Source organism: Arsenicibacter rosenii, assembly GCF_001870735.1.
GTDB classification, from domain to species: domain Bacteria; phylum Bacteroidota; class Bacteroidia; order Cytophagales; family Spirosomataceae; genus Arsenicibacter; species Arsenicibacter rosenii.
The window spans coordinates 115,343-173,013 of record NZ_MORL01000005.1 but is presented as its reverse complement, the minus strand read 5'-3'; the positions used below and the strand labels follow the sequence as shown (position 1 = coordinate 173,013).

General features: G+C 50.5%; 40 protein-coding genes (2 of these 40 running past the window's edge). 25 read left to right on the top strand and 15 right to left on the bottom strand.

Annotated elements, in window-relative coordinates:
* From rpoB to BLX24_RS11775, 3 genes are all read left to right on the top strand, one after another.
* Positions 1-2,314, top strand: partial view of a DNA-directed RNA polymerase subunit beta gene (gene rpoB / locus BLX24_RS11785; RefSeq protein WP_229201777.1) — the 3' portion only. It extends 1,532 nt beyond the left edge of the window; only the last 2,314 of its 3,846 coding nucleotides appear in the window; its start codon lies off the left edge, out of view; the stop codon is at positions 2,312-2,314.
* A gap of 117 nt (positions 2,315-2,431) precedes the next feature.
* Positions 2,432-6,760 (top strand): DNA-directed RNA polymerase subunit beta', encoded by a 4,329-nt coding sequence (gene rpoC, locus BLX24_RS11780; protein ID WP_071503348.1) that lies wholly within the window; start codon positions 2,432-2,434, stop codon positions 6,758-6,760.
* 106 nt (positions 6,761-6,866) lie between these two features.
* Entirely contained in the window at positions 6,867-7,187 is a 321-nt protein-coding gene (locus BLX24_RS11775; protein WP_071503347.1) for a DUF3467 domain-containing protein, read from the top strand.
* Positions 7,188-7,224: 37 nt separating this feature from the next.
* On the opposite strand, the gene tamL is transcribed toward BLX24_RS11775, so the two are convergent.
* Together tamL and BLX24_RS11765 are read right to left on the bottom strand one after the other, a co-directional pair.
* Positions 7,225-9,621 carry a translocation and assembly module lipoprotein TamL gene (tamL, locus tag BLX24_RS11770; RefSeq protein ID WP_071503346.1) on the bottom strand — a complete coding sequence of 799 codons (2,397 nt, stop codon included), beginning with the start codon at positions 9,619-9,621 and terminating at the stop codon, positions 7,225-7,227.
* Positions 9,618-14,717: a translocation/assembly module TamB domain-containing protein gene (locus tag BLX24_RS11765; RefSeq protein WP_071503345.1), complete on the bottom strand. Its 5,100-nt coding sequence runs from the start codon at positions 14,715-14,717 to the stop codon at positions 9,618-9,620. The genes tamL and BLX24_RS11765 overlap by 4 nt, the downstream gene beginning before the upstream one ends.
* 266 nt (positions 14,718-14,983) lie before the next feature.
* Between BLX24_RS11765 and rpsL the strand changes: the two genes are divergently transcribed.
* The 4 genes from rpsL (at position 14,984) to BLX24_RS11745 (ending at position 20,139) form a co-directional block, all read left to right on the top strand.
* A complete protein-coding gene (gene rpsL / locus BLX24_RS11760) occupies positions 14,984-15,415 on the top strand; it encodes a 30S ribosomal protein S12 (RefSeq protein ID WP_071503344.1) in 432 nt (143 codons plus the stop codon).
* A 61-nt stretch (positions 15,416-15,476) separates the two neighbouring features.
* Entirely contained in the window at positions 15,477-15,944 is a 468-nt protein-coding gene (rpsG, locus tag BLX24_RS11755) for a 30S ribosomal protein S7 (protein WP_071503343.1), read from the top strand.
* Between the two features lie 152 nt (positions 15,945-16,096).
* On the top strand, positions 16,097-18,508 hold the full coding sequence (locus tag BLX24_RS11750; RefSeq protein ID WP_071503342.1) for a penicillin acylase family protein: 2,412 nt from the start codon (positions 16,097-16,099) through the stop codon (positions 18,506-18,508).
* Between the two features lie 95 nt (positions 18,509-18,603).
* Positions 18,604-20,139, top strand: coding sequence for a M20/M25/M40 family metallo-hydrolase (locus BLX24_RS11745; protein ID WP_071503341.1), 1,536 nt, complete (start codon positions 18,604-18,606; stop codon positions 20,137-20,139).
* A 52-nt stretch (positions 20,140-20,191) separates the two neighbouring features.
* On the opposite strand, the gene thiL is transcribed toward BLX24_RS11745, so the two are convergent.
* A complete protein-coding gene (thiL, locus tag BLX24_RS11740) occupies positions 20,192-21,217 on the bottom strand; it encodes a thiamine-phosphate kinase (protein ID WP_071503340.1) in 1,026 nt (341 codons plus the stop codon).
* Between the two features lie 92 nt (positions 21,218-21,309).
* On the bottom strand, positions 21,310-21,759 hold the full coding sequence (locus BLX24_RS11735; RefSeq protein WP_071503339.1) for a hypothetical protein: 450 nt from the start codon (positions 21,757-21,759) through the stop codon (positions 21,310-21,312).
* A gap of 152 nt (positions 21,760-21,911) precedes the next feature.
* On the opposite strand from BLX24_RS11735, the gene BLX24_RS11730 reads away from it, so the two are divergent.
* The 3 genes from BLX24_RS11730 (at position 21,912) to BLX24_RS11720 (ending at position 24,264) form a co-directional block, all read left to right on the top strand.
* A complete protein-coding gene (locus tag BLX24_RS11730; protein ID WP_071503338.1) occupies positions 21,912-22,148 on the top strand; it encodes a cytochrome b5 domain-containing protein in 237 nt (78 codons plus the stop codon).
* A gap of 76 nt (positions 22,149-22,224) precedes the next feature.
* The gene (locus BLX24_RS11725; protein WP_071503337.1) at positions 22,225-23,085 is read left to right on the top strand and encodes an N-acetylglucosamine kinase; all 861 of its coding nucleotides are present in this window, start codon (positions 22,225-22,227) and stop codon (positions 23,083-23,085) included.
* 111 nt (positions 23,086-23,196) lie between these two features.
* Positions 23,197-24,264, top strand: a complete 1,068-nt coding sequence (locus BLX24_RS11720) for a ferredoxin--NADP reductase (RefSeq protein WP_071503336.1) — start codon at positions 23,197-23,199, stop codon at positions 24,262-24,264.
* 80 nt (positions 24,265-24,344) lie between these two features.
* On the opposite strand, the gene BLX24_RS11715 is transcribed toward BLX24_RS11720, so the two are convergent.
* From BLX24_RS11715 to BLX24_RS11700, 4 genes are all read right to left on the bottom strand, one after another.
* Positions 24,345-26,651 carry a M56 family metallopeptidase gene (locus BLX24_RS11715; RefSeq protein WP_177225826.1) on the bottom strand — a complete coding sequence of 769 codons (2,307 nt, stop codon included), beginning with the start codon at positions 26,649-26,651 and terminating at the stop codon, positions 24,345-24,347.
* 26 nt (positions 26,652-26,677) lie between these two features.
* Positions 26,678-27,055 carry a BlaI/MecI/CopY family transcriptional regulator gene (locus BLX24_RS11710; RefSeq protein ID WP_071503334.1) on the bottom strand — a complete coding sequence of 126 codons (378 nt, stop codon included), beginning with the start codon at positions 27,053-27,055 and terminating at the stop codon, positions 26,678-26,680.
* Between the two features lie 87 nt (positions 27,056-27,142).
* Positions 27,143-28,204 (bottom strand): DNA topoisomerase IB, encoded by a 1,062-nt coding sequence (locus tag BLX24_RS11705; protein WP_071503333.1) that lies wholly within the window; start codon positions 28,202-28,204, stop codon positions 27,143-27,145.
* A 74-nt stretch (positions 28,205-28,278) separates the two neighbouring features.
* Complete coding sequence (locus BLX24_RS11700; RefSeq protein WP_071503332.1) at positions 28,279-28,860, bottom strand: DUF6962 family protein; 582 nt, start codon at positions 28,858-28,860, stop codon at positions 28,279-28,281.
* A 232-nt stretch (positions 28,861-29,092) separates the two neighbouring features.
* Between BLX24_RS11700 and sucD the strand changes: the two genes are divergently transcribed.
* From sucD to BLX24_RS11660, 8 genes are all read left to right on the top strand, one after another.
* Positions 29,093-29,968 (top strand): succinate--CoA ligase subunit alpha, encoded by an 876-nt coding sequence (gene sucD / locus BLX24_RS11695; protein ID WP_071503331.1) that lies wholly within the window; start codon positions 29,093-29,095, stop codon positions 29,966-29,968.
* 112 nt (positions 29,969-30,080) lie between these two features.
* On the top strand, positions 30,081-31,268 hold the full coding sequence (locus tag BLX24_RS11690; protein WP_083421934.1) for a DUF4271 domain-containing protein: 1,188 nt from the start codon (positions 30,081-30,083) through the stop codon (positions 31,266-31,268).
* 49 nt (positions 31,269-31,317) lie between these two features.
* The gene (locus tag BLX24_RS11685) at positions 31,318-32,103 is read left to right on the top strand and encodes a uroporphyrinogen-III synthase (RefSeq protein WP_071503330.1); all 786 of its coding nucleotides are present in this window, start codon (positions 31,318-31,320) and stop codon (positions 32,101-32,103) included.
* A 228-nt stretch (positions 32,104-32,331) separates the two neighbouring features.
* Entirely contained in the window at positions 32,332-33,303 is a 972-nt protein-coding gene (locus BLX24_RS11680; protein WP_071503329.1) for a PorP/SprF family type IX secretion system membrane protein, read from the top strand.
* 313 nt (positions 33,304-33,616) lie between these two features.
* On the top strand, positions 33,617-34,783 hold the full coding sequence (gene porK / locus BLX24_RS11675) for a T9SS ring complex lipoprotein PorK/GldK (protein WP_229201776.1): 1,167 nt from the start codon (positions 33,617-33,619) through the stop codon (positions 34,781-34,783).
* A 63-nt stretch (positions 34,784-34,846) separates the two neighbouring features.
* Positions 34,847-35,665: a type IX secretion system motor protein PorL/GldL gene (porL, locus tag BLX24_RS11670; protein WP_071503327.1), complete on the top strand. Its 819-nt coding sequence runs from the start codon at positions 34,847-34,849 to the stop codon at positions 35,663-35,665.
* 102 nt (positions 35,666-35,767) lie between these two features.
* Entirely contained in the window at positions 35,768-37,357 is a 1,590-nt protein-coding gene (porM, locus tag BLX24_RS11665; protein ID WP_071503326.1) for a type IX secretion system motor protein PorM/GldM, read from the top strand.
* A gap of 127 nt (positions 37,358-37,484) precedes the next feature.
* Entirely contained in the window at positions 37,485-38,552 is a 1,068-nt protein-coding gene (locus tag BLX24_RS11660; RefSeq protein ID WP_071503325.1) for a gliding motility protein GldN, read from the top strand.
* A 71-nt stretch (positions 38,553-38,623) separates the two neighbouring features.
* Here BLX24_RS11660 and BLX24_RS11655 read toward each other — a convergent pair whose 3' ends face one another.
* The 5 genes from BLX24_RS11655 to porW all read right to left on the bottom strand — a co-directional run bounded on the left by BLX24_RS11655 (position 38,624) and on the right by porW (position 47,749).
* A complete protein-coding gene (locus tag BLX24_RS11655; RefSeq protein WP_143092649.1) occupies positions 38,624-39,763 on the bottom strand; it encodes a DUF6786 family protein in 1,140 nt (379 codons plus the stop codon).
* Between the two features lie 104 nt (positions 39,764-39,867).
* Entirely contained in the window at positions 39,868-41,037 is a 1,170-nt protein-coding gene (locus BLX24_RS11650; RefSeq protein WP_071503323.1) for a glycoside hydrolase family 88 protein, read from the bottom strand.
* A 75-nt stretch (positions 41,038-41,112) separates the two neighbouring features.
* Complete coding sequence (gene uvrC, locus BLX24_RS11645; RefSeq protein ID WP_071503322.1) at positions 41,113-42,921, bottom strand: excinuclease ABC subunit UvrC; 1,809 nt, start codon at positions 42,919-42,921, stop codon at positions 41,113-41,115.
* A 132-nt stretch (positions 42,922-43,053) separates the two neighbouring features.
* Positions 43,054-45,399: a penicillin-binding protein 1A gene (locus BLX24_RS11640; RefSeq protein WP_071503321.1), complete on the bottom strand. Its 2,346-nt coding sequence runs from the start codon at positions 45,397-45,399 to the stop codon at positions 43,054-43,056.
* A gap of 85 nt (positions 45,400-45,484) precedes the next feature.
* Entirely contained in the window at positions 45,485-47,749 is a 2,265-nt protein-coding gene (gene porW / locus BLX24_RS11635; RefSeq protein WP_071503570.1) for a type IX secretion system periplasmic lipoprotein PorW/SprE, read from the bottom strand.
* A gap of 169 nt (positions 47,750-47,918) precedes the next feature.
* Between porW and BLX24_RS11630 the strand changes: the two genes are divergently transcribed.
* The 6 genes from BLX24_RS11630 to BLX24_RS11600 all read left to right on the top strand — a co-directional run bounded on the left by BLX24_RS11630 (position 47,919) and on the right by BLX24_RS11600 (position 54,010).
* The gene (locus tag BLX24_RS11630; protein WP_071503320.1) at positions 47,919-48,176 is read left to right on the top strand and encodes an AtpZ/AtpI family protein; all 258 of its coding nucleotides are present in this window, start codon (positions 47,919-47,921) and stop codon (positions 48,174-48,176) included.
* A gap of 464 nt (positions 48,177-48,640) precedes the next feature.
* On the top strand, positions 48,641-49,747 hold the full coding sequence (gene atpB / locus BLX24_RS11620) for a F0F1 ATP synthase subunit A (protein WP_071503318.1): 1,107 nt from the start codon (positions 48,641-48,643) through the stop codon (positions 49,745-49,747).
* 94 nt (positions 49,748-49,841) lie between these two features.
* Entirely contained in the window at positions 49,842-50,090 is a 249-nt protein-coding gene (atpE, locus tag BLX24_RS11615) for an ATP synthase F0 subunit C (protein ID WP_071503317.1), read from the top strand.
* Between the two features lie 212 nt (positions 50,091-50,302).
* Positions 50,303-50,797, top strand: coding sequence for a F0F1 ATP synthase subunit B (locus BLX24_RS11610; RefSeq protein ID WP_071503316.1), 495 nt, complete (start codon positions 50,303-50,305; stop codon positions 50,795-50,797).
* 65 nt (positions 50,798-50,862) lie between these two features.
* On the top strand, positions 50,863-51,402 hold the full coding sequence (gene atpH, locus BLX24_RS11605; RefSeq protein ID WP_071503569.1) for an ATP synthase F1 subunit delta: 540 nt from the start codon (positions 50,863-50,865) through the stop codon (positions 51,400-51,402).
* 124 nt (positions 51,403-51,526) lie between these two features.
* Positions 51,527-54,010, top strand: a complete 2,484-nt coding sequence (locus tag BLX24_RS11600) for a DUF7149 domain-containing protein (RefSeq protein ID WP_071503315.1) — start codon at positions 51,527-51,529, stop codon at positions 54,008-54,010.
* Between the two features lie 74 nt (positions 54,011-54,084).
* On the opposite strand, the gene BLX24_RS11595 is transcribed toward BLX24_RS11600, so the two are convergent.
* Positions 54,085-55,005: a carbohydrate kinase family protein gene (locus BLX24_RS11595; RefSeq protein WP_071503314.1), complete on the bottom strand. Its 921-nt coding sequence runs from the start codon at positions 55,003-55,005 to the stop codon at positions 54,085-54,087.
* A 5-nt stretch (positions 55,006-55,010) separates the two neighbouring features.
* Positions 55,011-56,315 (bottom strand): MFS transporter, encoded by a 1,305-nt coding sequence (locus tag BLX24_RS11590; RefSeq protein WP_229201775.1) that lies wholly within the window; start codon positions 56,313-56,315, stop codon positions 55,011-55,013.
* A 266-nt stretch (positions 56,316-56,581) separates the two neighbouring features.
* Between BLX24_RS11590 and BLX24_RS11585 the strand changes: the two genes are divergently transcribed.
* Positions 56,582-57,671, top strand: partial view of a BamA/TamA family outer membrane protein gene (locus BLX24_RS11585; RefSeq protein ID WP_229201773.1) — the 5' portion only. 356 nt of this gene lie beyond the right edge of the window; the window shows 1,090 of its 1,446 coding nt (coding positions 1-1,090); the start codon lies at positions 56,582-56,584; the stop codon falls past the right edge of the window.

Below are 57,671 nucleotides of genomic sequence, written 5' to 3'. Positions count from 1 at the left end.
TTTGTGTACGATCGAAACGCCGGAAGGTCCGAACATCGGTCTGATTTCATCCCTTTGTGTTTACGCGAAGATCAATAGCATGGGCTTCATCGAAACGCCGTATCGTGTCATTGAGAACGGTAAAGTTTCGCCGGAGAAACCGGTGATGTATCTGACCGCCGAAGAGGAAGATTCACACTATATTGCTCAGGCTAACGCCCAGATCAATAATGATGGTACGTTCCAGGTTGACCGGATCAAGTCGCGCTTTGAAGGTGACTTCCCGATGGCTGAGCCGACCAACGTGAGTTACATGGATATCGCGCCTAATCAGATTGTATCGGTTGCGGCCTCGATGATTCCATTCCTTGAACACGATGATGCCAACCGTGCCTTGATGGGTTCAAACATGCAACGTCAGGCTGTACCACTGCTGCGTCCGCAGGCGCCGATTGTTGGTACCGGTCTGGAAGGTCGTGTTGCCGTTGACTCACGGGCATTGGTCGTAGCCGAAGCGGACGGTATGATTGAGTTCGTAGATGCAACGAAAATTGTGGTTCGCTATGAGCTGAGCGATGACGAGCTTGCAGTAAGTTTTGACGAAGACCGCAAAACATACAACCTGATCAAATTCCGCCGGACAAACCAGGATACATGCATCAACCTGAAACCGATTGTTCTGAAGAACCAGAAGGTGAAAAAAGGACAGGTGCTTTGTGAAGGCTATGCAACCCAGGGTGGTGAGCTTGCGCTCGGACGCAACATGAAAGTGGCGTTCATGCCTTGGCAAGGATATAACTTTGAGGATGCGATCGTAATTTCTGAACGCGTTGTTCGGGAAGATATCTTCACATCCATTCACATTGAAGAGTTTGAACTGGAAGTACGGGATACAAAACGCGGTGAAGAAGAATTAACGTCTGAAATCCCGAACGTATCCGAAGAAACGGTTCGTAATCTCGATGAAAACGGTATTGTACGGGTAGGTACAGAGGTGAAAGAAGGCGATATCCTGATTGGTAAGATTACACCAAAAGGAGAGAGCGATCCGACACCTGAAGAAAAACTGCTCCGTGCGATCTTCGGTGATAAAGCCGGTGACGTGAAAGATGCTTCGAAGAAAGCACCACCTTCACTGAAAGGAGTTGTAATCGATACGAAGTTATTTGCCCGTCCGTCAAAAGAAGACCGCGGCAAGCATAAAGACGAGGTAAAAGCGCTGATGAAGCGATATAGCCGTGATCTGGTTGCTATCCGTGAGCGGATGATTGAAAAACTGACGCAACTGCTTGACGGAAAAACAAGCCAGGGCGTACGGCATAAATTTGGTGATGAGATCGTAAGCAAAGGCGTTAAGTTCAACCGGCGTAACGTATCAGAAAACCTGTTCCCTGACAAAAACCCATACCGTGACGAAAGCGGTTATGCGGTTGCGGAAGAGGTGAACCTGCTGCTGGATCTGAACCTCGATGGCTGGACAGAAGATACGCATACCAATAAGCTGATTGTTCAGTTAATCAAGAATTACAACAACCGCCGTAACGAAATCACCGGCCGCTTCAAACGTGAACGTTTTACGCTTGAGGTAGGTGACGAACTGCCGGCTGGTATTGTGAAACTGGCGAAAGTTTACATTGCCAAGAAGCGTAAGCTGAAAGTAGGGGATAAGATGGCCGGTCGCCACGGTAACAAAGGGGTTGTTGCCCGGATTGTACGTGACGAAGACATGCCGTTCCTGGAAGATGGCCGCCCGGTGGATATCGTTCTGAACCCGCTTGGTGTACCTTCACGGATGAACCTTGGTCAGATTTACGAGACGGTATTGGCATGGGCCGGTGAGAAACTGAACCGGAAGTATGCCACGCCGATCTTCGACGGTGCTACCGAAGCCCAGGTTGTAGCTGAGCTCGACGCAGCCGGATTGCCTTCATTTGGCCGTACCTATCTGTATAATGGTCTGACAGGCGACCGCTTCGATCAGCCGGTAACAGTCGGTATTATTTACATGCTGAAACTGGGTCACCTGGTAGATGATAAGATGCACGCCCGTTCGATCGGACCATACTCACTCATCACACAGCAGCCGCTGGGTGGTAAGGCACAGTTCGGTGGTCAGCGGTTTGGTGAGATGGAGGTATGGGCCCTCGAAGCATTCGGTGCGGCAAACATCCTGCAGGAGATCCTGACTGTTAAATCCGATGACGTTGTTGGCCGTGCGAAGGCATATGAAGCGATTGTGAAAGGCGAAAACCTGCCAAAGCCGAATATTCCGGAGTCGTTCAACGTATTGGTACACGAGTTACGCGGTCTTGCACTCGAAATTACTTTAGAATAAAGGAGCTTGTCGAAAAGGAAGGATAGCAAAGGGGCAAATACCCGTTTGCTGCCTTCCCTTCCGGCATGTTCCGTTCTATCCTTAAACATAAAACTCCCGCTTCGGCGGACCGAACCAATGTCCTTCAAAAAGAACAAAAAACTCAATAGCGATTTTGCGAGCGTGACGATCAGTCTGGCATCGCCCGAGTCGATTCTGGAGAGTTCATACGGTGAGGTAACTCAACCGGAGACTATCAACTACCGGACATATAAGCCTGAAATGGGCGGCTTGTTCTGTGAGCGGATCTTCGGGCCAGTGAAAGACTGGGAATGCCATTGCGGCAAATACAAGCGGATTCGCTATAAAGGCATTATCTGCGACCGTTGTGGGGTGGAAGTTACCGAGAAAAAAGTACGTCGTGAGCGTATGGGACACATCGAACTGGTGGTGCCTGTCGCACACATCTGGTACTTCCGGAGCTTACCAAACAAAATTGGTTATCTGCTCGGTCTTTCGACTAAGAAACTCGACCAAATTATCTATTACGAACGGTATGTTGTCGTTCAGTCTGGTGTTAAGGAAGCGGATGGTATCAACGAACTTGACTTCCTGACAGAAGACGAATACCTCGATATTATCGATAAACTGCCAAGCACAAATCAACACCTTGACGATAAAGATCCTCAGAAATTTATCGCGAAAATGGGTGCTGAAGCGCTGGAAATGTTATTGTCACGCCTGAACCTGGATGAGCTTTCGTACTCTCTGCGTCACGCGGCTGCAACCGATACGTCGCAGCAACGCAAAGCAGAAGCCCTGAAGCGTCTGAAAGTAGTTGAGGCTTTCCGCGAAGCAAACGGCCGGATTGAAAACCGTCCTGAATGGATGGTTATTAAAATGGTACCGGTTATTCCGCCGGAGTTGCGTCCGCTTGTCCCGCTGGATGGTGGTCGTTTCGCAACGTCAGATTTGAATGACCTGTATCGCCGGGTAATTATCCGGAACAACCGTCTGAAACGTCTGATCGAGATCAAGGCACCAGAGGTGATCCTGCGTAACGAAAAGCGGATGTTGCAGGAGGCTGTCGACTCATTGTTTGACAACTCACGTAAAGTTAACGCCGTTCGCTCGGAAGGTAACCGTGCCCTGAAATCACTGTCAGACATGCTGAAAGGTAAGCAGGGACGTTTCCGTCAAAACCTGCTTGGTAAGCGTGTTGACTACTCCGGTCGTTCGGTAATTGTTGTGGGCCCGGAACTGAAACTCCACGAGTGTGGTCTGCCTAAAGATATGGCGGCTGAGTTATTCAAGCCGTTTATTATCCGCAAGCTGATCGAGCGGGGTATTGTGAAAACGGTAAAATCAGCCAAGAAGATCGTTGACCGTAAAGATCCGGTTATCTGGGATATCCTGGAAAACGTACTGAAAGGTCACCCTGTATTGCTGAACCGTGCTCCGACACTCCACCGTCTGGGTATTCAGTCTTTCCAGCCTAAGCTGATCGAAGGAAAAGCGATCCAGCTGCACCCGCTTGTATGTACGGCCTTCAACGCCGACTTTGACGGTGACCAGATGGCGGTACACGTACCGCTGGGTCAGGAAGCCGTACTGGAAGCGTCACTGTTGATGCTGGCCTCGCATAACATCCTGAACCCTGCCAACGGTGCACCGATTACCGTACCATCGCAGGACATGGTGTTAGGTCTGTATTACGTAACGAAAGGCCGTCGTAGCACCCCTGAGTACCCGATCGCCGGTGAAGGTATGACCTTCTACGGAGCAGAAGAGGTTATTATTGCTATTAACGAAGGCAAATTGTCGAAGCATGCCAACATTAAGTGCCGTGTTCAGGTACGTAATGAGCAAGGTGAGCTGGAGACAAAAATTATTGATACCGTTGCGGGTCGTTTGTTGTTTAACCAGTCTGTACCGAAGGAAGTAGGGTATATCAATGAGTTGTTGACGAAGAAGAAGCTTCAGCAGATCATTGCCCTGATCTTCAAAATTGCAGGTGGTTCGAAAACAGCCGCATTCCTTGACGAAATTAAAGAACTCGGATTCCAGATGGCCTTCCGTGGTGGGTTGTCAATCGGTCTGAACGACGTTAAGATTCCGGAAGCTAAACAAGGCTTAATTGAGGAAGCGAAACAATCGGTACAGGGCGTTTGGGATAACTACCTGATGGGTCTGATTACGGAAAACGAACGCTATAACCAGGTAATTGATATCTGGACACGGGTTAACTCACGGATTACGGAGACGTTGATGAAGCAGTTGGAGTCAGACCAGCAAGGGTTTAACTCAATCTTCATGATGATGCACTCAGGCGCCCGTGGTTCCCGCGAACAGATCCGTCAGTTAGGGGGTATGCGGGGTCTGATGGCTAAGCCTCAGAAAAACCTGCAGGGCTCTGTTGGGGAGATCATTGAAAACCCGATCCTGTCGAACTTTAAAGAAGGTCTCGACGTATTGGAGTACTTTATCTCAACGCACGGTGCCCGTAAAGGTCTTGCCGATACTGCCTTGAAGACGGCCGATGCCGGTTACCTGACCCGTCGTCTCCACGACGTTGCGCAGGATGTGATTATCTCTGAAGAAGATTGTGGTACACTGCGTGGTCTGCAAATTTCAGCTCTGAAAGACAACGAAGATATCGTTGAGCCACTGTCAGAGCGGATTCTGGGCCGTGTAACGGTTCACGATCTGTATGATCCGATCTCGAAAGAACTGATCATTGCTTCGGGTGATATCATTACGGAAGAAATTGCGGCTCAGATCGATGAAACAAGTCTGGAAACGGTCGAAATCCGTTCGGTACTGACCTGCGAATCGAAGAAGGGTGTTTGTGCGAAATGCTACGGCCGTAACCTGGCAACAGGCCGGATCGTTGATATCGGCGAAGCCGTGGGGGTAATTGCTTCTCAGTCGATCGGTGAGCCTGGTACACAGCTGACACTGCGTACCTTCCACGTGGGTGGTACAGCATCAAACATTGCGGTTGATGCGTCAATCCGCGCTAAATTCGACGGCCGCATTGAGTTTGAAGAAATGCGTACGGTTGAATCACAAGACAACGAAGGAAACTCACAAACCGTTGTGATGGGTCGTTCAGGTGAAGTCCGGATTGTTAGTCCGGAAGACCGCAACCTGGTCCTGATCAGCAACAACGTACCGTACGGTGCCTTCCTGCGGGTGAAAGATGGTGATATGGTGAAGAAGGGTGATGAACTTGCCGTTTGGGATCCATACAACGCCGTTATCCTGTCAGAACTGACAGGGGCAATCAGCTTCGACGCAATCGAAGATGGTATCACCTACCGCGAAGAGTTTGACGAACAGACCGGCTTCCAGGAAATGGTAATTATTGAAAGCCGCGATAAGACGAAGAACCCGGCTATCGTGGTAAGCGGTAAAAGTACATTACTGGAAGATATCACGGAAAAAGGCTATAACCTGCCGGTAGGTGCCCGTCTGGTTGTGAAGACTGGTCAGCAGATTAAAGCCGGTCAGCCACTGGCCAAAATTCCGCGTAACGTTGGTAAAACCCGAGATATTACGGGTGGTCTGCCACGGGTAACTGAGTTGTTCGAAGCCCGTAACCCGTCGAACCCGGCGGTTGTTTCGGAAATCGACGGTGTTGTTACGTACGGTACGATCAAGCGTGGTAACCGCGAAATCTATATCGAGTCGAAAGACGGCACGAAGAAGAAGTACCTGGTGCCTTTGTCGAAGTTCATCCTTGTTCAGGATAATGACTTCGTGAAGGCGGGTGATCCGCTGTCTGACGGGGCCATTACGCCAAGCGACATTCTGGCCATTAAAGGTCCGACTGCCGTACAGGAGTATCTGGTAAACGAGATTCAGGAAGTATACCGTCTGCAAGGTGTAAAAATCAACGATAAGCACATCGAAGCCATCGTGCGTCAGATGATGCAGAAAGTTGAGATCATCGATTCAGGCGATACCAACTTCCTCGAAGGCCAGGTTGTTGACAAGTGGACATTCCGCGAGGAAAACGACAAGGTGATGGATGCCAAAGTAGTTGTTGATGCCGGTGATTCAGAAAACGTGAAACCAGGTATGATTATCTCAGCCCGCCGTCTGCGTGATGAGAATTCAAGCCTGAAACGTCGTGACTTACGCACAGTAACTGTTCGTGATGCGATGGCTGCGGTTTCGCAGCCAACGCTGATGGGTATTACGCAGGCATCACTGGGTACTGAAAGCTTTATCTCTGCGGCATCATTCCAGGAAACAACTAAAGTACTGAGTGAGGCGTCGATCCGTGGTAAAAACGATACGCTGGAAGGGCTGAAGGAGAACGTGATCGTCGGTCACCTGATCCCGGCGGGTACCGGTATTCGCCGTTACCAGAAAACGATCGTTGGCTCAAAAGAAGAATACGATACCATTACCGAATCCCGCGAGCAGTTCTCACGGAGCAAGCGCCGGGCAACGGTATAGTCAGCAGGTTTATCGAAGGGTGAGCCGGATTGGCAATAAAACCAAAGCCAGCCTGGAAACAGGCTGGCTTTATTTGTATAAAGCTGGAACTTAAACTACACACAGGATGAACCCTCAACAACCCAATCAGGACACAACAATCGACGTTGAGTTACCGGAAGACATTGCGGAAGGCATATATGCTAACCTTGCCATGATTGCTCACTCAAACAGCGAGTTTGTGGTGGATTTTATCCGGTTAATGCCCGGCCTGTCGAAAGCTAAAGTAAAGTCACGGATTATCCTGACGCCGGAGCATGCCAAACGGTTATTAGCTGCCCTGAAAGACAACATCCGGAAGTATGAAGAAGCCTACGGTAATATTAACAGTGAAGACAGTGCGTTTCCGTTCCCCGGTGGTTTTAGCGGGCCGGTTGGACAGGCTTAACAAAAAAGGCGAAAGATGATCTCTTTCGCCTTTTTTGTTAAAACGGATAACCAACGGCTATATTGAGAATCAGGTTTTGCCGTCGCCAGTAGGGGTCACCGAAATCCATTTGACCAAACAGCCAGTATTTGCCATTTGTTTGATAGGGTTTACGAAGGGGAATACCGACGTCAGCCCTTATGAGAAAATAAGAAAGGTCTACACGAAGCCCTATACCACTGCTGACGGCAATCTGCTTATGAAAGTCTTTAGAAAAAATACTGCCCTTTCCGTTCAAAACCTGCTCTTTAAGCATCCATACGTTGCCGGCATCAACAAATAATGCGCCATGTAAATATTGCGTAAATTTAGTGCGGAGTTCTGTGTTGGCTTCAAGCTTCATGTCTCCGCCACCATCAAAAAAGAAAGGTACTTTACCGGTTGTATCACGAGCAGCTGGTCCAGGACCTATGGCTCTGGCACGAAAACCCCGGAGACTATTACTACCGCCGACAAAATACTGTTTTGTGATAGGCATAATAGTAGAGTTTCCATAAGGATTGCCAACGCCTGCAAAAAAGCGACTTGCCCAGGTTATTTTAGGGGATAGTTTGTAATAGTATCTAAGATCCAGATCTGCCCGAATGTATTGGGAAAAAGTATTATTCAAAATACGCTTTGTATCGTATTCATCTGCTTTTATAAGCAAAGAGGCCAAATTACCTGCTGTTTCAGCGGTAAACTGGATACGATAAGTGCTCTTTGAATTGGACCGTAACGGAGAGTTATAAGCCACAGAATAAAGAGTACTTAAAATAAACTGGTCAGTATTAAAATACAGGTTTTCGTATCTTGGCCTTGTTAATGTGTCCACTAATAATGGCAAAAAAAGGTCATTATTAGGGTTCAGGTAAACATAATTTATACTGAATGGGGTAAAGGTTTGCTCAATCTGCTGGTTTTTTCGCCAACTATAACCAAATGAGGTATTTAGTGAGTTTATGCTATAAAAGCGTCCTTTTCTGACAGAATCAGGAATATCAGCCACTCCCGCTGAACCCTGAATAATTCGCTCAGCGCCAACCGTAAAGACCGTTTTAGGCAAAAGCTGCCGTCTGTCGTAATGAAAATTGAGAGGTGACACCAGTCTCGGAAAAGTCAGTGATATATTGCCCCCAAAACGGAAATTACGGGACAAAGCCGCATTGCCACCTAGCTGAAAATCGGTTCCGGCAGTTCCGTTAATGGAAAGCTGCTCCGAGCGGCCAAAGAAGTTACGGTTAAGCCAGCCAAGCGTCAACTGCGAACCTGACAGCCCGTTGGAACGTGTAATACCATCCAGTTCGAGTTTAACAGAACGCTTAGGGTGCGGAGTCAGATAATAGTGTACATCCAGAAAGGCCGTATCACGTTCATAAAGGGGTTCGAAACGGTTCCTGACAAACTTAAATGCACCAACATTAATAAACCGGCTCAGGGTAATATCCTGTCCGCGGCTGTTAAAGCGCCGGCCGGGCTTTAACCCGAGAATGTCATTGAATAGCTGAGGCTTGTAGAGACGGGCCGAGTCAACAATGTATACCTGTCGCAGCGAGGTATCGCCCCTGGCAATATAGGCTTGCGTACGGTTTGTATCATTACGGGACAACTTATCAAGGCTGAAGTTGGTATAAACGTACAGATTACGGATGTAATACTGCTGAAGGGCAGCCGCAGAAATATCCGGCTTAATGGCTACGTAAAGCCGGACTTTATGGTTGTTACGTGCCGTATCGGCCAAGAGGGAAATATAATCCGGTTGAAAATAAAAGAACCCTCTGTTTTTCATGTTCTGGTTAATCCGTTCCCGTTCAACTTTAATATTTTCAAACCGGTAGGGATCTCCTTTTTTGAGCACCGTACGGGGTGAACCGGAGTAAAGTGCTTTGCGCGCATCACTTGAATCAACCAGAAACGTAACGGAATCAATATAATATCGGGGTTGGATGGTAGCCGTATAGACACCCTTTGCCTTATAGCCACTTTCTTTTAGCTCGCCTGTCGCGCTGGAACGGAAGTAACCTTCGTTTTCCAGATAAGCTGCCCATACGATTGCGTTCGAATTAATTGCTTTTGAGCTGGCAAATACCGGCGGCTCTCCCAGCTTTTTACGGAACCACGCTCTGAACCCGTTTTCGCTCCGGGGTTCTCCCGGTAAATAGTAAAGCCCGACTTTATACGGGTAGCCGAAAAGCGTCTTATTCGGTCGTGGCCGGGCCAGATCTTCCAGTCCGGTTTTCAATGCTTTTTGTTCGTCTTTGGAAACACTCGGATGGGCCTTGATGGAAATATCAGTGCCCACGTAAAGCCGTTCATTCGCCGGTAAGTGTTTGGCAATATTACAGGCATATAAAGAAATAAGCAGACCGCCTGAAATAAAGCTTCTGATGATGGAGTTCAGCGCAGGTATTCTCATAAGTCTGAGGCTTTATTTTTGTTAAAAACCTCCTTAAGGGTGTCAAAATCAACAGTGATAATAAATCCGACTCCCGTTTCAATAACATATCCGTAAATAACCCCCTGTGTAGAGTTGGAGGCACTGGCCTGATTTTGCCGGTAACCACGTAAGATATAGCGCCCGTCTTTGCTGAGGTTATAGTTTACAGATAAGTTGTCAAAGACTTCGTTGGGGTTCCGGTTAATGCCCGTGTTGTTTTCTAATTCAAAATTACGGCCAACCGAAACAGACAACCGACCGTCTAGAAATCGTTTTGACAGACCGACGTTTAGGTCAGTACGAGTACCTGTAGCACCTAACGAAGAGGTATTGGCCTGACTGGACGAGAGCAAATTAAAATTAACGTCGACCCCTTTGATAATGCTGGAGGCAAAGCGGTCTAATTGCTCGGTCAGCAGCTTACTGACGCTGGTCCGTGCAATATTTTCGGCATCAAGCCCACCTCCCGAACCACCTGAAAAGAAGTTAGATGAGTTTTCGGCAATAAAACTGTTCAGAATCAAGAGCGCAAATACCTGCTTGTTGATCTGTGACTGATCCTGCCGGAGTGTCGATAGTTTATTGTCGATATCCCGTTTTGTATTCGGATCGATAGCTACGCTGCCGGCTTCTTTAGGCGTTGTAATGTCAAAGCTAAGCTCCGGATTTGACAGGTTGCCGCGCATATTCAGCACAACGTTGAACGGAATGCGGTTTTGGGCTGCTGCACTGGTTTGGCCAGACGATTCATTGGCAATCAGATTGGCCGGCGAAGCCTGCGTTTTGTAGATTGCCGTGATGTTGACGTCAGCCTTCAAGGGGTCGCCGGTAAAGGTGATATAACTGCCCTTGTCAATGGCAAACTGTCGCTTCAACACCTCATAGGTCAGGTCATATTCCCCTTCGGTCACCTCATAGCGGCCAAGTACCTGCACCTCGCCGGCCTGATTGAGCGTAACGTTCAGATTGGCGTTTCCACGGGCCCGCAGGTTATCACCGTTACGCTCGTCAATAACGATGGTGAATTCCGAGCTGTCGTCTACCTCCAGGTTCAGCGAAATATTGGCATTACTCAACTGCTCAAACGCAATCCGTGGGATGGTATCGATTTTGGCCGGTTGCAGGTATTTGTTCAGGGCCAGCGTATCGCCCGGGGCAATGAACGTAACCACCTGACGGGCTTCGTTGGCGTCCAGTGTCTCATCGGGCAGAACCAGCGTTACTTTGCTTTCGCGGTCAACCTTGATGGTGCCTGTTACGGCCGGCTGTGTGCCTTTACCACGAATCCGGAGGTTAGTGGAAATCGCCGCATTACCGTACACATAGTCATTATCTTTCCGGCCGGCATTAAGCACCAGGAAGTTCTTCGCCGTAACGTTCAGGTTATAGCTCACATCCGGCAGTTCGTTCAGGACCACGGTTCCGTTAGTAGTCAATACACGGCCTAACGTATCGCGGACATCAAAGTTGTTGAGCGTGATGGTTTGTCCGTCGAACAGAATACGCTCCTGATCGATCCGGTAAGTAGCATTCAGTTGTTTGATGTTAAACGCTACGGTATCAAACGCCACTGACCCCTTTATCGTTGGTTTTGTCAGCGAACCGTTGATGTCCATGTTACCGGTCAGCTGACCATGCGCCTGCCGCAGTTCACCGAAGCTGAATGCTTCAATGGTACGGGCATCCAGCCGCTGGAGGTTTACCTTCAGATCGAGTGCCTGTTTTTCGTTGTTTGGATTGTAGAATCCGTTCACCTGGACATTATTGTACGGGCCAACCAGCGTAGTATTCACGCCGATTTTTTGATCCGATTGGTTCGTGAAGCGGGCTGTCAGGTTCCCAAGTGGTTTGTCCATCACTTTCAGGCTATCCACGTAGAGGTTACCGAGGAACGAAAGCTCTGAATCTCCCATGTAATCCCGGACAATGACTGTACCATCCATTTTACCGCTGGCCAGCGTGGTATCCTGATTCGCCAGTTTTGCCAGATTCGATAAATCGAGGTTACGCAGTGTAACACGGATTGGTGCATTCGGATACTGCTCAATGCTGTTCGCTTCAACCGACTGATTACTGGAGCGTAGGGCAAAACGGTTAACTAATAAACCTTGCGGGCCATACTGCACAAATCCGGACGTATCAGCACTCCATGGCTGGTAATTTACCAGTACGCCGCGGCGATCCAGCTGTACCTTGTACGTGTCTTTATTAATGGCTACCTGACCATTCACCCCATAGCGGTCGGTGTCAACCGAGTCTTTGGTCGCTACCTGAAACCGCACCAGGTTATTGGCCGCAGTAGCCTTAACCTCTGTTTTTTTGAGCTGAACACTTTGGTTGCGCAGGCCGCTCAGCGAACCATTCAGGGTTAACTGGTTATTAACTGCCCGCAGGCTCAGGCGCGGATTATCGACGGTCATGGTGTCGTATTCAATCACACCGCCAACCATCGTAGCCGAGAACGTTGTATCTTTTGTATTGTCCAGATAGGCCTGCAAACGTACCGGGTCCAGCCGTGTCAGCTCCGGCACAAAGGCTTTGATGAGCGGATGGTTTTTTACTGTGGCATCGACCTTAAAGTCATAGGGCGGGGTAACCGGTTTGTAGGCCAGCTGCGGCAGTGAAACATACCGGCCGATTTCCGACGCAATGATGTCATACAGGCGGTCATAGGCGAAGAGGCCACTCAGCGTCACCTGTCCGAATGGCATGGCTGCGACCACCTCTTTGCGCTCCCCGGTTGCGTTGGCGCGCAGATACAGGGAGTCAATCGGATAATCCTGCCCCTGGTAACGTACCAAAGCATTTTGTGCCTGAATAGTACCGATTGGCCTTGCCGGGTCAGTCGAAGTCATATTAATGACCAGGTTCCCGCGCATCGACAGCGGTTCCTTATAAAAATTAAGCTTCGTAACGTCCAGATTAGCGATGTTGACCGTACCGTTGATGCTCGGGTATTCGGTATTCAGATTTACCTGCGTATTGAGGGCTACCCGTGCGTTCGGATCGTCGAGGTTTCCATCAAGTACCAGATTGCCATTCGCCAGGCGTCCTTCAGCCTGTAGTTTGCTGTACTGGTATTTGTTGTAAGTGGCTTCGTCAATGACAACCTGAAACGACGTATTCATGGTTTTAACGTCAATCCCACGGCCATTTACCGTTGCTCGGCCTGTTGCCGGCCCATACTGCTGGCTCATAAGCCATTTGTTCAGGTCGAAACGGGCAAATTGCAGCGTGCCCTGATAACTTTGGTTTTTGCCGGCCATAAAACCTTGCAGCGTACCATCGAAGCTGGCAGTCCCCCAATCAGTCTGTAGCTTTGTATCAAGGGTTAAATTATTGAGTAATCCCTTCAGGTGACCGGTTAGTCGCAGCTGATTCGGGATACCGATTGAATCGGGGAGAGCGCCTTTCGGCACCAGTTTTTTAATGTCGGCGAGGCGGGTAGTCGCTTCTGAGATGGTCAGGTCAACGCCCATGCGGTCGGTATCCATGACATTGGTCAGACGGCCGGCCGCTTTCAGCCGGGTGCCCGATAGGGTCGACATATCAAACACCGGAATACTGAGGGCTGCGAGCGTTCCGGTAACTGTGCCGTTCACATTGATCGTTGCCCCCTGATTGCCGGCAAACGGCGGGGTCGTACTCAGCGAAGGGACTAACTGCAGAATATCATTAATTGCCAGGGCACTCTGCCGGAGATTGACCTGGACATTGACGCGGCTGGCCTGCGACGGTATACTCAGCTGGCCAAGGGAATCATATCGCAATACCATTTTATCCCGGATCACCGAAGCTTTCTGGCCGGGCTTACCGGTCTGAACCAGTAAATTGGTCAGAGAGGTTGTTGTATTGGCATAAATCACGTCTGCATCGAGCCGCTGGATGCCAAAACCGCTTTTATCCTGAAACTTTCCCTGCCGCAGACGGGCCGAAGTCCGGTCGGGTGTATACGAGATCGCCTGACCGGTCAGCGAAAGTCCGGTCAGATCGAGATGGCTGTAGTCAAGACCTTTGGGTTGGCGGGCCTGCGTCTGATCATCGAAGCGAAGCCGGTTATTGGCCAGCTGTAACTGTTTCAGCGCAACGGACCAACCCGGATCAGTAGATGCTTCCTGCTTCGCTTCCCTGACAATTTCTTTCTTCTGTGCCGTGGTTGTTTTAGCGATAGGGGGCAGCTTTGTAACCGGTTTGGTCAGAATGGCAGCAATATCCGAATGGCTGAGTTGTAGGGAGCGGATACCGATTTTTTGCCCGTTCAGGTAAAAAAAGTCTGATTCCATAGCCAGTGTACCCACCTGACCTCTTGACTGAAAGTTGGCCTCATCAACCTGCACATCCCAGGCAGACCGCCGGATCAGCCATTTGCCCAGCCCCAGATCAAGCGTATCACTGGGGTCAGGGTCACGCTCTTCGGTATCCGGTAAACCCGGATAAATGCGGGCCTTAGCCGTTAACCCGTCAACCGTAACGTTTTTAATATGATACACCGATTTATCCAGAATCGTTTTATCCATATTGGCCCTGAGGCTATCCACCGACGCATTAACATCGGCTCCGGCAACATCGTCTTTGTATTTTATGCGTACGTCTTTCAGGAAAACGGCGGCCAGGTTGAAATCAAGCGGGGCTGCAGCCGTATCCGCTTTCTGGACCTTTTCGCCGGGTTCTTCCGTATCGAACGCATCGACCAGATACTGAAAGTTAAAGGTAGTATCAGGGAGCGTACGGGTAATGTTTAACCGCACCCGTTCCAGATCGATCTGATTGAGCTGAATGCGTCCTTTGGTAAGTCCCCACATATCGAGATCAACAAACAGGCGTTGTCCGGAGAGCAGGGTATCCCCTTTGGGTGTAATAAACAGTACGTCTTCCAGGGCTACATAGTCGGGGATATGATAGGAAACGCGGCCGATCCGGAATGGCGAGCTTAGTTTTTTGGCCAGGTAATTATTGACCTGTTGCGTGACTAATTGCTGTCCCCAGCCGGTTGTGGCGATGACAACGACGAAGCCAGCCACCAGCAGGACAAGTGCCAGTATGATGAGCAATATTGTCGAAACAGCTTTTTTCACAAGTATAGAGGAATGATTGGACTAACGGTATTGACGGCCAAAATAACGATTTGTCATTTAGAAAGGGCCATATGTAAGGGCTAACGTCAATATCGCACATTATGTTACTAAAACTTAGCCAAAACCAGGGACAGGGCATGTCTGCGTAGCCAGAATTCAGGTAGAAAGCAAGAAATGATCCGGGAAATGTTTTGATTTTCAAGGAGGTTTACCTATCTTTGCACCTCAATTTTCGATAAGACTGTAATTATCAATCAATTCTTATAATGCCTACCATACAACAGTTAGTGCGTAAGGGTCGGGAGAAGCTGGTGTGGAAGTCGAAATCACCGGCGCTCGATGCATGCCCTCAGCGTCGGGGTGTTTGTACACGTGTGTACACAACGACGCCTAAAAAACCAAACTCGGCGCTTCGTAAAGTAGCCCGTGTGCGTTTGTCACATGGCAAAGAAGTTAACGCCTACATCCCTGGAGAAGGCCACAACCTGCAGGAGCACTCAATCGTGCTGGTGCGCGGTGGCCGGGTGAAAGACCTTCCGGGTGTACGTTACCACATCGTTCGTGGTGCGTTAGATACTGCCGGTGTAAACGGTCGTCTGCAAAGCCGTTCTAAATACGGTACAAAACGTCCTAAGCCAGGTCAGGCTCCGGCTAAAGGTGGCAAAGGTGCACCTCCGGCAAAAGGTAAAAAGAAATAAAATGAATTAACTGCCCGCCCTATACACAGGTGGCAGAGTAAGATTAACATCTGAAGACACAATGAGAAAGGCAAAACCGCCCAAAAGATATGTCTTACCAGACCCGAAATTCCGGGAAGTTCTGGTAACGAAATTCGTTAACAACCTGATGCTCGAAGGTAAGAAGAGCCTGGCCTATTCTATTTTCTATGATGCCCTGGACGTTGTACAGAAACGTACCAACGAAAACGGTATCGACGTGTGGAAAAAGGCTTTGAACAACGTAATGCCTTCAGTTGAAGTTAAAAGTCGTCGCGTTGGTGGGGCTACCTTCCAGGTACCTACTGAAGTTCGGCCGGATCGGAAAGTCTCGGTAGGCATGAAATGGCTTATCCGTTACGCTCGTTCACGCGGCGAAAAAACTATGGTTGACCGTTTAGCAGCTGAAATCGTTGCCGCTTCAAAAGGTGAAGGTGCAGCTGTGAAGAAGAAAGATGATACGCACCGTATGGCCGAAGCCAACAAGGCGTTCTCGCACTTCCGGTTCTAATTTTCGTTTACGACACCAATTTGAGAGCCTCTCCGGATTCCGGAGAGGCTTTTTTTGTAGCTTATTGCCGGAATCACCGGATGATATGAAAAGTATGTCTGTAATTTGTCCTATTTTTACGGGTAATCATCACATACTATTACCAAATTCCCATGCGTATTTTCAGACAAATTCTGATAACACTCTTTTTGTTGCTTATCCTTGCCGGCCTTAGTATCTGGCTCTGGCTGCGCAGCTTAAATCCTGACTATAACGCCGAGTTAACTCTGCAAGGACTGTCGGCACCTGTCGAAGTACTATACGACGACTATGCTGTACCGCATATTTATGCACAGAACGAAGGTGACTTGTTTTACGCCCTCGGCTACGTACATGCACAGGACCGGCTGTTTCAGATGGAAATGATCCGGCGGCTGGCCGATGGCCGGCTGGCTGAACTCTTCGGTCCTAAGGCCTTACCCTCTGACCGGTTTTTCCGGACGCTCGGTTTCCGTAAACATGCCGAATGGAGCAATGACTCGCTGCGGCGGGAAAATCCGGATGCACCGCACTGGAAAGCGGCCGATGCTTATCTGAAAGGCATTAATGCCTATATTAAGCAGGGCAAAACACCCGTTGAGTTTACGATTGCCGGTATTCCTAAAGCGGAGTTTACGCTGACCGATATGCAGATCATCGCCGGTTATATGGGCTATACGTTTGTCGACGCATTCCGGACGGAAGCCATGGCAACGATGATCCGGTCGACATTGGGCCCCGACTATTTTAATGATGTCCTGAATACATGGCAACAGGGCGATCCTAAAATTCCGGTACAGACAAAACCGGGTGATATTCTGGCGGCCCGGTCGCTGATGCAGATGAGTGAGCAGTTGACACAGCTGGAAAAAGAGGCACCGTTTCCGCCCTACCATGGTTCAAACGGCTGGGTAATCAGCGGACAGAAAACGAAATCGGGTAAACCGATTCTGGCTAACGACACACACATTGCCTTTGCGCAGCCATCGGTTTGGTACGAAGCTCACCTCGAATGCCCCGGCTTCCGGTTCTATGGTAATTTCCTGGCCGGTTCGCCGGTACCGTTACTGGGCCATTCCGAACATGGCGGATGGGGCCTGACCATGTTTGAAAACGATGATGCCGATTTTTTCCGCGAAAAGGCCAATCCGGCCAACCCGGACCAGGTGTGGTATAAAGACCGCTGGGAAAACCTGACTGTCCGCAAGGAAATCATCAAGGTAAAAGGCGAAGCCGACGTAACGCTGCCGGTGAAGCAGTCGCGGCACGGAGTGATTCTGAACGGTTCATTTGATAAAATCGACGGCGAAAAAGAACCGATTGCGTTGTGGTGGATTTATCAGCAGTTTCCGAGCCGGAGTCTGGAAATGTTTTATGGCCTGTCGCACGCTAAAAATGCAGCAGAAGCGAGAAAGGCCGCTGCCCTGCTGACGTCGCCCGGTCTGAATATTATGTGGGCCGATACTGCCGGTAATATTGCCTGGTGGGCAGCGGGGAAATTACCGAAACGTGCGCCCGGTGTAAACCCGATGCTGATTCTGGATGGCTCAACCGGTAAAGACGATCCGCAGGGATGGGTCGGTTTCGACCTGAACCCGCAGATTTTAAACCCCGTGTCCGGCGTATTGTATACTGCCAATAACCAGCCCGACGATATGGGCAATGGCCTGGTCGCCGGGTATTATGTAGCCGGCGACCGTGCCCGGCGCATTGACCAGCTGATTCGCACCTCGAAAAAAGACTGGACTGAAGCCGATGTACGGAATGTAATCAACGACGTGACCTCGCCCGTCAGTGCGTCGCTCATCCACGACATATTGCCTGTAGTAGATAAAAAGAAGCTTACTCCGCTGGCCGCAGCCATGGCGCAGAAGCTGGCTGCATGGAACGGCCGTCATAACCGCGAAGATGTGGAGCCGGCAATGTATTACAAGTTTATTTACACGATTCTGCGGAATACGGCAGAAGATGAACTGGGGGCAGAAGCCTTTAAGGCCTTCGAGCATAACATGAATATGGAACGCAACATGCCGCACTGGTTCCGCAACGATGCCTCGCCATGGTGGGATAACCGGAAAACCCCGGCCAGAGAAACGCGGGCCTTGATTTTTACCGCTTCGTTGAATGAGGCTGCTGCGGCTCTGGAAAAGCAACTGGGGAGTGATGTGGCCAACTGGCAATGGGAGCGTGTCCATACGGTCGAACACAAGCATCCGCTGGGGATTTTGCCGGTGATTGGCAAATGGTTCAGCGTGGGGCCATTATCAGCACCTGGCGGGCGTAATACCATCAACAACCTGGATTTCCCGATGGACTCAACCGGATTATACAAAGTGAGTTATGGCCCTGCCTTACGCCGGATTGTTGATTTCAGCCAGCCGGAAGCGGGCCGCAGTGTATTGCCAACCGGTCAGTCGGGCTATTTCATGAATCCGCATGCCAACGATCAGGCACAGTTATTTGTGGACGGCGGCTCGCGGCCTGAACGCATGAACCGTGCCGACATTGAAAAGGTCGCCATCGGAAAGACGATACTAAAGCCGTGATTGTGTGTACCTGCATGCATAAAAAGGGTGTGCAGGTACACGAAAATAAAGAATGACATAGCAGAAGTTCAAAATACGTTTATTTTTAAGGTACTATGAAAAAACTGCTGTTTAGCCTGACACTCATCACAAGCCTTGCCCGGTTGGGGCATGCTCAGTCATTGACGCCTGACCAACTGGAAACGATCACGCAGAAGCATGTTCGTAAGTCGTACGGCGATTTGTTCAACTTCCTGTCGCTGCCCAATAACGCCCACATAGATGCGCACATCCCGCCCAATGTCGACTGGCTGAAGCAGGCCTTTGCGCAGCGTGGATTTGCGGTAGAGGTGTTGCCGACAAAAGGCGGTCATCCGTTGGTATTTGCAGAACATAAAGCTGATGTCACACCGAAAGGCCAGCTGAAAACGCTGCTGTTTTACATGCACTTCGACGGGCAGCCGGTAAACCCCGCCGACTGGCAGCAGGAATCGCCGTATAAGCCGGTACTGAAGAAAAAAGTGGCAGAGGGTAGTCAGTGGGAAGCAATCGACTGGTCGATACTTCAGTCGAAATATGATCCCGACTGGCGTATCTTCGGTCGGTCGTCGTCGGATGATAAAGGGCCGATTGTGATGCTGCTGAGTGCACTGACAGCCATGCAGGCGGAGAAAATCCCGTTCCGGTACAACATCAAGGTGATTCTGGACAGCGAGGAAGAAATCGGGTCGCCGTACCTGGCCGATGCTGTACTGGCCTATAAAGACAAGCTGGCTGCCGACTTTATGATGATCATGGATGGAGGCCGGCATTTGTCAAACCAGCCGACGCTGGTCTATGGTTGCCGCGGCATCGCAACGGTTACGCTCACGACCTACGGCCCACGCGGGGCGCAGCACAGTGGTCATTACGGGAATTATGCGCCGAATCCGGCTCTCCGGATGGCTCAGCTGCTTGGAAGTATGAAAGACGAAGACGGACGGGTGACGATTCCTGGCTATTACGACGGTGTTACTATTGATGAAGCCGCTGCGAAAATTCTCGCGGCCGTACCCGACGATCCGGCCGAAATCCAGCAGAAACTGGGTTTTGCCGCACCCGACAAAGTGGGCCGGAATTATCAGGAGGCATTACAATATCCGTCGCTGAACATCCGTGGTTTGTCGAGCGCCAACGTCGGGAAGCAGGCCGGAACCGTTATTCCGGATAAAGCTATTGCCGAGCTTGACCTGCGGCTGGTACCTGAGTCGGACCCTGAGCGCCTGAAAGCGCTGATCCGGCAGCATATCGAACGACGGGGCTATCAGGTGATTGACCACGAACCAACGGAAGCCGAGCGGGCGCAGTACCCGAAGCTTATTCAGATGAAATCCGGTGAAGCAGCGATGTTACCGTTCCGGACCGATTTCGGCGGTATCGAAGACAAGTGGCTGACCCACGCCATGCAGCGGGCGTTTGGCCGTGATCCGATCAAGATCCGGATGACGGGCGGCTCGGTTCCGATTGTGCCGTTCCTACGCACCTTAAACATTCCGGCCATTCACGTGCCGATGGTGAATCTGGACAATAACCAGCATGCGGCAAACGAAAACCTGCGACTCGGGAATTATGTGGAGGGAATGAAGACCTGGCTGGCGATTTTTACGGAATAGTGATTGATAAGCAAAGAGCGGCCCAATAGGCCGCTCTTTGCTTATCAATCACTTAAAAATGCCCCCAGCCCTGTGCACGGAGCTGTGAATGCTGTCCGGCACGGGTCGACAGAATAATCTGACTCGGGTCGGCTGTCATATAGCCAATGGCAGTGATTCGGGCATGATTTTTCAGCACGTCAAACTCCTGCGGGCGGACGGTAAACAGCAGTTCATAATCTTCGCCGCCGTTAAGTGCGGCCGTCAGCGCACTGATCTTAAATTCAGTAGCGGCCAGATGCGTCTGATCATCAATCGGGACGTTTTCGTCAAAAATAACGGCACCGGTATTGGATTGCCGGCACAGGTGCATAATTTCCGAAGCAAGCCCGTCAGAAACGTCAATCATCGCCGTCGGGCGCAGGCCCATGTCCCGTAATTCGTGAACAATGTCGGTGCGGGCATCGGGACGAAGCTGGCGCTGGAGCAGATAGGAGCGTTCTTCCGACAGCTCCGGCTGCATGTTCGGATCGGCCATATAAGCCTGTTTTTCGCGTTCGAGCAGTTGCAGGCCCATGTAGGCGGCTCCTAAGTCGCCGGTTACACAGATCACATCGTTGGGTTGGGCCGTATTACGGTACGCAATCAGGTCTTTAGGTACTTTGCCCAGTACCGAAACCGAAATCGTAAGACCGGTCCGGGAAGAGGTTGTGTCGCCACCTATGAGGTCAACTTTATAGGCGTCGCAGGCTGCGCGGATACCTTCGTATAATTCATCAATTGCCTCGACCGGAAAGCGGCTGCTCATGCCGATGCTTACCGTTACCTGCGTTGGAATCCCGTTCATTGCAGCAATGTCGGACACGTTGACGGCAATCGACTTAAAACCGAGATGTTTCAGTGGGACGTAGGTCAGGTCGAAGTGTATGCCTTCAAGCAGCATATCCGTCGAAATAAGGCCGAACTCGTCGCCGCCAAAGTCAAAAACGGCGGCATCATCGCCAATACCCCGGATCGTTTCGGAGTGAACCGGCGGGGGCGTTGCCTGCCGTATCCGGTCAATCAGGCCGAATTCGCCCAATTCTTTCAAATCTGTCATAAGTATGCTGAATCGCTCTGGCTGAGCGGATGGTAATAACAAAAGCCGTTCCTGAAAGAAACGGCTCGGGAAGAAAATATGTTCGTTTCCGGTTACGGATTCGAAAGCGTATAGACGTTGATTGTACCGCCTGTTTTCTGGCTGGCCGTTGTACGGGTCAATTTCAGCTCAGTATCACTCAGGCTGTTGATAGTAAATTCAATCGTACCGTTGGTGCCGGTTGGCTGTGGATTCAGGTTGCTCAGTACCAGGCGGGTGTCGCTCGGAACAGACCATTGTCCTGTAAATCGGTTGCCGTCAAACTCAACTAATGTAGCTGTTGTGGCACTGCTCAGGTCGATTTTAAAACTTGAATAGCCCGGGCGAACATTGTTGGTACCTCCCCGCGTGTAAACAGTTGTCTGGTTTTCGTCAACGATGCGGGCGGTCCAGGCTTTAGCAATCCGCTCAGATACAGGTGGGGTCGGCGTTTTTTTGCACCCTGACATGATGACGAATAAGCCCACTAATAAAGAAAAGGCTACAAGCGAGGTCTTTTTCATGATTGTTAGTAATCGTAACACAAGTGGTTAAAGATACAGTAAATTTGTGTGCATTCGCAAATGGAGTCAGCGTAAGACGGATATTTGACGGGATGAACTGTCATTTATTACGACGATTTGCTGACGAGTGTTGCTAAATTAATAAAAGAACATTGAACGGATTACCGGTTTACACCCGCGCCCAGCTTGCTTTACGGAACGGATCAGACCGTGAAGAAATCTGGATTGCCTGTCGCGGCATCATTTACGATGTGAGCCGCTCAAGGCTTTGGCGTAATGGCAGGCATTATGAACATTGGGCCGGGCAGGACTTAACCGATGAACTGGCCGATGCCCCGCATACGGAACAGGTCTTCGGTCGGTTTACGGCAGTGGGCCGGCTGGCCTGATGCATATCTATAAACGAACGATACCCCCGATTCGTATATGAACTTACTTCATAAGCGAAAGAGGGACTGAAACCATATGATTTTACTAGCAGACAGCGGATCAACTAAAACAGACTGGCGGTTGTTGGCAACCCCTGATTCGGCGCAGCAGGTAATTAGTGACGGGATTAATCCTTATTTCGAAGACTCGGAACAGATTATTACAAAACTGCGGCAACAACTGATTCCGTCAATTGATCCGGAAAGCGTCAGCCGGATTTTTTATTACGGCACCGGATGCAACAGCCCGGCTTCCTGCGGAACGGTCGAAACGGCCCTGCGGACGTTGTTTCCGGGCCTGACGGCTGTAGAGGTCGCCAGTGATATGGTAGGTGCGGCAAGAGGAGCTGCCGGGCAGGAACAGGGGATTGTCTGTATTCTGGGAACGGGTTCGAATGCCTGTTGTTACGATGGCCATGAGATCGTGCGCTGGGGACAACCCCTTGGCTTCTGGCTAGGCGACGAAGGCAGTGGCGGCTATCTAGGCAAAACGCTGGTCCGCGATGCCTTTCAGCACCGGATGCCTGCCGGATTGCGGGAGGTTTTCGACCGGCAGTATCAGCTTGATCGCGCCACACTGCTCGAAAATGCCTACCGGAAACCCTTCCCGAACCGGTATTTTGCGGCGTTTACGCCGTTCTTGTCCGAGCATCTGACACACCCTTACGTACAGCAGCTGGTCCGGCAGGCGTTCCGTGATTTTCTCACTATTTATGTGAAGCCTTTTCCTGAAGCAGCCGATTGGCCGGTACATTTTGTGGGGTCAATTGCCTGGTATTTTGCGGAGATATTGCGGGATGAAGTAACCGGTAACAGCTGTCGCATGGGCGATATTCTGAAAGCGCCGGGCGATGGACTGGTGAGGTATCACCGGCAAATCAGCTCCCGAAACGGATAATTTTTTCTTTTTACAAACTACACCGGGTAGGTCGTTGTTACATAGGCAACCTCACTATTCAATTACTAAGCACAACATGCGCCATGGAGGCCATGTTGCATCGCGTCAATTATGGCAAGTCGTTATTTTCTGAAAGTAAAAGATATTACGCGTGAAACGCCGGATGCTGTAACGGTTAGCTTCTGGCATCCGATCAACGAAGAAGTCCGCTACCAGCCCGGACAATTCCTGACATTTCTATTGACGGTAAACGGGCAGAAAGTGCGCCGTTCGTACTCCATGTCGAGCTCGCCGCATACAGATGTGTCGCTGTCAGTAACCATTAAGCGGGTGCCGGGGGGCCTTGTTTCCAATTATCTGCTGGATCGTCTGAAACCGGGCGATGTGCTGGAAAGTCTGGAACCAATGGGAACCTTTGTTCCGAAACTTGACGGCAGCAACAGCCGGCAGGTGGTACTGATCGGAGCGGGGAGTGGTATTACGCCCTTGTTTTCAATGGCCAAATCGATTCTGCATACCGAACCGAAGAGTAAAGTATGGCTGGTTTATGGCAGCCGGAATCAGGAGTCGATTATTTTCAAGGCCCATCTGGATGCTATGGAGCAGGCATATGGCGTCAATCGCTTTCAGGTCACACACATACTGAGTCAGCCTGAAGCGGGCTGGAATGGTCTGTCGGGCCGTTTAAATCAGCACATGCTGGTGAGACTGCTGGAAGATATGCCGGCTTCAGAGCGGCAGACAGCCAGTTTTTATCTGTGTGGCCCGGATGGTATGATGGACGAAGTTCGTAGTGGCCTGAACATACTCGGCGTCTCAGCCGAACGTGTATTTAAAGAAAGCTTCCTGACAGCGGCTCCCACGCCTGGCGAGGTCGTTGAAAATACAACAGAAGAAAGCAGTGGTACGCCGGAAGTAACGGTACTGTACGAAGGCAGCGAATATAAGTTTCCGGTAGCGCCCCATCAGACCATTCTGGAAGCAGCCCTGGAGCTGGATATCGATTTGCCGTATTCGTGTCAGGCGGGCATGTGTACGGCCTGTCTGGGTATGTGTACGTCGGGTAAGGTAAAACTCGACGAAGAAGATGGCCTGACCGAATCAGAGCTGAAAGCCGGTTATGTGCTTACCTGCGTCGCTCATCCGCTGACAAAAGATGTGGTGATCGAGATTGAGTAAGAGGGAATTAAGGAATAATGAACAATGGATAATGAGTAAGGGGCGACTGTCATTATCCATTGTTCATTATCCATTAATAATCAATCTTCTTCAGGCTTCGGAACGTTGGCTGGAGCTGGTACGCGCTTCCACTTAGTCCTGGTCCGCGGTGCTTTCTGAATCCGTGGAGGAGCCGGCCTCCCTTCAATGGTAATCGGGTCAAGCGGGTCGGGGGGCAGGAGATGGCCTTCGACGGTAACGGGTTCCGGTGGAGCGGCCGGACTTAGCGCATGTGGTGGTTCCGGTGGCGTAGCCAGTGTCGGCACACCGCTTACGACGCGGGGAGCACGAGGTACCCGGGGAGCTCTGGCGGCTCTTGGCGTGCGCGGTACACGGGCGGTGTTGCCGGGCGTGACAACATACCCAAAACCAGACAGGTGTGCATCTGCGCGTGATAAAGCTTCAAAATGCCGTTCCTGCTGCCGCATCAATTCCTCCTGCTGCCGTTCGAGCTGCTCCATCTGACGCTCCAGTTTCTGATAAGGCTGGCGTGCCTCTTCCTGCGTCTGCTGCAGCTTTTCCATGTCTTTGCTCAGGGCTTCAATCTGCGCCTCGCTTTCCTTGATCTTTGCTTCGCCATCACGCATCAGCTTTTCCAGATCGGCCTCAGAGAGTTGTTGCTTCGTCGCGTAGAGAGAGCGCCGGTTTTTCTCAATGACAGCTGCCCGCTGCTCCATCAGCTTCTGTTTCTTCCATTGCAGGAGTTCCTCCTTCCGCTGAAATTCCTCAAGCTTAAAGTTTTCCCGTTCCTGTTGTCGTTGCAGGGCTTCCATCTGTCGGTGCAGTGATTCGGTAGCCTGCCGGAGACTGTCAATCATGCCCTCACTCAGCGTTTGCCGTTGCAACTGTTTCTCATACTGAATTTTCCGGTCGATCAGGGCGCGTTCTTTTGATGTTACTTCTACAGGAACCGAATCCCGTGAAATAGTGTAGTCTGTAACCTTGGCCCAGCCATTCATTGTTAATACAGAATCAGTTATCTGAACGGCTGTAAAATCGGGAAGTTTGCCGGCAAGGATATTGACACCGGATGAGGCGAAGCCTTCCAGCCCACTGGTTAGTGTAAGCGTTCTGTCTGCCATACCCCGACTGCTTTCTATCAAATTCCCCAGCAGTTCCTGTTCTTCCGGATTCTGTACGCTTGTGAGCTGGATGGCACCGGTTTCAAGGTCGCTCAGGAGTTTCTGCATTTTCTTTACACGCTCCGGCGAAAACGTTTCCCCGTTCCAGATAACTGATTCCAGTTGCTTCCCGTCCGAAAACACGATCTCGGTTTTTCCGGTTTTCTTCGGGCGGCTCGTCACTTTAGGTTTGGTTTCATCCGTTATATTTTCCTGAACGGCGTATACCGAAACGCTGAACAGCAGGATGGTTGCCAGGGTCAGACCGGCCAGACTGCGGTTGGAGATAAACGGTTTCACCGGCACACCCAGCATCCGGCGCACCCGGTGCAGCAACTGTTTCCGGTTGGAGGCAAGGCTCATGGCCAGTGCCGGTGACTGCGCAAACTCTTCCACATCGGCCAGTGCCCGGGCCAGAATACGGGCATCCCCGCATACATCAATGGCAATATCATCGCAGCAAAGTTCGCGCTCTTCGCGGACGCGGGCCGATAACCACCACAGCGCAGGGTGGAAAAAGAAGAGCACTTCAATTACCGACTGGAGGATATTGATAGCGAAGTCAGCCCGTTTGATGTGGGCGAACTCATGAGCCAGAACGGCTTCCACCTGGCGCAGGCTAAGTCCGTTGACCAGGCCAACCGGCAAGAGAACCACCGGTTTGATCATACCAATGACCATCGGGACGCGGATCGCCGCCGATTCGGCAATATGGATGACTCGTGTCAGGCCCAGGTACTCCTGCAAGGCAACCGCTAATTCGAGTACTGCCTGATCCGTAATCTGGTAAGCCGTACGTTTCAGGTGCTGAAGATACAGCCAGCCCCCGGCCAGCCGGACCATGAATACCGCCACGCCAATGAGCCAGCAAACCACAATTTCGGGCATATGAGCCTCCACAAACTGCTGTAACAGGGTATACCATGGCATGTGGGTAGCCTGAATCTGCATGGTTGGCGAGAAGGTATAAGGGAATGATCCGGTAGGCATACCGGTTGCGGCCGGCATTTCCCGGAGCGGCCAGTAGTAATACAGAAATGTACCGGCCGATACGATAACCTGTACCAGTAATGTACCAACCCCAAGGTTATAGCGTAGACGGGCACTGCGTTTCCGGAGCAGGTGGAAACCAATCGCCACGGGTAAAACCAGGGCAAACCCTTGCCAGAGGGCATGGACCAGCATCCAGCCAAGGGCCCAGACTGCCGGGTGTGAAAACTGCTGCATGTTCATTAGTGAAATGTGTTTAAGGTTTAGTCAGGGGAGTTCTGATTGAGCTGCTCGTTCAGCAGCGCACGGATTTCGTCCAGTTCCTCGCGGCTGGCTTTATGCTGGCCGAGGGCCTGAATGACCAGTTTCGTGGCCGATCCGCGAAAGGCTGTTTCTACAAAACGGTCAAGCAGGCTTTTCTGGGTTTCCTCTTCACCGATCAGGACGTGGTAAACGTGAGAACGGGCCTCCTCCGTACGGCCCAGAATACTCTTCTCCTGCATAATCTGCATGAGCTTCAGCGTAGTCGTATAGCCGACATCCCGTGTTTTAGTAAGTTCATCATGGACCTGCCTGACGGTACTCGGGCCTTTCGACCAGAGTACCTGTAGGATTTCCAGTTCAGCATCTGTTGGTTTCATAGTATCTACGAAAGATTTCGTAGTAAAGGTCTACGAAAGTCTTCGTAATGTCAATACCGGGGTGAATTTTTTTTTCTGACCTTATAATCAGGCGGGCTGCTTGTCTTTCAGAAAACGCAGCAACAATTTTTCGGCCCCATCGAGCCCATAGGCTTCGGTTTGCCGGTACCGTTTTTTTTGTTTGACATAAGGGTTGAGATCGCTGCATTCGTAGGCGTCCAGCAGTTGCGGATGAACATAATGTTTCCGGCACACAGTCCGCGTATTCCCTAACCGGTGCGAAACTTCGTCGAGGATGGTATTCACGTTTTTCTTCGCTTCTGTTTCTGACTGGCAAGGTTCCAGTTCGATCAGCAGGCGCAGTGCATTTACCGTACCGGCCCAAGTCCGGAAATCCTTGGCCGAAAATTCTTCACCCATGGTCTCCTGTAGGTAGGCATTAACCATGCCGGAATCGATACTATGGCGGGTGCCGTCATCACCGAGATACTGAAACAGCTCCTTGCCCGGAATATCACGGCAGGCTTTGACGAGGCGTGCCAGGCGGCGGTCGCGAAGTGTGATGTCGTGATAAATTCCCTTTTTCCCTTTAAAGCTGAATCGCACGGCGTTACCCTCCACGTTGGCATGTCGGTTTTTCAGGGTGGTCAGCCCATAGGAGCCGTATTCTTTTTCATAGGTGGCATTACCGATGCGGATCAGCGTTTGTTCCATCACACTCAGGGCAATCGCTATTACCTTTTCTCTGGAAAGTGTCCGCAGGCGTAAGTCATCCTGTATCCGTTTCCGCAGGAGCGGCAGTTTCTCGCCGAAGGAAATAATGCGTGTAAACTTGGATTCGCTCCGCATGGTATTCCAGCGGGTGTGGTAGCGGTATTGCTTACGGCCTTTTGTATCGATGCCGGTAGCCTGCAGATGCCCGTTCGGGGTAGGGCAAATCCAGACATGTTCCCAGGCGGGCGGGAGGGCCATTTTACGGATACGCTCCAGCGTTGCCTCATCATCGACGGGCTCCGCTTTGGCATTTACATAGATAAACCGGTCCTTGGCCCGCTGGCGGAGAATGCCGGGCATTGTATCGCTGACGTAACGTAGTTTAATGGCTTTAGCAGCCTGAGCAGGGTTTTGGAGATCAATGGGCGCGTTCATTTGTGAATTGTGCTTAGGTAATGCCGGACGGCAATTACACAGAAACTCACAAACAACACCGGTCGCCGGAAAAATTATTCAATGCGCTGGGTTGCCTTACCAAAACAGAGCAAGGCACATACCAGGGCGTAGTGGTAAAAATCGACAGGGTTAATCGGCCGGGGGAGCGACGGTGTTTTGGTGGCCAGTGCCATAATCATGACGGCGGCAATAATCCAGACCGACCGGATGTCGCGCTGTAGCAGCCCATAGACGCCCAGCAGCATCACAATCAGAATTCCCAGCGATGCCACGACTTTGGCAAACGGAGCCACCTGCGGGAGCAGCAGGATAAAGAAAAGGAATAAACCGATGATCAGCGAAACGGCAAAGGCAATGATTCCCAGCGATACGCGGCGGACAAGTGCCCATACGGCCATTACAACGCAAACGACGCCTAAACTGCCCGCCAGCAGCTGTGCCGACTCGTGGAGCCGGATAACACCGTCAAAACCGGCAAACCGAAAGATGCCTACCAGGGCCGTCAGCGAAATCAGTAAAAAGAAGAAGCCCCACAGCAAGCGGTTAAAGATCGGGGTTTGCTGGTGGTAATGCCAAAAAACGCCAATACCTGTGCAAGCCAATACGGCGTCGGAAATGACATTGGAAAGAATCATGCCGAAAGTTACAGTTATCGGCAGCAGAGTCAATAAAAACTACCGGATAAATTCGAAAAAAAGGACAGAGAAGGCGGGTATTTTCCATCGAAAATGTCGAATTATGGGCATGTCGATTTGAAATCCTGCCTTCTAAGGTTCACTGTTCAGCGATAATTACTACTTTTGCCCCGGCTTTTGCATATAATTCAAAGGCTTCCAAACGCAACGCCAACGATCTACGGACTTTATCATGAGTGTTTTAGTTAACAAAGATTCTAAAGTTATTGTACAGGGCTTTACCGGCTCTGAGGGGAGTTTTCATGCCCAGCAAATGATCGAATATGGCACCAACGTTGTTGGTGGTGTAACGCCTGGTAAAGGAGGTCAGACCCATCTTGACCGTCCTGTATTCAATACTGTTAAAGATGCCGTTGATACTACAGGAGCTGACGTATCGATCATTTTCGTACCACCTGCCTTTGCGGCTGATGCGATTATGGAAGCAGCTGATGCCGGTATTAAAGTGATTATCTGTATCACAGAAGGTATTCCGACGGCGGATATGGTAACGGCTAAATCGTACCTGCAGGGTAAGGATGTTCGCCTGATCGGTCCGAACTGTCCTGGCGTAATGACTGCCGAAGAGTGTAAGGTAGGGATCATGCCTGGCTTCATTTTCAAAAAAGGCACAATCGGTATCGTATCGAAATCAGGTACATTGACATACGAAGCAGTAGATCAGTTATCAAAAGTAGGGTTAGGGCAGACAACAGCGATCGGTATCGGTGGTGACCCGATCATCGGAACCACAACGCGCGAAGCCGTTGAACTGCTGATGAACGATCCGGAAACGGAGGCCATCGTAATGATTGGTGAGATCGGCGGTGGTATGGAAGCCGAAGCAGCCCGCTGGATTAAGGCTGACGGTAACCGCAAGCCCGTTGTTGGCTTCATTGCCGGTCAGACAGCCCCTAAAGGACGCCGGATGGGCCACGCAGGGGCTATCGTTGGCGGCGCTGATGATACGGCTGCTGCTAAAATGAAAATCATGAGCGAGTGCGGAATCTTTGTAGTTGATTCGCCGGCGCTTATTGGTGAAACCATGCTGAAGGCATTGGGCAAATAATAACCATACTATGTGTTTTAATCGGGGCCGTAAGGCAATCGAAAGTCAACTCGTTACGATGAAACCCGCTGACTCTCGATTGTTTTACCACCCCGATTTCGTTTTCAAAACTATGCTGTTGCGCATCTGGCTGCTTTTTTGGTGTGTGTTAGGAATTGGGCAGGTATCACCGGCACAAACCGGGCGTGGGGCGGGTAATACACGCAATGGCATCGGGCCTGGCGGACGCTATTATCCGGTACACTCCATCCGGGATGACTGGCAGGTATATGACGAAGCCAATAAAGCCTATATCCCGTTCATTGTTGAGCAGCATAGTGGAATACCCTCCGTCAGTGCGTTTATTGATCTGGAAAGTAACCGGAATTACAAACTGCTTGTCTGGAGTCAGGAAGACTGTTATGTGTTTCTGGATGCGGCACTGAAACAAAAACTGCGGGCAGGCAACTGGCTGGTTATGAGCATCGACAGCCTGTATCGGGTATATCGTAAGCCACAGCTTTTTCTGACCCTTTACGGCCCGCCCGGTATCGAAAACAAACAGGCGTTCATTGCTTATCCGAAGTCAGCCACGCAGAAGACCGTTGTGCTGAGCGACGATAACCTGAGTGTTTTGCCGAGGCCGCATATGGTCTACGATGATTTTTTCGGGCTGGCACTGATTTTTCTGCTTGGGACGCATGCTTTCCTGTTTACGTTCTTTCGCCGGCCGTTTCTCAGCTTTTTCAGCCTGCATGATTTGTTTGTCTTACGGCTCCGCGATGAGCAGTTTGTGATTAACAAACAGTTAAACCGGGCAACCATTGCCTTTACGCTGAATCTTAGCTTTGTGATCGGTTTTCTGGTTATGTTTGTTCAGGGACTGGATATCGACATTTTTGCATCCCGAACGCTTATGTTGCAGGGAAGCCAGCTGCCGTCGCTGATCATTGATTTCTTTCTGGTTAGTGGCATTGCTTTTTTATTAATGATGGGGAAATACGTTGCTCTTCAGGCAATCGGTAGTTTATATCGTCTGGAGAGTATAACGAATCTACATTATTTTAAAATTCTTCAGGCTTCTTCTATTTTCTTTCCCACAATAGGTATAATACTTACTGCGCTGGTTTTCAACATGCATGATCCGGCTTCGATAGGTGCTTACCTGCAAATTCCGTTTGTAATCTTCTACGTCGGACGGCTTGTATTACTTTACGTTGTATTTACAAATGCAGCATCTGTAAAAAGTCTCTATTTAATTTCGTACCTTTGCATCGTAGAATTAGTGCCCTTGCTCATTGGGGTGCGCTTTGCACTTTGAGCACTTCCTTTGCGGCATCCGACTCTGAACGTCAAAAGAAGTATTGTCAATGAATGAAATAAGCACGCAGTCATCGGCAAGCCGGCTGACAAAAGTTTCCAAAGTGCTGGTAACCCAGTCACGGCCCGCTGACGAGAAATCACCTTACTTCGACTTAGCCAGTAAATTTAACATCACCATTGATTTTCGGCCGTTTATTCAAATCCAGGGCGTATCGTATAAAGATTTCCGTAGACAAAAGATAAACATCCTCGAGCATACGGCTATCATTTTCACCAGCCGGAATGCGATCGATCATTTTTTCCGTATCTGTCAGGAAGGCCGTATCGAAGTACCGGCCGACATGAAATACTTCTGTATTTCTGAACAGACGGCAAATTATCTGCAGAAGTATATTGTTATCCGGAAGCGTAAGATTTTTTCGGGCACAAAAACGGCGGTCGAGCTTTTTGATCTGATCAAAAAGCATAAGACAGAGAAGTTTTTATTCCCTTGCTCAAATATCCGGCACAACGATATTCCTGAGTTTATGGATATCAGCGGTCTGCACCTGTCTGAAGCAGTAATGTACGAAACGGTGTCGACAGACTTATCGGATCTCGATATTCAGTCGTTCGATATCATTGCGTTTTTCAGCCCGTCGGGTGTAACCTCGCTGTTTAATAACTTTCCGGAGTTTAAACAAAACGACATTCGCATGGCGGCTTTCGGGCCAACAACCGCTAAGGCGATTACGGAGGCTGGTTTAATTCTTGATATTGAGGCTCCGCTGCCTAATGCCCCATCAATGACCGGTGCATTGGAGTTATATATCAAAAAGGCCAACAATCTGTAAGGATAGTGAGTTAAGGAAGAGGTCGGATTTTAGAGATTCGGCCTCTTTTTTTATGCCAATAATTTCAGAGATTTGGCGTTTAACAGATAAGTCAATGAAAATTGGAAGTTAACGGAACTCAGGAAGTTGGATTACTTAGACGGCTGAGCAAAAGTAAGGCGGAAAAAGTGGTCTGAATCCCTAAATTGCGTTAATTACAACCCGAACTCAATCCCTTAAAAGTCGAACATGGGGCGCATACTTTACGTTTTTACGTGCTTACTGCTTGGCGTGTCGTATGTTTCATACGGCCAGAACGATCCGCAGTTTAGCTTATTTATGTTTAACCCGCTGTATTACAATCCGGCCGCTGCCGGTTCGGAGGGTGTCAGCCGGTTCCAGTTAACACACCGTACGCAGTGGGCTGGCTATCAGTCAACCTATAATGACGGTGGCGCTCCCGGTACACAATTGCTTTCCTTCAATACACCGCTGAATAAAATTAAAAGCGGCATAGGGGTTTATCTCTTAAATGATAAGCTGGGGCCATTTATTAACCAGGCCGCTGAGGTATCGTATGCCTACCGCATTACGCTGAAACAAGGTACTTTAGCCATCGGCGCACAGGCTGGCTTGTATGCCCGCGGGATTGATTATGCCAAACTCCGGCCTGCCGATCCGACCGATCCGCTTATACCGACCGGACGTTTTATGGAAACCCGGCCCGATATTGGTGCCGGTGTCTATTATAACACAGTTGATTACTGGATCGGGGCCAGTGTGGTTCACCTCAACAAAGCCAGTGCCACGCTGGAAAACGGCCGCTCCATCATTCCCCAGAACCAGACTGCCTATCTAACGGCCGGGTACCGGCTAGGCATCGGCTATGATCTGGATGTACAGCCGTCGATTCTGTACCAATACGTTGTTGATCCGCAGCCCAACATGAAGGCGTCATCCATTACCGGCAATTTACTGGTTACGTATGATAACCGTTACTGGATCGGAGCATCATACCGGCAGGGAGATGCCTTCTCGGGAACAATCGGTCTGAATCTGCTGACCAACAAGTCATTGCGGCTGGGCTATGCGTTCGATTTTACGACAAATTCATACATAGGCAAAAGCCCGGGATCGCATGAAATTATGGTAAGCTACAATTTACCAACGCCGGATGGCCGTAAAAAGCCGATTGTACGGACGCCGCGATTCCGTTATTAACAGAAAGGGAAACAGAAAAGCTATTCGTACGTTGACGACCCAAATACTTCACAGTCAGTATAAAAAGGAACTAAATAAAGGTTTTGGGTATAAAAAACGGGATTATCAACAAATTGGCAGAATTATTGTTAGGCTGTTTGCAGTGTGGATTGTATTTTTGAGGTGATTGGGCTGACTGACAGGGGGTGACAATAGCCGGAAGCGGGTCGTTGCACAGGAATTATTGCAATAAAAAAGTATAGCATACAATAACCGTACTGATTTTCGTTTTTAGTTCGGTCTTGCACAAGAAGGATTTAACGTACCAATAAAGATGAAGTACAACTGGTTGACAATTCGCGCAACTCGCGGGGTAATGGTCGCGGCAGTGGTTCTGCTGATGCAGAGTTGCGGCTTTATCAAATCCAAGTTTGGGGGTGGCAAAGGTGGTAGTGGCGAAGTAGGAGTTAGCAACGGTGAAGTAACCGCAGACAAAGGCCGGAAAGGCTGGAAACAGACAACTCCATACGGAATGGTTCTTATCCCATCTGGCTCATTTATCATGGGTCAGGCCGACGAAGATGTTGCTGCTACTCAAATCAACATGAACCGTCGGGTGACAATCAGCTCATTCTACATGGATGACACTGAAGTTACCAACCATGAGTATCGTCAGTATGTCAATGCACTGCTTGCCGATTCTGTATCTGTTCTGGGAGAAGAAGAGATTATGACGAAGTTTTATCCGGATACTACTGTCTGGAAAAACGACTTTACTTATCACAATGGTGACCCGATGCTGGAGTATTACTATACACACCCTGCATTTGACACCTATCCGGTGGTTGGTGTGAGCTGGAAAGCCGCGCAGCATTTCTGCAACTGGCGGACTTCGCTTTACAACGATTACCGTACCAAAGAAGGTATGTTCCAGTCGCCTCGTTTCCGCCTGCCATCAGAGGCTGAGTGGGAGTGGGCCGCCCGTGGCGGTAAAAACGGCGCCAAGTACCCTTGGGGTAACCCATACGTAGCTAACGGTAAAGGTTGCTACCTGGCCAACTTTAAACCACAGCGGGGTAACTTCGATGCCGATGGCTATCCATATACGGCGCCGGCGAATGCCTACAATGCCAATGAGTACGGCCTGTATAACATGGCGGGTAACGTAGCCGAATGGTGCCGCGATGCCTATGCCGATAACAGCAACGCCATTGTCTGGGATATGAACCCCGACAACCAGAATCCGGATGAGCCTCGCAAAGTAGTACGCGGCGGTTCATGGAAAGATATTGCGTACTATCTGGAAACCGGTACGCGCTATTACGAATACGAAGATGCAAAACGTTCTTACATCGGGTTCCGTTGTGTAATGGATAACCTTGAAGGTCGTGCGGCATCGGCACGTGGAGGCGGACGCAGCAGCGGCCGGTCAAGTGCCAGCAGCAAGAGCAGTAAGAGCAGCGGAGGTGGCAGTGGTCGTGGAGGAAGCAGTCGTAAATAAGCCTTAAGATTTTTCCTTACATACAATCAATCAATTACCCATTTTAACAGTTTCCCTTTCATCATGGCAGCAGGAAAAACTAACTTTTTCTGGGATCGTCTAGTACCAACCATTTACAGTGCCGGAGCCGCAATCGTAGTATTAGGCGCCATGGCCAAAATTCAGCATATTACATCGCTCGGCTGGCTTCTGACAGCGGGTCTGATTATCGAAGCCGTTATCTTCGGTCTGTATGCTTTACAAAGTTTCCTGTTCCCTGTTGCTTCATCTGATTACGAGTGGGAGCGCGTCTATCCTGAATTGGCCAAAGACTACAAAGGCGAAGCCCGCAAGGCTGCTGCTCAGGCACCACAGGCTAACGGCTTAACAGCCAACATGGACCAGATGCTGGCCCAGGCGAAAATTACGCCGGACGTATTCGAGAAACTGGGCACCGGTTTCCGTAGCCTGTCAGACAGCGTATCCAAAATGCGCGACATCAGCGACGCTACTGTAGCGACGAACGACTACGCACGGAACGTAAAAACGGCCGCTCAGGCGATCTCTGACATGAACAAGTCGTATGGTACCGCCATTACGGCAATGAACGCCATGGCCGACGCTACAACTGACGCGAAAGAATACCGTACTCAGTTCCAGAAGGTAACACAGAGCATGGGCGCGCTGAATGCCGTTTATGAACTGGAATTACAGGATACCAACAAACACCTGAAGGCTATGAATGCTTTCTATGGTAATCTGTCAGCTGCGATGCAGAACATGGCTGATGCCAGCCGGGATACTCAGCAGTTCAAGAATGAACTGTCTAAATTGACGGGTAACCTGACTTCGCTGAACAACGTTTATGGCAGCATGTTGACTGCTATGCGCGGACAGAAATAAAAGCAAGGTATTAAGTGACAGCGTTTTAGGGCAGGACCTCTCCGGCTTTAAAACGCTGATCGTTAAAACACTAAACTTCACCAAGAAAAGTACCCATAGTATATGGCAGGTGCAAAAGAATCACCCCGTCAGAAGATGATCGGGATGATGTATCTGGTTTTGACCGCGCTGTTGGCCCTACAGGTCACATCGGCCATTCTGGAAAAATTCATTGTCCTTAACAATAGCCTTGAGCAGTCAACGGGGGCTGTCAACCAGGCAAACGACCAACGGTTAAAAAGTATTCAGGCGGCTGTTGAAAAAGCCGGTAACCGTCCGAACGACGTTGCTGTGTTCAAACAAGCCGGTGATGTCCGCCAGATCACGTCGGCGATCATCGGCGAAATCGACCAGCTGAAACAACGGATCATTGAAGAAGCCGGTGGTGGCCTCGACGAAACCGGTCACATCAAAAACGCCAGCGAAGAAGAAAAAGTAGCGCAGATCATGGTAGGTCCTAACCGGAATGGTTCGGCGTATCAGCTCCAGAAAAACCTGGACAGCTATCTGCAGAACATGGGTAAATACTCGGCTACGAAATACCCGTCACTGGCTACCGATGGCAAAGACGATCCGATCGCGAGCCGCTCACCAGAGCAGCGTACGAAGGATTTTGCTGAGCTGAACTTTGCCCAGACACCGGTTCCGGCAGCCCTGGCTGTGTTGAGCCAGAAACAGGCGGAAATCCGCCGGATTGAAGGCGAAACACTGAGCGCCCTAGCCCAGAAAGTAGGTGCCGAAGACGTTAAATTCGACCAGATTTCGGCGATGTTGAGCATGGAATCGAAAGTGGTCGTTGCCGGTACGAAATTCAAAGGCGAAATGTTCCTGGCTGCTTCGTCATCAGGCATTACACCACGGATGAGCCTGAACGGCGCACCGGTCCGGATGGATGGCGGTAAAGGTATTATTGAATTTACAGCACAAGGTGGTGCATACGACAAAAGTGGTCTGGCCCGCCGCGTGCTGACAGGTTCGATCAGCTACAACACGCCGGCCGGTATGAAAACGGTACCGCTTCAGGCAGAATACTTCGTAGCCAAACCTTCGTATCAGATCGAAACCGGTACATTGCCTCCGTTGTACTTAGGTTGTGCCAACAAACTGAGTGTACAGAGCCCGCAGTTAGGTGCGCTCTGGAACCCAAGCTTTACCGCTGATGGTGCTGCGGTTATCGAATCAGGCCAGAAAGGTAAGATTACGATTGTGCCTAGTGCGGCCAACGTAATGCTGAACATCAATAACGCCGGTAACCGGTTAGGCTCGGAGCCTTTCCGCGTAAATCGTGTGCCTAAGCCGACTATTGAATACTACGTCGGCGGGCAGAAAGCGGATAATGCAAGAGGCTTACCGGCTTCCAGTGCCCGTAACGTACGTGTTGCTGCTATTGCCGACGAAAGCTTCAAAAACTACTCGCCGGATGATGCTAATTACCGGGTAACGGGTCTGACGATTTCACTGGCGCGTGGTACCCGTCGTGTGAAAGCCGTAGAAATTAGCGGCCCGCAAGGCTCTCTGGGTGAAATTGGTGCAGAAGCGCAGCCGGGTGACCGTCTGATCATTGAAGTAAATGGCGTACAGCGCAGGAATTTCCGTGGCGAAATCAGCGAGGTATCCATGGGCCGTCCAATGCAGTCAGTGGGCTTGTATTAAGCCTGATAATATAGTTGAGCGGGTATGAAAATACCCGCTCAATATCTTAAAAATCAAATACTATTACCCCATACTCCACGTTGTAATAGTGAAAATGAAAGTCAGACAAGATCAACGATTGAAACGTATGTTGCGAATCAACACGATAGCGGTAGCTGCCGGAACGGTAGTATCCGCCTTACTGGTGACAGGAGGTAGTGCGGTGGCGCAGGAGAAGGCCAGTAATGGTACAAACCCGCTTTCGGTACGGGCAATCAACGAGAACGACATCATGATGAAGAAAACCCTTTGGCGTCGGATCGACCTGAAGGAGAAGCAGAATCAGTCGATGTTCTCGAAGAATAACGAAATTTCCAAGTACCTGATCGAAGCCGTTAAAGCCGGCTTACTGGTACCTTACGAAAACGATTCGGTGAAAACGAAGATGGCGCCGGAGAAATTCCAGCAGCGTCTCGTGCAGCCGAATGCCACAGGTGGCCTGTCGGCCGAAGAAATCGCTGCCGGTTTTAAGGAAGACGGTGCAGCCGCAGCTAACGATGGCTGGGATAAACCGAAGAAGGAAGATCCTAAAAAGGCTGCCGACGATGGTTGGGGTACACCAAAGAAAGAAGCCAAACCGGCTGATGACGGTTGGGGTACACCGGCACCAAAGAAAAAAGCTACGGCTAAAAACGCGAAAGGCAAAAAAGGTGCTAAGCCGGTTCAGCCGGTAGAACCACCAAAGCCGGCTGTTGATTCAGCAGCGCTGGCGGCGGCCGCTCCGAAGCCAATGTCGTCGGATAACGAATACCTGGCCCGCGAGTTCAGCATTCTGGAAGTGAAGGAAGACTGGATTTTCGACCGGAAACGTTCACGGTTGTTCTACGATATTCAGACAGTAACGCTTTACCTGCCAGCCGATAAAAACCAGGCTGGTCTGGAAGTACCGGTGGCTACCTTCAAGTATAAAGATCTGGACCAGCTGTTCCGCAGCGACCCTAAGAAATTTATCTGGTATAACCCGCAAAACCAGGCGCAGCACAAAAATCTGGCCGATGCCTTTGATCTGCGGTTGTTCTACGGCCGTATCACCAAAGTATCAAACCCGCAGGATAACGACCTGATTGGTATGTTCGGAGACCGCGACGGTCTGCTGAAATCATACCAGACAGAATACGAACTGATGGAAGTAGAGCACGGTCTTTGGGAATACTAATAGTCTCATTTGCTCATAAAAAAGCCGGAAGCCAGCGATCTGCTGCTTCCGGCTTTTGCTTTATACGGTTTCTACCAGTTAAGATCCGTTTGCAGGTCTACTCCCAAAAAGGCTTTGGCAATCGGTGCCAGTTTATCGGCCGGGCCTTCAAAATGAAACGTCCGATGGTGATGGGTTAGCGTTTCGCCTTTTTTCAGCGCTTTAACGGACGAATTAGACTCCAGCTCGTAAAACGGACCTAACTGACTGCCATCGGCTAGAGGGCCGTCATTGTAAGCATTCAGCGCATCTCCGCCATATGGGTCGTTATGCTGCTCCCAGGTCGATTTCAGGTAATCACCGGTCGGAGACAGGTCATACTGAACGATCGTCAATACGCCTTTGCCGGCATCGTAGCTACCTGCAAAGGGACGTGCTGACAGACCGGCCAGCCCGATTTTACTGCGGTGGTTACCGTCAGCCCGCATGATTACGGCCTGATCCAGTACTTTGAGGCGATCGGCCGGTACCTTGCCAAAATAGGTGTCAGTGAGCAGGAGTTTCTCCGAATAGGTGCTGGTAAAAGGCGCAATGATGGTGGTTTTGGGAGAAGGCGTAAACATGCCCAGAATCCAGATGCCCAATACCCCTTTGTCGCGATGCCAGTCTGCGCCGGTATTTTCGAGCGTATTGGCCGTTTCATAACCAACAACATTAACTCCGGTCAGATCGGTATCCGGGAACAGCCCGGCAATGGCTGTTTTAGAAAAAACGGAAACCTTCCGCTCAATACGGATATCAAACGTAACACCGGCATGGTTCGTCAGCGAAGCAGTTTTACTAAAAACAGCCTCCGATCCGGTTGCTTTGTCAAGCGTATAGGCCGTGGTATCGATAATAGCCGGTGTCTGCCATTCATCAAACGTAAACGGGGCAGCCGGCTTGAAATATACCGAAAACTGACCGCCTTCGGGCGAGAGCCAGATCCGGTCTTCTCCTCCGAAGGCATTCATATGGGGCTGATACCGGCCGGATTCGATCAGTTTGTAATTGATCCAGCCAAAGCTGTTGCCGCCGGCTCCGTTGGCCGTACTGGTCATTACCCGGCCCTGATATGCGCCGATTACGGCTATCTGAGCCGAGTCGTTATCCGGTGAAGTCAGGACCAGCACGTCCTGATGCCTTTTCAGGAACGCGACGTCATGGCCGAACGTACCTTGAGATGCTTGCATGGTCTGAGTCGTTTTCTGGTCGGTTTTTGTTCCGCCACACGCCAAAAGCAGCAGGCCGGTAAGCGTGCAAAGAGTGAATCGGGGGAACGTTTTCATTCGTGTAATCAGCGTTTAGCTAGTTTCTGGTAGCGGAGGAGGGCTTCGAGATAGTAGTAATCAGCATAAACCAGCGGGGTATCAATTTCTGATTTAAGCGGTTTCGCACCGACACTGTGTTTCAGGATGAAGTTATTGTTTTCACCAGGTTTTGCCAGGTAGGCATCACCTGACAGGCTTTGCAGCATTTGTTCAGCCGCATCGAAATAGACCTTTCCTTTCTTACCGGTATACGTACTTAACTCCAGGAGGGCCGAGGCCGTAATGGCACCTGCCGAAGCGTCGCGTTCTTCGTTTGGAATGTTCGGGGCATTGAAGTCCCAGTACGGAATTTTGTCGGCCGGAAGGTTAGGATGATTCAGGATAAAATCCGCGATTTTTTCGGCCTGAGCGAGGTATTTTTTATCCTTTGTTTCGCGGTACATATCCGTGTAGCCGTATAATGCCCAGGCTTGTCCGCGTGCCCATGCCGATTCGTCTGAATAGCCCTGATGAGTTACTTTGGCCTCCACCTCACCATTGGGGCCGTAACAAACGACGTGGTAACTGCTGTTGTCGGGGCGGAAATGATTTTTCAGTGTATTGTCGGCGTGTGTAACGCTCAGGTTGTAGAATGTTTTATCCCCTGATTCACGGGCTGCCCAAAACAGAAACTCAAGGTTCATCATGTTATCGACAATGACCGGATACTGATATTTTCCCAGCTTCTCCCACGATTTAATTAACCCTACTTTTGGATTGAAGCGGGTTGCCAGTGACTTTGCGCCCGTCAGCATAACTTCTTTATACTGCGGATTTTTAGTAAGCCGGTACCCATTACCAAACGGGCAGTAAAGCATAAATCCCAGATCGTGAGTCCGTGTATTATACTTCTCCTTTTCAACGGCCATGGTCCAGGTATGGGCGGCGTCTTTCCATTTCGGATCGTTGGTGTATTCGTAGATGTACCAGAGCGAGCCGCCGAAGAAACCGCTGCACCACCAATCCGATTTCATGTCGCGGGGCGAACCGTCAGGATTTGTTGACTGTGGGAAGCGGGTAAGATCCGTATGGGTCTGCAGCATACGGGTATAGTGCTGCTGAGCAATCGAAAATTGCTTTTTAACGTCAATCTTTGGTTGTGTAAACGCAATAAGCGGGGTAATCAATAGCGCAGTAAGCGCAGCAAATCGTTTCATGAACAAGGGGTGTTAACAAGACAGATGATACTTTCCCCTTAAAAGCCGTCGACTTGCCGCATTTACCGCTCTTGCCTATTGTTCCATGTTGGTGAAGTATGCCTTGATCTTATTCGCCCTGTCAGCCCCTACAATGTCAGCTACCTCCTCAACGGATGCTTCCCGTATTTTCTTGACGCCCTTGAAGAATTTGAGCAGCTTGGCGGCTGTCTTTTTGCCGACGCCTTCGATATTCTCCAGCTCGCTGATCAGGCTGTTACGGCTCCGTTTATCACGGTGGTAGGTGATGGCGAAGCGGTGTGCTTCGTCCCGGATGCGCTGGATCAGTTTCAGCGACTCCGATTTTTTGTCGATGTAGAGCGGCAGACTGTCTTCGGGAAAATAAATCTCTTCAAGCCGCTTGGCAATACCGATGATCGGGACTTTGCCGTACAGATCGAGGCCTTTCAGAGCTTCACAGGCCGCGCTGAGCTGGCCTTTACCACCATCGATGACAATCAGGTCGGGCAGGCCGGTTTCTTCATCCAGAACGCGCGTATACCGGCGGGTAACGACCTCGTGCATACTGGCAAAGTCGTTAGGCCCAACCACGGTCTTGATGGAGAAATGACGGTATTCACGGTTTGCCGGTTTGCCATCGATAAAACAAACCATGGCCGAAACAGGATTTGTCCCCTGAATGTTGGAGTTATCGAAACATTCAATCCGGCGGGGGAGGGTTTTCAGTTGCAGATCCTGCTTGAGCCGGATCAGCACACGGTCTTTTTTACTGGCGCTGGCCGATGCTTCGGCATTTGCTTTCTCCTGCCGTTCCCGCCGGAAGTACAGCACGTTTTTCAGCGACATATCGAGCAGTTTCTTCTTGTCACCGATCTGCGGAACGGTGATTTCGGCTTTCAGGTCGGCTTCGAGAGGTATGTTGGTGATGATTTCTTTGGCCTCGGCACCATACTGGTTCCTGAACTCAATGATGATCATCGTCAACAGATCGGCATCACTTTCGTCAAGCTTCTTTTTAACCTCAACTGTATGGGTCTGGATGATGGTGCCGTTCGCCACCTTCATAAAGTTGATGTAGGCGCATGACTCATCCGAGGCAATCGTGAATACATCCGCGTTTTCGATCTTCGGATTCACAACCGTTGATTTACTTTGAAAACGCTGCAGAATATCAAGCCGGTCTTTATACTGCTGGGCCTGTTCGAAGGCGAGTTCCTGCGCCGCTTCCAGCATTTTCGATTTAAAGTAATCCTGGGCGGGTTTCAGATTCCCCTTCAGGATATGGTGAACCTGCTCAATGTCTTTATCGTACTCCTCCCGCGACTGTTTCGCTTCGCAGGGCCCTTTACAGTTGCCGATGTGGTATTCCAGACATACTTTGAATTTACCCTCTTCGATATTGTCTTTTGAGAGATGATAGTTACACGTACGGATCGTAAACAACTGGCTGAACATTTCCAGTACGGTATACATCGGCTTCAGGTTAGCAAAGGGACCATAGAACGTCCCCAGCTTCCGGTCGATACGGCGGGTGGTCTGCACGCGCGGAAACGGTTCGTTTGTCACGCAGATAAACGGATACGTCTTATCGTCGCGCAACAGGATATTGTATTTGGGCTGATAGCGTTTAATCAGCTGGTTTTCCAGCAGCAGCGCATCAAATTCCGTATGGACAATGGTAAACTCAATTTTCCTGATCTGGCTCACCAGCCGTATTGTCTTCCGGTCATGCTGGTTCGACTTGACAAAGTAACTGCTGACGCGGTTCTTTAAGTCTTTTGCTTTCCCGACGTAGATTACTTCGCCGGTTGCATCAAAATAGCGGTAAACACCCGGCTCATGTGGGATTCTGGCTAATTCGGCTTTATAATCAAAGGGCGGCATAGGTAATGCTTTTAATGGTTCATTCAGTTGCAACCCCGGCAGGAATCGTTGTTTATGGGGCATAAACAGGCGATCTGCCGGGGTCGTATGGGATTGGTCTTCTCACTAAAAACCAATGACGGGCTAAAATAGTTACTGCAAAATATCTTCGTCTTCGGAGTTCAGCACTTTGGGTGGTACATAGCGCTGGGACGAATCAATATAGTAGCCGCCACAGTCGATTTTGTACTTGTCAGGCTTACGGAACGGCTCCGGTTTATACTTCCGCAGCGTCGGATCCTTATAGACGCGCTGCATGAATAAGCCCCATGCGGGCATAGCCAGACGGCCACCCTGACCAAGCTCAATATTCCGGAAGTGAATACTCCGGTCGTCACCGCCGACCCACAGGCCAGCTACCAGATGCTGGGTCATTCCCATAAACCAGGCATCGGAGTAATTGGAGGTAGTACCGGTTTTCGCCGCAATCTCGTTACCGCCTTCACTCAGTTTATACTGACTACGCAGTCTTGCGGCCGTTCCACCGGGTTCTTCGACGGCACCGCGCATCAGATAGAGCATATCGTAAGCCCGGTCGGCGCTGATTTCCTGCTTGGCTTCCGGGTTGAATTTCGCCAGCTCGTTGCCGTCTTTATCCAGAATTTTCCAGATCAGCATGGGCTTTACGCGATAACCACCGTTGGCAAAGGTGCAGTAGGCCGCCACCATTTCGTAGACAGAAACATCACTGGTACCGAGGCAAAGCGTTGGATTGGCCAGGAGTTCACTGGAAATGCCCAGGCGTTTGGCATAATTCACCACCGTTTCGGGCGTCGCTTTTTTTATCAGCTGTGCACTGACGGTGTTGATGGATTGGCCAATGGCTTCGCGCAGTGACAGGGAGCGGTAACTGTATTTGCCGTTCGAGTTTTTAGGCGTCCAGGATTTCGGGCCGTTGCCTAATTCGTAAGGCGCAAACGTCGTGGGCTGATCAACCAGATGGTCGCAGGGCGTCATGTAGTTATTGTCCAGCGCCGACAGATACACGAACGGTTTGAACGTTGACCCTGGCTGCCGCCTTCCCTGGCGGACGTGATCAAACTTCATGTATTTAAAGTTGATGCCACCCACCCAGGCTTTTACGTGGCCGTCGCGCGGGTCCATGGCCATAAAGCCGGTATTCAGCATCCGCTTGTAGTACCGGATCGAGTCAAGTGAGCTGAGTGTCGTGTCCTTTTCATGTTTTTTACCGGCATAGGTAAACACTTTCATCTTAACCGGTTGCCGCATTTCTTTCCAGATCGCCGCATCGTCGTCGGGGTACTGTTCTTTCAACTGCCGGTAGCGGCCTGTCCGTTTCGCTACCGACTCGATAAATCCGGGAATTTCACGGAATTTGCCGGTTTTGGCGTCTTTTTCAACCCACGGATTCCGGCCGCGCCAGTGTTCATAAAACTTGGTTTGCTGGTCGCGCATGTTTTCCATCACGGCTGCTTCGGCGTAGGTCTGCATGCGTGAATCAATCGTAGTGATGATCTGGAGGCCGCTGGTATACAGATCGAGCTCTGTGTCATTGGCCTCGTTATAACTATCGATCCACTGTTGTAATTCCTGTTTCAACACCGAGCGGAAATACGGCGCCATGCCGGTATTCTGGTTTTCGATGTTGAAATCCAGCTGAATGGGCTTTTCCTTATAGCTGATGTATTGTTCTTCGTTCAGGAAGCCATATTTCTTCATCTGCGACAGCACAACATTGCGCCGTTGCAGGGCGCGGTCTTCGTGTGTGCGCGGGTTCCAGAGCGACGGGTTCTGTAGCATACCCACCAGCAGGGCGGCCTCCTGCACATTCAGGCTCCATGGCTCCTTGTTGAAATAGGTTTTGGCAGCGGTCTTGATACCATAGGTGTTATTACCGAACGAAACCGTGTTCAGGTACATCATCATGATCTCCTGCTTGGTGTAGTTGCGTTCGAGCTGTACCGACAGAATCCATTCCTTGGTTTTTTCGATAACCGTACGGACCAGCGGAATGTGGCCTAACAGGCCGCGATATTTCTCGCCACGGGTTTCAAAGAGGTTTTTCGCCGTTTGCTGGGTAAGCGTACTGCCACCGCCTTTACTGCCGGTAAACGGAATAAAGCCCAGGGCTGCCCGGAAAATAGAGCGCGGATCAATCCCCGAATGTTTGGTAAAGCGGGCGTCTTCTGTAGACAGCAACGCCATAATCACGTTAGGCGAAACCTGCGTAATTTCAACCAGTGTACGGTTTTCAGTATAATATTTACCCAGTAAGACGCCGTCTTCTGAATAAAGGGCAGAGGCAATTTCACTTTGCGGATTTTCCAGCGTTTTCAGGTTCGGCATACCACCGAACAACCATAAAAAGTTAAAACTGACGGCCAGAATATACAAAATCAGCATGCCGAGGCCTATGAGGGTGCCTCGCCATAAGCGTCGGATCAACTTACGGTAGGGACCGGGAGCGAGTTCAATCATTGATGGCTGTTACATTAAACTTCGACATCAGAAAGTGGCAAGAAAGCCAAAAAAACAATAAGCTGCCACTTTTCTGACCGGATACTTATTTACGCTTAGCCGTTGTCTGGTCGGCTGTCGTCTGTAGTTCTTTTACGTACGGTAAAAGCGGGCTGGCGGGGTAATCACGCATGAATTCGGTAATCGCCTGCCGGAATTTTTCGGCACCGTGTACATGACCAACCAGCATGGTACGAAGCAGTGCCAGCTTATCTTCAATCTGTGTACCGGCAAAACTGGCCAGTGCATTTTCGGAGCGGGCCAATGCTTCTGAATAATTCCCGGACTTGTAGAGGGTATAGATATCCGTGTAGGTTTTGGTCGCGATGGCTTCCGCGCCGGTCGTTGGTTGATCTGACCGCGTGCTTTTATTAGCCAGACGTGCATACGATGTATTCGGGAATTCACGCAGGAGTTTGTCGCGCCAATCGGTCTGAATACCCAGCTGCTCATTCGTCAGATAGAGCAGATAATACACTTCCGGACGGTGCTGGCTACCCGGAAAACGCCCGGCATGGCTCTCAAACGTCTTCACGGCATCTTTCGGCTGATTCAGCTGGAACTTATAAATCTTACCGAGCTGGTACAGGGATTCGTCAAGCCGTTGGTTCGACTGGTTTTTGGCCTCGGCAGAAAACGGAATGGATGCATACATCGCATCGCGCCGGGCTTTCGCAGATGGCTGTCCGTTATTAAAACTACTGGCGAGTTCAGCCGGGAGGCCGGGGTTGGCAGTGTTACCTCCAGCCGTCGTAGCCGTGTTGTTTGCCGGTGACGTTACTGAGGTCGCCGCGATAACGTTCGGTGCATCTTTGGTCTGACGACGCCAGTTATCTTCCAGCGGCCGGTTACCCCAGCGTTGCATGAATTCCTGTTTTCCCTGTGCCATCCGGTTTGGGTTGTACAAAAGCCAACGCTGGTCCGGCGCGAGGTTGGAGTTGGTCGCGCCCGGCATACTCATACCGGCACTGGTTGACTGGCCGGTTGCTTTTTCAATAACCTTGCGGGCCAGTTCGGCTTTTGCTTCGTCTTCTTTGGCTTGCCGTGCAATGGCCGCGCTTAATACTTTTTCGAGTGCATCGGGGCTAAGCGCCGCCAGATGCTGGAGGCTGTCCTCTGTCCGGACAATAGTCAGGTGTTTGACAAAGTCATCCAGTGTCTTTTTACGGCCCTGAATAGCCGCAAAGTCAGGCGACTGCTGCGGCAGCAGGGCGAGGGCGCTGTCATAATAAGCCCGTGCGGTTTCGAACTGCTGTTTCTTCTCAAAATACAGCTTACCCATTTCCAGATAGGTATACGGTATCTGGGCCGTATTCGTTGTTGTTTCCTGAATCGAAATCCGGTATAAGGCAATAGCGCGGTCGTATTGCCCCTTACGGGCTTCGAGCAGGCCCATCGTATAGTAAATCTTATCTTTCAGGTCTTCGTTTTTGCGGTCGCGGAGCATCCGCTCAAAAGTGCTGTTTGCTTTTGCGGCCTGCCGTGGGTCGGTGCTTTGCAGCAAAAGCATGTTTGCGTAGAACGCCTGATCGTAGAGCGGCCGGTTTTTCAGCACGGCCTGGTAGTGATCCGCTGCCTTTGCCGGCTGATTCGCCATGTCATACAACTGGCCTGCCGCCAGGTGTAATCTGGCCGTTGCTTCTCCTTTCTTGAGCGAAGGGAACGTGGCATCCAGAATAGCCGCCGCGACGGCATATTCACCTTTGCGCTGGTGCAGGTTGGCTTTTGTCAGGTAAAAGGCTTTTGTATTTGCGGTGTTGAGCGGCTGGGTCCGCAAAAATTCAGCTACGTTCAGCGCATTCGGGAAGTCACCCATTTCCGTATAGGTCTGCATGAGCAGAATGAGGGCTTCGTGCTTATCATCCGGATCCGTGCCTTTGGTGTTGACGTATTTGAATACTTCGACTGCATTCGGGAAATCTTCCCGATAGAGCCGGACCTTACCGATTAAGTTATACGCATTGTCCAGCCACTTGCTGTTCTGGTGCCGTTCGGCGACCAGCGAAGCTTTTTTGATCACGTCATCGAGCTGGGCCTGCATCGGCTGCGCTTCCAGTGAATCAACGGGTAGCAGAATCGGCAGAAGCTGGTTGTAGTTTTCCTTACGGTTTTCAAAACGAAATTTTTCAACTTCGTCCATCTTTACTTTGGCAATGAAGTAGGCATTGTAATGGGCGGTAAGGTTATGGTAACCTTTGCTCATGGAGCGGTTGCTGTATTGCGAACAGCCGGCTAACCCCAAAACCAGACCAATAAACGCAGTCAGCGTAACGAAGTAGATAGAAACGTAGTTAGTATAGAGACGTCGCATCCGGGAACATAACATAAAAAACACGACCTTTACAAGCTGTGTGGCCGGTCGGGTGTGCACGTGTTGGAAAATCACCATTCATAAAACGTACCAGAATGGGTTTGCCGTATTGAAACCAAACCCAAAATAACAAAATAAAGGTCGAACGACCAGCCAGATAGCCTGTATCATGGAAAATAAAGAACAAAAACCAGATCAGGGTGAGGTCCGCAAAAAGCTGGATGATGCCAGCCGTAAAACCTCATCCTATGCGCAATACAGCAGTATCGCTTTTCAGATGCTGGGCACCATCGGGTTAGGTGTCTGGGGCGGGATGAAGATTGACGAATGGTCAGGGAATAAGTTTCCGGCCTGGACCGTAATTTTGTCACTGACGGCTATTGGGACGTCACTGTATCTCTTTATAAAACAGCTTCCAAAACAATGACAGGCTAAGAATGGTGAATAATGTATAATTTATCACGGAATTGTTCAGTGTTCATTGTTGCGAATTCATTTTTACTACCATAATGCTTCGTTCAGTTATCTTCTCAGCCGTTATCGCATTTGTATTTTTTATAGCTGAGTACTTTTACGGGAATCAGTTTGTACATCCGCTCTGGAAAGTAATGCTGCTCTTTTACGTCAGTCTTTCGTTTCTCATGCACCGGTTAGTTGATCTTGGAAATCAGGGTAAACCCGAACGGTTCATCGGGTTTTATATGACATTCATTATTGTCCGGCTGATCTTAAGTGTAGGGTTCGTTGGTTTTTTTCTGTATCGGGGGCTCGACGACCGCAAGATCTTCATTTTAGACTTTCTTGTACTATATATATTTTATACCAGCTTTGAAATGTACGGTCTTAATCGTAACTTGCGACGCGATTTGTAAAACCGCTTTCGATTGCATCATGATTCGTTCGCTGCTTCATAAAGTTTTACTGGTTTCAGCTCTGATAATCAGTCCGTTTGTTTCTTCTTACGCTCAGGAACACGAGCATGAGGGAGAAGCCACACATCAAGAACACCACGAAGGAAACGCCCACGGCGCTGAAACTAAAAAGGAAGGTTTCAATGTGGGGGATATGATTATGCACCACATCCGGGATGACCACGGATGGGAGTTTGCGCATGGTCTGAAGCTGCCTTTGCCGGTTATTCTGTACAGCAAAGACCGTGGCGTTGAAGTGTTCTCGTCATCAAAACTTGACCACGACGCGATTTACAACGACTATAAGTTAGTACACGGTAAAATTCATCGTGTCAATGCGGCCGGTGAAGAAGTACACAACGCACACGTTTATGATTTTTCCATTACGAAGAACGTAGCGTCCCTGCTGTTGAGCGCCGTATTGCTGCTGGTTATCTTCTCATCCGTATCAAAAGGGTATCAGCAAAACCGTGGTAAAGCGCCTAAAGGCTTACAGTCATTCCTGGAGCCGATTATCCTCTTTATCCGTGATGAAGTGGTTAAGCCGAATATCGGTCCTAAGTATGAGCGTTACCTGCCTTACCTGCTGACGCTGTTCTTCTTTATTCTGGTCAACAACCTGCTGGGTCTGTTACCGGGTGCGGCCAACCTGACGGGCAACATTGCCGTTACGATGACGCTGGCCGTCATTACGTTCCTGATTGTAAACTTCAGCGGTAACAAACACTACTGGATGCACCTGGTAAAACCAACCGGTGTCCCGCTGGCGCTGTTGCCGGTTATGGTTCCGGTGGAGATCGTTGGTGTATTCATGAAGCCATTCTCGCTGATGGTCCGGTTATTTGCCAACATCACGGCAGGCCACATCATCATCCTGAGTTTGTTAGGGCTGATCTTCATCGCGAAGAATCTGGGTGGTTCAGGCATTGCCTCGGGTATCAGCCCGCTGGTAGCGATCTTTACCATCTTTATGAACCTGATTGAGCTGGTGGTTGCCTTCCTGCAGGCGTTCATCTTTACGCTGCTGTCGTCGATGTATATCGGCAGTGCGATCGAAGAACATCACGAAGCCGATCACGGTCACTGAGCCGTCTGACCTGTTGCAGGGTCATCTGCTCACTGGTTTCAGTACGCATTTTTTTGTTCAACTATATATAAATTCAATTACGAGCATGTTAGCTATGTTGCTCTCTATCCTGTTGGAAGCTACAGGTAGTATTTCAGTTACAGGTGCTGCTATCGGCGCTGGTTTAGCTGCTATTGGTGCAGGTATGGGTATCGGTAAAATCGGTGGCAGCGCGATGGAAGGCATCGCCCGTCAGCCGGAAGCCGCTGGCCGTATCCAGACAGCCATGCTGATCATCGCGGCCCTGATCGAGGCCGTGGCCCTGTTTGCTGCCGTTATCTGTCTGCTGGTAGCTCTGGCTTAATCCAGACGAACCGGCAACTGACGTGCTGATTACATTAGGTGTCGGCGCAAGCGTCAAAAAAATCCGAAATTGCCTGTTCATATGGATTAGCCAGTGAACAGGCATTTCAAGATTTACGCCCAACGGTTTGTGAGCAGGTTTTCTTTTACCTCGTAAATGCCGGCAATCGTAAATCTGTGACATTCATACGTAAATCGTAATTCGTAAATACAATGGATTTACTTACCCCGGATATTGGGTTACTCTTCTGGCAGGTAGTTGTATTCCTCGCCATCTTCTTTATCCTGTCCCGCTTTGCCTGGAAACCGATTACCAGTGGCTTGAAAGAGCGGGAAGAAAGCATTCAGAGTGCTATTGACCTTGCCGAAAAAACACGCAAGGAAATGGCCCAACTGCAATCAGACAATCAGAAACTGTTGGCTGAAGCCCGTGCCGAGCGTGAAGCAATGCTGCGCGGCGCCAAAGAAACTGCTGATAGAATGATTGCTGAAGCCCGTGACAAAGCCGCTGCCGAAGGCCAGCGCGTACTGGAGCAGGCCCGCGAAGCCATGGCAAACGAACGCCAGGCATTATTGGCTCAGGTGAAAAAAGAAGTAGTTACGCTTTCACTTGACATCGCTGAGAAGGTTCTTCGTAAAGAACTTGCCGACAAATCGGCTCAGGAGAAACTGGTTCAGGACTTAGTAGCAAACGCAAGACTTAACTAAGCAAGGGGCCGGCAGCGAATAAAGGATTTCCTTGTTCGGCGCCAGGCATTTTGCGCTTCGAAGATATGGCTGTATCTACAGTAGCATTCCGGTACGCTAAATCATTATTTGATCTGGCGCAGGAAAAAGGCCTGACAGAAGACATTCAGAACGACATGTTGTTCTTCAAACGCACGTTGGCTGAAAATCGTCAGCTGGCACTGGTATTGAAGAACCCGATTGTGCGCAGCGAGAAGAAAAATCAGGTTGTTAACGCTGTCTTCGGAGGGCGTATTAACCCGCTGTCGATGGCATTTTTCGGTATTGTTGCCCGTAAAAACCGGGAGGCAATCGTTGACGCCATTGCTGACCAGTTCATTCGTTTGTACGACGAATCGAAAGGCATCAAGCGTGCCACAGTAACCACTACCGTACCGCTCACGGATGAACTGCGTACTGCTTTCAAGGCACTCGTAACTAAATCGACCGGTGCGAAAGGGGTTGAGCTGGAAGAGCAGACAAACCCGAACCTGATCGGCGGATATGTGCTCCGGATCGGCGACGAACAGCTGGATGCCTCCCTGCGTAGCCAGCTGAACGAACTGAAACTTGAGTTCCTGAGTTAATCCAGGTACGAAAACAATAGCAACGATTTATCGTTGATTCAAACGCCCGGCCATTGTCGGGCGTTTGCTGTTTATCAGCCACTAAATCGCTTAAAACTTCGTTGGTTCCATGTAATTTTACAGCATGAGGCTTTCACTTCGCAAACCGGTACAACAGCTTTTTTGCACCTCAGGGCAGGCTTACGCCCGGGCTGGTGCGTTTGCTTTATTTCAGGAAGCCGCCCGGAAACTGGTGTCAAGGATCAGTGAAGACGAAACGGAATTATTCCAGCGCCGGATCATCACCGGTTTCGTTGAGGATATGCAACCTGACATAGTCTGGCGAAGTGAAACAGATGCAAACGGTGTATTGCTGCTGACAGAGGCTGCTACGCCGGAAGACCCCCCTGCCATATTGGTTGTCAAGCGGGCCTTCGGTGCCGAAATGATGACACCGCTGAAATCCAATGTTAAGGCGTTGCATGCCCTGATTCTCTCATGTTTTGAGCAACTGGAGACCGGCGGCAGACTGCCCGCAACCCTGGTCGTAACCGATGGCATTTCGTGGTTTTGGTTTGAGGCGGACGATATCCAGACCTATTTTATTGACCATCCGCGCCTCCGGCGTATTTTTCAGCTGAAACAGCAGGGGAAAAGTGAAACGCTGGTCTATGGGGAGATTGCGAGGACTATCCGCGAAATACAGGCCGATATTCCGGTTATCTACCTCAACCTGCGCGATCTGGTGTCAAGCCGGAAAGACGACACGGCTGATTGGGTGAGCGCCTTTTTGTTGTTCAGAAACCTCTATACAAGCCCGGCACCGGGAGACGTGGTCGATCCGGAGCTGGTAGAGGCACTGACGGCTATCCGCGAGGTAATACCGTCTGATTTTGCCAGGTGGTTTTGCCGGCTATTCTTTTTGCGGGCACTGGAATGTAAACTGGCGGCTATCGGGGCACCGGTTCCTACAGCGTTGGGTGAAATCCGGACTGACGATGATCTGACCGCTGTTCTGTATGTTTGGCAATCGATGCATCCGGCATTGCTGGCAGCAGATGCCGGAGCATCGCCGACTGTCAACAACCCGAAAGAACGCCATTCTCTGTCGGCAACAGACGCTGCGTCGCCACTTGTGCAGCTGGCACAGATCATGGCAGCCTGCGAATTTGTTGACGGTATGCCACCATCGGTTGTTGCAGATGACCGGTTTGTTATTTCGGCGGCCGGTATCGACTGGCTGTTAGCATGGGTAGCGCAAGAAGCCGGGGCATCGCTGGCAACCCGTCGGGCAGTAGCCCGTGCTGCCCTTCAGGAGGCGCTGCTTAAGAAGTTTAACGAATTCTTTGGCTGGACAACGGATCAGTTTTCGCAACTGCCGGAAAAACTGGTGCAGGTGTCGGCGTCTGATGCCCTGGAGGTGCTCCGGAGTCTGTCTGTTTGTGATGTCTATGCGGGTTCAGGCCGTTTTTTACAAATAGTCCTGCAGGAATTAGTACGGGCTCAGCATGCCCTGGGGCTGCTGGCCGACGGACAAGGGCAGTCGTTACATCACTACGCACTGGTTATTGCGAATGAGCAGTTACAACTGGCAACTCTGGATGGCGAACCGGTGTATTATCAGCTCACAGAACCGTTTGACCGGCATACTGAGCCACAACGTATCCGGAAAGCCTTGTTTGAGGCTAAAAAGGCGCTGATGGCATCCATACTGTACGGGGTAGTGCCGGATGATGCATGCCGGACTATTGCCCTGACCCGTTTGTCGCTGGAGTTGCTGATGGATATGTATGCCATAACTGATAAAAGGAAAGGCATAACGTGGCCCGCTTTTCCCAGCCTGACGTGGCAACTGCAAAGCGGTCATGCATTACATTACCAACTGGATTTATCATTGCCTTTGTTATATGGCGAGGAGGAACTGAGCGGGCGGCTGGAGCACTTACAGCAGCAGATGCAGCTATATCGGGGTAAGGAAACGGCCGCTGCCGAACGAAAAATCGCCCGGCAACTCGATGAATTCCGGCAGCATTTACAGGCACAGGCTGCCTCGGCTGACCGGCCGCTGCTTGACCGGCTAACACGTTTACAAGCGATTTATAGGCAGCGGTATGCCGGTAACCTGCTCTTTCCTGAGCAACTCACCCCGTCACAGCAAGCGGACCAGGAAAAGTTACAGCTGGAAATAGCACGGTTGACGAACCGTATCCGGCAACGTCAGACCGAAGATCACGACGGGTTTGAATGGCGCATTCGCTGGCCTGCCCGACTGGATCAGAACGGAGCGTTTAAAGGCTTTGAAATCGTTATCAGTCAACCGCCTGTCACTTCGCCGGATGTACCGGAAAACAAGCTGAATGGGTTTAAAACACAGTACAAAGCCGTGTATACCGGTAAAGCTCCTGCCTTCGTGTATTTTGTGTGGCTATCTGTGAGTCTATTGGCAGAAAAAAGTACGGCATGGCTCGTATTACCAGATGGTTGGGAGACTAAAGCCAGCACAAAAAAGCTTCAGAAGTGGCTGGCTGAGCAGAGCATGGTCAGGCCGGCTACTAGCGTTGGCACAGAAGCCACAGTTGGGGTAATCCGTGTGGAGAAACAACCGGCTGAACAATCGGTAAATGCATAACCGGTAAAGTATCCCATGGCGGGTCCGCCGACAGCATCATTTTGTCGGCGGACCCGCCATGGGATAAGCTGGGATTATGGAAGCTGCAGGCCGGTAGGCAGAGGACCTTTCCGGGTCAGTTTTTGTTCGGCAACCCATGCTGCTGCGTGTGCGCACTGCTCGGGTGTCCGGCCGCCGATCCATGCCGTTAAAAAGCCGGCCCAATAGGCGTCACCGGCTCCGGTTGCATCAATTACCTCGATGGGCTTTGCCTGAATCCGGACCTTTTCTTTTCCGTAATCATACGAAACCCAGCTGCCATCGCCGCCCAATGTCAGGCAGACCAATGCGGCGCCCATGTCGTGAAAATCGCCGATGATGCGTTCCGGCGTTTGCGGACTCCCATAAAGTCGGGCGGCATCATCTTCGCTTAGTTTAACCAGCGCATTGGCTGAGCAATAGCTTTTCAGGATACGTTTGGCACCTTCGCGGTCCGGCCAGATCGTTGGGGCGTAATTAGCGTCGATACTTACCTGGCAACCTGCTTTACAGGCACGTTGCGCCGCATCAACAATGGCATCCTGGGCGGGTTGCCGGCTGAGAGCAAAACAGGTCGTATGAAAAATAGACGCCTGAGCCAGCAATGTGTCCGGAATATGCTCCGGCCGGATCATGCGGTCGGCTTCCCGATAGGCAATGAAATCAGGCGTACCTTTTGTCCGTGATACAATGACAATGCTGCTGGGCGCTTCCGGGTCGCGGGCAATAAACTGCGTGTCGACACCGGCTTCGCCGACGCGTTGGGTCAGGTAAGTACCGAGATTATCGTCGCCGACGCAGGCAACAAGGGCGGCTTTATTGCCCAGACGCGCCATATTGGCCGCCATGTTTGCGGGGCTTCCGCCCTGATAGCGGTGATAGTCCCGTGTGTCAAAAAGGCTGTTGGCGACCTCGTGGCCAATCAAATCGACCAGAAGTTCACCAACAGCAATAAGCTGATAATTTCTGTTTTCCATTACTCTCAGTGGCCGCCTGCTCCGATGGGGAATGCTGCTTTTTCGCTTTTACTGTCTTCTTTCACCAGGAAACACGCCCCGGCCGCTAAAAATAAGCATACACCGCAAAGCACGAGCGCATTTCGCGGATCGCTGCCCAGGAGGCTATCGTATAGGAACGGAATCGTAATCATATTGACAATCTGCGGCACCACAATAAAGCCATTGAAGATGCCCATATACACCCCCATCCGTTCCTGTGGAACGGAGTTCGACAGCATGACATACGGCATCGACATGATTGAACCCCAGGCAAGGCCGACCAGTGTCATGCCGAATGCAAAAATGTTCTTGTCATTCGAGAACAGCATCGATACAAAACCCAGACCGCCAAGGACAAGGAACAGCGCGTGGGTTGCACGACGGCCGATTTTGTCTGAAATGGAGGGCAGCAGAAACGAAATGCCGAAGCAGCCGACATTGAATAAGGCAAAGCAAAGGTTACTCCATTTGGTACCTTCGGCAAAGCCGGGGGAACTGGTGCTGGTTGCATCGAACGAGTGCCGGGCAATGGCCAGTGACAGATACTGCCACATAAGGGGTAAGCCATACCAGGTAAAAAACTTTACCCACCAGAGCTGTTTCATGGTAGACGGCATTTCGCGCAGGGCGTGTACCACTTCGGTGAAAGCACCGGCAACCCCGCCGCCTTCACGCTTCTGGCGCTCAAATTCGGCCATGTCGTCCGGCGGATATTCATCGGTAGTATAGACTGTCCACAGCACCGCACCGACCATGGCAATGGCGCCAATGTAAAAAGAGTAGCGTACGAAGTCGGGAATGTTGTTGTTACCCGATGCCACCATCGTCAGGCCGAAAACGGGCAGAATATACGGCATGAGGTTCGCGAGGGTCTGACCAAAGCCCACAAAGAAACTTTGTACGGCAAAACCCATGGTCCGCTGTTCTACATTTAGCTTATCACCGATGAAGGCGCGGAAGGGCTCCATGGTTACATTCAGGCCCGCGTCCATGATCCACATCAGACTGGCAGCCATCCAGAGGTGGGTTGAATTAGGCATCAGGATCAGGGCAATACTGGTCAGGATTGCCCCCGTCAGGAAAAAAGGTTTCCGGCGACCCCAGCGCGGCGACCACGTACGGTCGCTGAGGGCACCAATAACCGGCTGAACCAGTAAGCCCGTCATCGGGCCGGCCAGCCAAAGGGCCGGAATGGCAGCTTCATCGGCATTGAGGTAGCGGAAGATAGGACTCATGTTGGCCTGCTGTAAGCCAAAGCCATATTGAATTCCAAGGAATCCGAAACTCATGTTCCAGATTTGCCAAAACGTTAGTCTGGGTTTGTTTTTCATCATTTACGGTGTAAAGCAGTTCAAACAGCTAAGCTGACAACTTCACAGATTGTTAGGTAGGAGAATACTGAACAAGTATACGAACCTGATTGCAGGATTTAAAGAAAAAGTACGCTAAAATTTAAAGAAAAGGTTATTTTTGATAAATACTGTAACCAAACGTAACTTGTGAAATGCTTTTATTTACTGCGTTATTCATTTGTGGGAATTTGAGGGTTGGAGGGTTGGCGGATACCGTACGTATAAAGGAAACAACACCTGTTTCGGCTATTGTACAGGAAACCCGGCAGGCCACGCCCGTAAACGATTCGCTGGTTATTGTCCGGTCGGTCAGGCTTACCGGTAATTTCCGGACCCGGACCCGTATTGTGCTGCGGGAAATGGCCGTGCACGTGGGCGATACCCTGCGTGTAAGTCAGCTGGCGGAAAAACTGACCTGGAGCCAGCGCAATATCAACAACACAAATCTCTTCGTTACCGTTGATGTGGATGCCTGTGTGACCAATCCCGATTTTGAATACAAGCCGGTGATACCGCCCGGCGCCATCCAGCCGGTCGATGTAGAAGTGGTGTTGAAAGAACGCTGGTATCTCTTTGCCTTTCCCGTTTTTGATATTGCCGACCGGAATTTTAATGAGTGGTGGTATGAGCGGGGGCGTGACCTGCGCCGGACCGTGTATGGCGGGTATCTGAGCCACCGGAACCTGACCGGCAACGGCGACCGGCTGAATGTAGCCCTTGAATCAGGGTTTACCCGGCGGGCCGCCCTGACTTACCAGCTGCCATATCTGGATAAGGCACAGCGGACCGGGATGCGTTTCGATCTGTCTTATTCAACAAACAAGGACGTTTCCTATCGTACGCAGGCTGATAAGTGGGTATATACGCGCGCTGAACGCACGTTACGGGAACGGTTTAATGCCGGCTTTACCCTAACCTACCGGAATAGCTTCTACAATTACAATGGGTTTGAAGTCCGCTATGTCCGCAACTGGATTGCCGATACGGTAGCCAGCCTAAACCCCGGCTACTATCTGGATGGCAATAATCACCAGCGTTATCTGTCGCTCAGTTACACCTATCGCTATGATAAGCGCGATAATGTAGCTTACCCGTTGAGAGGGAAAGTGTTTCAGGTATCGGTAGGGCAATCGGGGCTTTTTTCCGGGGCCAACTGGAGCGTGACCAGCCTGAATGCTGACTACAGCCGCTTTTTACCGGTAAGGGGGCCACTTTATTATGGAGTTGGTTTACAGGGGCAGCTCACACTCGGTAAGCGGCAGCCCTACAGCTCTTTACGCGGTATCGGTATTG

What these genes read in the sequence shown, in the direction of transcription:
- rpoC (WP_071503348.1), top strand. Translation starts at nt 2,432, where the DNA reads ATGTCCTTCAAAAAGAACAAAAAACTCAATAGCGATTTTGCGAGCGTG.
- BLX24_RS11775 (WP_071503347.1), top strand. Translation starts at nt 6,867, where the DNA reads ATGAACCCTCAACAACCCAATCAGGACACAACAATCGACGTTGAGTTA.
- tamL (WP_071503346.1), bottom strand. Translation starts at nt 9,621, where the DNA reads ATGAGAATACCTGCGCTGAACTCCATCATCAGAAGCTTTATTTCAGGC.
- rpsL (WP_071503344.1), top strand. Translation starts at nt 14,984, where the DNA reads ATGCCTACCATACAACAGTTAGTGCGTAAGGGTCGGGAGAAGCTGGTG.
- rpsG (WP_071503343.1), top strand. Translation starts at nt 15,477, where the DNA reads ATGAGAAAGGCAAAACCGCCCAAAAGATATGTCTTACCAGACCCGAAA.
- BLX24_RS11750 (WP_071503342.1), top strand. Translation starts at nt 16,097, where the DNA reads ATGCGTATTTTCAGACAAATTCTGATAACACTCTTTTTGTTGCTTATC.
- BLX24_RS11745 (WP_071503341.1), top strand. Translation starts at nt 18,604, where the DNA reads ATGAAAAAACTGCTGTTTAGCCTGACACTCATCACAAGCCTTGCCCGG.
- thiL (WP_071503340.1), bottom strand. Translation starts at nt 21,217, where the DNA reads ATGACAGATTTGAAAGAATTGGGCGAATTCGGCCTGATTGACCGGATA.
- BLX24_RS11735 (WP_071503339.1), bottom strand. Translation starts at nt 21,759, where the DNA reads ATGAAAAAGACCTCGCTTGTAGCCTTTTCTTTATTAGTGGGCTTATTC.
- BLX24_RS11725 (WP_071503337.1), top strand. Translation starts at nt 22,225, where the DNA reads ATGATTTTACTAGCAGACAGCGGATCAACTAAAACAGACTGGCGGTTG.
- BLX24_RS11720 (WP_071503336.1), top strand. Translation starts at nt 23,197, where the DNA reads ATGGCAAGTCGTTATTTTCTGAAAGTAAAAGATATTACGCGTGAAACG.
- BLX24_RS11715 (WP_177225826.1), bottom strand. Translation starts at nt 26,651, where the DNA reads ATGCAGCAGTTTTCACACCCGGCAGTCTGGGCCCTTGGCTGGATGCTG.
- BLX24_RS11710 (WP_071503334.1), bottom strand. Translation starts at nt 27,055, where the DNA reads ATGAAACCAACAGATGCTGAACTGGAAATCCTACAGGTACTCTGGTCG.
- BLX24_RS11705 (WP_071503333.1), bottom strand. Translation starts at nt 28,204, where the DNA reads ATGAACGCGCCCATTGATCTCCAAAACCCTGCTCAGGCTGCTAAAGCC.
- BLX24_RS11700 (WP_071503332.1), bottom strand. Translation starts at nt 28,860, where the DNA reads ATGATTCTTTCCAATGTCATTTCCGACGCCGTATTGGCTTGCACAGGT.
- sucD (WP_071503331.1), top strand. Translation starts at nt 29,093, where the DNA reads ATGAGTGTTTTAGTTAACAAAGATTCTAAAGTTATTGTACAGGGCTTT.
- BLX24_RS11690 (WP_083421934.1), top strand. Translation starts at nt 30,081, where the DNA reads ATGCTGTTGCGCATCTGGCTGCTTTTTTGGTGTGTGTTAGGAATTGGG.
- BLX24_RS11685 (WP_071503330.1), top strand. Translation starts at nt 31,318, where the DNA reads ATGAATGAAATAAGCACGCAGTCATCGGCAAGCCGGCTGACAAAAGTT.
- BLX24_RS11680 (WP_071503329.1), top strand. Translation starts at nt 32,332, where the DNA reads ATGGGGCGCATACTTTACGTTTTTACGTGCTTACTGCTTGGCGTGTCG.
- porK (WP_229201776.1), top strand. Translation starts at nt 33,617, where the DNA reads ATGAAGTACAACTGGTTGACAATTCGCGCAACTCGCGGGGTAATGGTC.
- porL (WP_071503327.1), top strand. Translation starts at nt 34,847, where the DNA reads ATGGCAGCAGGAAAAACTAACTTTTTCTGGGATCGTCTAGTACCAACC.
- porM (WP_071503326.1), top strand. Translation starts at nt 35,768, where the DNA reads ATGGCAGGTGCAAAAGAATCACCCCGTCAGAAGATGATCGGGATGATG.
- BLX24_RS11660 (WP_071503325.1), top strand. Translation starts at nt 37,485, where the DNA reads ATGTTGCGAATCAACACGATAGCGGTAGCTGCCGGAACGGTAGTATCC.
- BLX24_RS11655 (WP_143092649.1), bottom strand. Translation starts at nt 39,763, where the DNA reads ATGCAAGCATCTCAAGGTACGTTCGGCCATGACGTCGCGTTCCTGAAA.
- BLX24_RS11650 (WP_071503323.1), bottom strand. Translation starts at nt 41,037, where the DNA reads ATGAAACGATTTGCTGCGCTTACTGCGCTATTGATTACCCCGCTTATT.
- uvrC (WP_071503322.1), bottom strand. Translation starts at nt 42,921, where the DNA reads ATGCCGCCCTTTGATTATAAAGCCGAATTAGCCAGAATCCCACATGAG.
- BLX24_RS11640 (WP_071503321.1), bottom strand. Translation starts at nt 45,399, where the DNA reads ATGATTGAACTCGCTCCCGGTCCCTACCGTAAGTTGATCCGACGCTTA.
- porW (WP_071503570.1), bottom strand. Translation starts at nt 47,749, where the DNA reads ATGCGACGTCTCTATACTAACTACGTTTCTATCTACTTCGTTACGCTG.
- BLX24_RS11630 (WP_071503320.1), top strand. Translation starts at nt 47,919, where the DNA reads ATGGAAAATAAAGAACAAAAACCAGATCAGGGTGAGGTCCGCAAAAAG.
- atpB (WP_071503318.1), top strand. Translation starts at nt 48,641, where the DNA reads ATGATTCGTTCGCTGCTTCATAAAGTTTTACTGGTTTCAGCTCTGATA.
- atpE (WP_071503317.1), top strand. Translation starts at nt 49,842, where the DNA reads ATGTTGCTCTCTATCCTGTTGGAAGCTACAGGTAGTATTTCAGTTACA.
- BLX24_RS11610 (WP_071503316.1), top strand. Translation starts at nt 50,303, where the DNA reads ATGGATTTACTTACCCCGGATATTGGGTTACTCTTCTGGCAGGTAGTT.
- atpH (WP_071503569.1), top strand. Translation starts at nt 50,863, where the DNA reads ATGGCTGTATCTACAGTAGCATTCCGGTACGCTAAATCATTATTTGAT.
- BLX24_RS11600 (WP_071503315.1), top strand. Translation starts at nt 51,527, where the DNA reads ATGAGGCTTTCACTTCGCAAACCGGTACAACAGCTTTTTTGCACCTCA.
- BLX24_RS11595 (WP_071503314.1), bottom strand. Translation starts at nt 55,005, where the DNA reads ATGGAAAACAGAAATTATCAGCTTATTGCTGTTGGTGAACTTCTGGTC.
- BLX24_RS11590 (WP_229201775.1), bottom strand. Translation starts at nt 56,315, where the DNA reads ATGAGTTTCGGATTCCTTGGAATTCAATATGGCTTTGGCTTACAGCAG.